The organism is Moritella sp. JT01, from assembly GCF_001574435.1.
In the GTDB taxonomy this organism is placed as follows: Bacteria; Pseudomonadota; Gammaproteobacteria; order Enterobacterales; family Moritellaceae; genus Moritella.
The window spans coordinates 1-40,742 of sequence record NZ_LOCN01000010.1; the positions used below are offsets into that span (position 1 = coordinate 1).

The window sequence follows — 40,742 nt, forward strand, 5'->3', positions numbered from 1 at the left end:
ATAGTGCAAAATCATCTTTGGTAAATATCTATTGTTAGACGCTAAAAACAGTGTTTTTTCAATCGTATTTTGAGCGAATAGCTTTTGGTGCTTTTGGTGCTTTTGGTGTGTGCGCATTGTCACCTTTATGTTCAATAGGCCGATTATTGACGATTTAACCTCAAGATTATTACGTAACATCTAGCGACAAAACTCGTAGTGATTTTTCGACTATTCCCTCGAACAGGGTAAAACACATTCACCTATCTCCACTGAGCATCAAATACATGCCTACTTAATGATTTTAGGAGGAGAGAAATATTCCATTTCAACTCAAGGGAAAGTGCCAGTGTGCTACCAAGGTGTTGAGAGTATGTATCTGTAATGCCACACACTGGTACTACCTAGTTGGTACCACTTAATTGGTACTAAGTGGTTGCTGTCATGTAATCAAAGTGTTACGTTAATGTTGCTCAAGTGGGCTTAATTAAAATTAAAAAAGGAATTTCATTATGGATTGGATTGTAAATCTAACGAAAGCAAAGAAAGAAGAAGCTAAAAACGAGTCCTCACCTAAAGTTCAATCGGATCGTTGTTTTGTTCAAACAATGGGTGTAAGCCCGTAGAAAACTTATATAAACACATAACATTAAAGGCTGAACAAGAGAATTTGGCCTTTCTTCAATCCCTTACAGTTCGGAGCTAAAGGATGAAATTAGCACTTATCCGCCCACCACAACAATCAAACTACAACGATCTAGATCTTAGAGAAGATAATTTAATCAGTTATTTTTGGGGATACTCTGAAGCAGTAGGTCTTGATCTTGATTTTAACATTTACGACTTTGTTTTAGATAAAACAAATACTCTAGAAAAAATTATGGAGCACGACTACGACCAATTTATCCTTTTTGTAAGAGAAACTGGCTCATGTCCACATTATGCTGTTCGCATTACACAACATCTCATTGAACACGGAAAACAGGTTATTCTTTATGGTCACGTAGCTAGATTTCTTCGCTTGAAAGTCTCAGATTTAGACAATGTTACACTGATTGAGCACGATGAAAAGAAGCTATGCTCTCACCTTTATCCGTCTCTAAAAGTAAATGAAAATATTTCCTTTGAATCAGGGTTCACAGTCAAACCATATTTTCACTTATGCAATATCTCTGAGAAAAGACTCCCTCTTTTTAAAGCTTCACTAGAATCTACCCGAGGGTGTGAGTTTAAGTGTAAGTTCTGCTATATAAACCACGGTGATAACCATGCAGAACGATGGGTAACGAGAGATATTTCAGTCCTTTTATCTGATATCGATGTCTACTACAAGAGTGGCATTCGAAACTTTGTCTTCATGGACTCCGAGTTCATTGGTCGCTCAAAACAAAGACAGGTAGACTTACTCTATTTTAGCCAAGAAGTTAAACTGCAATTCTCTGATATTAACTTCATGATATACGCAAGAGCAGACACGATCGCAAAGTTTAACTCATTAGAAGAGTTAAAAGAGGCTGGTTTGGTGAATGTATTTGTTGGTGTTGAGTCATTCTATGAACGCGACCTGATCGCGATGAATAAAGGTGTAAGAAGCGAAAGATTGATTCAATCAATCAAAAAGCTAATCGACATGAAAGTATTTATGACTTTAAGTTTCATCACTTTCAACCGTGAAACAACAATCAAGTCCCTAGGCGAAAACTTAAAAGTACTGAAAGAGTTATATTCTCTTCCTGATAGCAAGTTCCTTGGAATGCCAAATTTTATCTTCAACTTTGAGTCTTCATGGGATGGCAATGGGAAGAACAAGTTAAGCAATAAGACGTATATTAAATGGCTACTGTATTTTAAAGAACAGCCGGGATACTCAAATGCTGTCTTTGATACAAAACTAGAACCTATAATGGAAATCTGTCGAATTTTACACTACGAGATAACAAAAAAAATAGCAGAGCTAAATTATTTCATCGAGATAGAACCACAAGTATTATTCTGGTTCGACTCAATAGGTTTGTTTGCTATCGGAGTTATGGAGACATTCCTAGATCATTTTAAAAATGGCTCACTTTCTCTTGAAAGTATTTTGGACAATACAAAAGAGTTCTATGAGCTCATGAGGTTTTATAATGATCAGACCTTACCTAAAGATCTAAGAACGTTACTGACTCTTGATGAAACCCTTACATCACAGCAACAAGAAGACGTTCAGTATTTAGATCACGGTTGGGACCACGCAATCCCTAATACAAAAGCATCATTAAACCTTTTTGTGGAGGCTGCTATATGAATATAGCTATTTTTGGAGGTAGTAAAGGTCTAGGATCTGCTCTTGCAGAGCAAACAAGTCAAAAAGGATGGGCGGTGTCCGTGTTTGCTAGGTCTAATAATACGAAAGAAAAAATCGAAAACTATAATTGCGATGTACTTTCAATAGAAAGCATTAACGCTGCACTTGTAAACTCTAATAAAGTCTTCGATATCGTAGTTTACTGCCCTTCGTTATGGGGAGAGTCAGGTAGTTTGAATAGAAGTGAATTAGAAAGCTTTTTACAGACTGGACCTTTCGGCTACCAGAACGTTTGTGAAGCACTCTTTAACTTAAATAGCATTTCAGAGTATGGGGTTATTATCAATATTAGCTCTACAGCCGCAAATAATTCGGGGTCAATAGTAAACCCTTGCTACTCAATCAGTAAGAGAATACAAGATGAAATAACCTCTGTCTATCAAGCTCTAGCCAAGGAGACCACAGTTAAATTTACAACAATCCAGTTAGGGACTTTAGGTGAAGAGGTGTATATACCTACATTGGATGTGGTGTCGTACATCGAGTGGCTAAGCCAACTAAGTACCAATAGTTTCCCAACATCACTAACGTTAAACTCAAGGAATGAGTTGTGACAGATATAAACAACCTTTACATGAAAAATCCCGAGATATATGACGCATTCTCGAATGACCGAGATTTTTTGAAACAAAGTCAATCACTCCTTCTGTTTGCAAACCTTGAAAACAGTAACATCAGTATTATTGAACTATTCGCAGGTCCAGCTAGACATTCAGCAGCTTTTCGAAAATTGGGGTATAACACTTATTCATTAGATTCATCAGAGAGCATGAAGGAATACGCGGTGAAAAAAGGTTTCCAAGATAAGGAACGTTATATTGTAGGACACTTGCCATCCTCCGAAATTTTCAAAGAGAAGAATAGGCAACTATCTGTTTTTACTATTCTGAGATTCTCTATCGGCTATTTAAACAAAATGGATGTGCGAAAGGTGATATCTTGGTGCAAAGGGCATGCAAGCAAGGGCGCTATTCTAGTTATTGAACTCCATAAACCAAGCATTATCTCTGCCGCCATGAATGAATTGTCAATTTGTCAAAGAGAGTTTGAGACTGAAATTGGTAGTGTTAAGTGCAGGTGGCCAAGCCGCTCACCTACATGGAGTGATACCAACTGGGAGGTGTCAATGCCAGTAGAGATTGAAGTTGAAAGTAAGCAATACGAATACACTTCAACAGAAACTATTCATTCTTTCAAAGATATTAGCGACTTAGCTAATTCATGTAATTGTCACACAGAGTTAGTCACAAAATCGATAGCAGGGTTCAATTCTGACTCATTACTCGCCGTCGTGTATCTATAGGAGAATACAATGCTAAATTATAAAGATAGAGTTTCACCAGAATCTGTATTCATTATTTTCTATGATGAAGTAGAACCATCATCAACTATTGCTCAAGCCAAAGCTGTATGTAGTATGTACGGCCTAAAGTTTTGTGCCCCTAAGTCTCTAGATGAGATGCTAACGATTATTAAAACTAGTTCATTTAGTATCACACACTCTATTTTACGACTCAAAGATAGCTTCACACTAGATGTACTAGAAACACTGAGAAACACGAGAGGCTCGGGCTACACTTCTAGTTCAATTGCATTTTCTTATCGTAGCACTAATGAAGCTCTTAAGTTTGAAAATGAGATTAATATTCAAAAAGGAAAAGCGGGTAATTTAGAGTGTATAAACATTATGCGCCCAGATGAATTTAGAAAAGATCAATATGTAGTATCAGAGTTAAAGCTTCTGGATAATATTGTCTGCGATACAATCCGTTTAAAATATAATACGAAATGCCTTTCTAATGAGTCCCTTTCCAGAATTTTACCTGAAAGTGTGAAAGATTATTTTGTTTCATGCTCTCATATCTACGGAGATCTGCATATGTACCACCGTTCTGATACTGACGGTTACTTTGCGATGCGTCACAATGGGAGTCTGTACATCACAGCTACAAAATCACCAAAAGGCCGCGGGCTTGATCTTGATCGAATAACTTGCTTAGAAGGGTATGACCGCCAAACCAACACTATTAGTTATCGCGGAGCATATCTCCCATCATCAGACGCAGTAGAAGCATTTGTAGTATTCGATACCATCAAAAATATCCATCAGATAATACATACTCATGACAGCAAACGATTTACTCGTAATAAACAAGCAGAGAAATTCCCACGAATAGGTTCTCTACCATATGGTGAACCTGAACTAGGTGATAAGATCGCTCGTTTATACCAGAGTACTCAGTCACCATTGATTATAATGGAAGAGCATGGAGAGGTTTTCTTTGGAACTCATGACAATTCTGCAATAAATAATATTACTTCTGCAATATCTCAGTTCTGTAACCACAAAGAGAATGATACACTGGATGTTGCATAAACTAGACAATTCTCATGTTTACATTATTGTAAGCTGCGGCTACTGGTTTGTAGCCGCATTAACGTTCCCTATCTTAACTCTACACCTTTTAGAACAAGGAATATCGATAAAAGAAGTTGGACTAGTATCTTCTTTTTCGGCAATTGTATACTTATTACTTGACGTGCCAATAGGTGCAATATCTGATCGCATTTCAAAACGATTTATTTTCACTATTTCAACACTTTTTCATGCTTTAGGGTACGTTATCTGGTCAGTAGGATCGGGAGTGCAGATGGCCATTATTGCTTATTCTATTTGGGGAGCTGGTCGAGCATTTTATTCAGGTTCACTTGAAGCATGGTATGTCAATACAATTACTTCTGATAACCGTATATCAATTATGAATAAGACATTCAATCACTCATCTATAGGCATATCATTAGCGATTGCTTTAGGTGTGTTTTTAACAGGTTACTTATCCTATAGTGCACAAACTAAAATATTCAATAGCTCAATGATTCTCAATGCAGCCGCAGTTGGTATGATTATATTAGGTATATTTTCTTTTAGCGCAATGAAAGAAGATATTGGACCTGAAAATATTCAAGGTTGTAACGAGCAACAAAGTAGTAAAATTCCTTTCAGTAAGCAATTTTATAACGCTCTCGAAGTATTAGGTAATATGAATTTTTCTAGATACCTATGCTTATCATTTGCCTATGGCCTTTGCTTTGGATTTTTTGAAGTATTTTGGATGCCTTTGGGTATTGACCTAAGCATGACTGAATTTCAGAATACGATCGCTTACGCCAGCTCTTATCTAGCAAGTGCTATCGTATTAATACTACTTCTACGCGTTTCGACTAAGTCTAACTATGAACTCTGGATTCCTATAGTAAGGATAGCCTTTTCGGCATCATTTTTCCTACTGTCTTTTACAACTTCATACATCGGTTTTATTATTGCTATGGTGCTAATTTATGTTCTAAGCTTTATTGAGGCACCAATGATACAAACTGGGTTAAATAATGCAATTGAAGATGATTCAAGATCATTAATGCTTTCGTGTGATTCTATGGTTAAGCAGGGGGTTGGAATAATCAGCGGTCTCGCTGGGGCATGGGTATACCAAAATGAAGGAGCTCAAGCTATTTTGATTTTTATATCAGTGATCACAGCATTATCTGTGCTTCCATACTTATATGCACATAAGGTGATTAAGAAAAAGAGGATACACTCTTAACCTAATACATAAATACTGAAGTGTAGTGATATAGATAATTTGGCCATAAGCTAAAAAGAAAACCACTCTCTGTCACTGCGCATAACGCATGTTATGTCAGTTCGATAACAAGATGATGGTTCGCTACGTGAAATCTAGCGAACTAACACCCACCAATAATTATTCCAGGCGCGTACTTGACGGCCATCAAACATCCCAATGAGATATTCCGTTGTCATAAGATTAAGTATTACCTAGTAATACTTATTGCCATTACTTAACCCGATCATCGTTATGCGCGTTATCACTTCTATGTTCAATAGGCCGCTCAGGGACGATTTTAGTCTTAGATCTAAAAAGCCTCCACTTAAGAGGCTAAATGTATTACTCCACTACACTATAAATACGTACATACGAATAAGGATTAATTTAGTGCGCACTACCTTGCATGACTTTAACCTTCCTTAAGCACCCAGGCCAGAAAAAAGAATAAAAGCACAAAAAGAATTGGATAGAACCTATTGTTCGGTGATTCAATCCAAACTTGAAACATACCCAAAAAATCAATATTCATAAAAATCTCCATAAGTGAATTGTTTAGCCATTTTGACTTAAGCGATAAAATAAAGATCTCTAAATAATATTTTTATTTTATCGCTTAAGTCAGCAGTGCTGCCGCTGGATTTCGTTTATCTAATGGATGGGTTAAATGTTGGTTTCACAGCGTGAAACCAACGGAAATAACTAACCACTATTTTTCTGAACTTATTAAACAGGAAAGCATGTGACTATTGAACTTGCTTCATTCTTATATTGAAGTTCTAAGAATGAAGATTAAACATTTGACGATAGTAAGATAAGAGGTAATGTTAAATCTAGCGAACTAACGCCAATAATCACTCCTGATATGTATCGTACTGCTGGGTAGTATTTCCGTTATCGTACTAAACATAAAATGCACTATACGCAATTGCTCACTATCAGAAAAAGGCTCTGATAATTCCCAACTGTCCGCTTCGCCGTATAATGTATTTTATGTTTAATAGAATGGTTATCCGCGCATTCGCTGCCTAGCACAAGCTGTCACTGCAAACCCCGCAGCGAGCATCGGCATCACTTCAGCAACAACAATCCCAAACTTAGCTCTCGAAAGCCTCGGCAAAAACACACCTCACCTTTACGCTACTTATTGGCCTTTTATGTTGCGGCGCTCAGCCTCGCCAATGGTTTAATAAACCCATCATGAAATGTAGTACATTTGTACTACATTTCTCTTTTCTGTTGTTTGTAATTAATTCTGGATTATTACGAATTTGTTGTAATGACTGTTCTAGCTCTTTTCTGTAAAGTTTTTGGCAAGCAATAACTTAATGGAGTAATTAATCATGGTTGCAGTATCTAAAGAAGAATCAATGTTGTTGATCCAACATGCTATATCCGCTTATCTGAATGAAGGTAAAAACCAAAAAGAGTTAGGGGCATTATTAGGTATTGATGGCTCTAGAATTAGTGAGGCGAAAATAGGTAAATGGAAGTTATCACCAAGCCAACGTCAAGTGATTATTGATAATTATGGTTATCCAAGACGGGGCAAAGGGCAGTACATCAAAGCCGAGATATACGATACTGTCACAGAGTTTATAGATGATTATAAAGAGTCATCAAAGAAAAGGCTGAAGCGCCGTTACTATGAACTGTTAATGCGAAAAGATTATCAGAATTTAATTGTCAGCGAATTAACATCACCAAAAAATCCGTTATGTATTCAATTTGACACAGAGTCTGGATCTCTAGTATTTGATATAACAATTGTTGAAAAGCTGCTTTCACAGCCTGAAACTAAAATATGGTATGACAATTATTATTCTAATGCTGGATATGATCACGTAGCTAAAAAGCTATCTGAAAAATGTTACTTCTCATTAGTATCTAGGGTTCAAGAGGACTTAATTGATGAATTAAATCCAAGTTTCGAAAAAATGTTATATCGTATTGCTCAGTTTAAATTTGAGTTAATGCCTGAGTTCAGTTTTTTTAGTGATATCGATGTGCACTCCATTCCACGCAAAGAATTGATTATTACTGGTGATGAAGTTCTTAATTTTAAATCTGATTGCAGTAGTGTCGAATTTAATAATACTGCTGATCTTCTTGGTCCGCTTGAGCAGGAAAGAACTTTCGTGAGCAACGCGATCCCTAAAGGTTCAGAGATTAATGAAAAACCTGATAATTGGGAGTGCGCAACATTGAAACTTTATCTTTCAGAGAGTATGCGTTATCACTTATGGATTCGATTGGATGCATTTTTTCATTATGATGAACCTGATTTACAAGAAACCATAATGATTAAACAACTGGACGGAATTATTGAAGATGGATTGGTTCGCAATATTGTAATCAAAGATTTATGTCGAATGAATTTCCTTAAGGAAATAGAAATTATAAGGAAGTGGTGCGGTTTGCCTTATGATTTTAATGATGGTATTAAACGTGAAGTCGCTAAGGTCGGCGGCTATGTACCTGGTGCTGAAGTTCTGTAGCTATCAAAATAAATGTAGTACAAATGTACTACATTTTGTTTTTAGAAAAACTAATTAGCCACATTAATCGCGTTAATTAGATCGTCTTTATTTATATCATCACGCATGTGAATTATCCCGCGAACAAGTTTGGCTGCTGTTACCTTTTTACCCATTTCTAATTCTAAGTCTTGAAGCCATAGATTTAGATCTGCTTGGTTGTTTTCACTTAACCTAATCGATACCGGTTTAGCTCCGGTTGTCACATTACGCTTTGTTGCTACGGTTGTGATTTTATCTTTCGGCTGATCTATTTCTTGCTGTTCTTTTTTCTTTTGTCTTCTACGGCTAAGCGATGAAGCACCTTGTAATTTGCTCATATTAATAAATACACTTTTATAAGTTAAAGACGTTCTAGCACTTCTTTTGCAAGATTCTTGTAGTCTGTTACTACGGTTGAACCAGGCTGATAATTTAAAATTGTTTCACCGGTTACGCTTGCTTGGCCAATGACTTCAGTACGGCGAATTGTCGTTTTTAATACCCGATCTTCAAGATTATCGAGCTCTTCTTGCAAGTAGTTATTAATTAGTTTGTTTGCTTTCGCATACTCATTTCTGAAAACTGCGTAGTTTACATCTTCAGTTTCTTTAACTTCTTCTAATGCATCCAGTAGATCGGCAAGACCATTTAATGAAAAGCTTCCGCCATCAACAGGGATAAGAAATAGGTCTGCTGCCATCATGGCATTTACAGAAGTTAAGCTTAGATTTGGTGGGCAGTCGAGCAGCACAATATCGTAATCATCTTTGATAGAGTCCAGTTGCTTTAGCAAGATACGTTCTCTGTGTACTTTTGTTAAGCTTTGTTCTATCACTCGGCTGAGGCGAATATCAGTCGGGCAGACATAGAGATTTTCTATCACGCCTTTTTTAGAGACTGCAGGGGTAATTGCTTTTTTGATAGGGTTGTTTTTAGCTGATTCAAATACGTCTGTTATCGATGATTCAAACTCGAATTCACCACCAGTCATAACTGCTGTTAAGTTGGCCTGTGGATCTAAATCGATAACAAGAACACGTTTGTTTTCCTTGGCTAGCTGGGCTGACAGGTTGATTACTGTCGTTGTTTTACCTACGCCGCCTTTCTGATTGATCACTGCAATTGTTTTCACTTTATACCCCTGAATGAAAAATGTAGTACAAATGTACTACATTTTAGTTGGGTAAGGCAAGTTTATTGTTATACCTGGTTTATCCACTGTAATTGTGGATAAGGTTATATATTTAGCTGGAATCTATTTTCCCTATAATAGAGCAAAATCACCTTGCAAATATAAAGGCTGAAAATGATATTGAAGCTGCCTAAATAGGCTTTGGTGAAGGTTTCTTTTCTAAGAGGTAAAGTGGCGTTGCGCATTATTAACATTATGGTTCGCTACATCAAATATAGCGAATTAACTCCTACCAAGGATTATTCCAAGCGTGTAGCTAACTACTATCAAACATCCAAATGAGATATTCCTTTGTCACAACAGAATTAGCATTACCTAGTAACGCCTACACACGTTCAAATTACCTGCGTGATAAAAATGATTGAATTAACGTTTAAGTGGTCTTGTAGATCGCTGCTGCTTTGGTTCACTATAGGTATGCTCTAACGAAACCAGCTGTGCGCTTCCATAATTTAGTTTCATTTGATATTGACACCACCCTAATGAAACCGACACAATGAAACCACTTAAACGAAACTAGAGGCGATATTATGTTTATCCGATGTTATCTACGCGCTTCCACACAAGAACAATCCGCAGATAGAGCAAAAGAAGAAGTTTCCGCTTTTGTTGAACAATGCAAACACAAGATCGCAGGCTTCTATATTGAGAATGAAAGTGGAACTAAAGCAGAGCGACCAGAACTGGAACGATTGATCAATGATTCGCATAGTGGAGATGTATTGGTTATTGAAAAAGTGGACCGATTAACCCGCCTACCTTATCAGCAATGGCAAACGTTAAAATCACGTATTCAAGAAAAAGGTCTGACTATTGTTGTTGTCGATCAACCTATGACACACCAAGCACTCGCAACAAGCCAACCAGAGTTATCAGCAATACAACAAGCATTAACGAGCTTCATGTTAGATCTTGGTGCTGCTATGGCTCGTGATGATTACGAAACAAGACAGAAACGACAAAAACAAGGGATAGCGAAGGCCAAGGAAGAAGGTAAATACAAAGGTAAACAGATTAATATCGAGTTACACAAAAACATTAAAACAATGCTTTCTGGTGGACTGAGTTATACGGATATACAAAATGCACTTGGTTGCTCTCGGGCTACGATAGCGCGAGTAAAAAAAATGGTATTCTAAGGAAATAAGCGAAGGATTGAGTGCAAAAAAAAGACAACTACTAATCACGGGTGAATCAAAATCGCCAAATGATTAATCAAAACGCATATTTTATTTTGGTGGTTAAACTTGCTTGAAATGATATTTTCGGGGAGTTAGTTCGCTATATTTGACGTAACGAACCATTCTTCAGGCGCTGATCTTACATAACATGCGTTATGCGCAGTTGCTTGAATATGTAACATAACAGCGATTATTTGTTTTAAGTTAGGGGGGGGGGTAAATATTACTAGGTAATATTTAAATTGGATTGTGATAACGGGATATCTCATCGTGATGTTTAGAGTGAAATACGATTAATAGATCCATTATCTCCACCTAACTTTGCTTATGATTACGATAAAAGAGTGTTACACCTATGCTTTATTTTGTGAATTATTAGACATGTTGTTTAAGAGGTAGCCCTTTAATCTCTATTTATTGGCTTGCAGTGGTTAATGGAATTTAACGATTATCTAACAGACTTCAGCTTATCAATAGAAATATTTTTGTAACGGTTTTCATTACAAAAATATAGCGTGTGCATCTTTAAATCAATTAACTAATTGGAGGGGGGGATTAAGCAGTTACCTGACCTTCTTGTGCCGCTTGACACCACTCCTCGAGCGTGTTCTTTTTCACCATGTCGGACAAGTCGATATTGAACCCTTGCTTCTTCCAGCGATCATGTAATGTCATGACGCGAATGGAATCAAGGCCGAGAAAGATCAAATTTTCTTTAACATCCACTTCATCTAAATCGATATCAAGAATGCCTGCAACGTCCTTGCGCATGCTTTCTAGGCTAAGCTCTGCAGAGCGAGTGGTACGCGAGAGATCTTTGCTCAATTGTTCAATTGATTTTACACAGCCACTTCTGCCTGTCACGTATTTGAGCGTGAAGGCATGATCCTCGGCTGAAAAATCCGCTATCGCATCGCCTATGACGAATGGCTTGATGTCGAGCATAAAAGCGTCAAGCGCAGTCGATAAGATACCTATGTGCCCATACACACCAACAATGATCAATTGGTCACGTTGATTTTCTTTCATCCATTTGAGTAAATTCGTTTTTTTGAAAGCACTATAGCGCCATTTCGTGTACAGAATATCACCTTCTTCTGGTGCAATATCAGAAGCAATCTCTGTATCTTGTGTCAGTCCCGTTCCCCAAAAATCTGTGAGTAACGCCCGCTCTTGCGGATCTTGATTAGCCGGCTGAGCCGTGTAAATTACAGGAATTCCAGCTTCTCTAGACATACTTTGAACTCTTTTTACATTGGCTAGGAGCTCTGGTACAGGAGCCTGAGTTCGATCAAAAAAGTTAAGGAAATACTCTTGTAAATCATGTACCAGCAGTACGGCTTTTGTAGAATCAACATTCCAATTCACTTTGTTCATTGGGAATGATGCTGGTTGAGGTGTTTCATACGAGGCTATTTTGGGAATCGCCATCTAATAATCCTTTTTTACGATGTTTTATTGAGGGAACTTCAGTGTTTCACTTTAAAAAAGATAAGCTTTCATCTCGCGTAGTTGAAAACAAGTATCAGTTCCAGTGATTTTAAAACACATTACTGAATAAAATCAATTGATAATGATAACTATTCGCAATTAATCTTAAAAGGAAGAAAAAGTTTAGCGGATGCCATTTATTACTTTGATAAGAATATAATAACTGTGTTAGCGGACTGCAATAAAGAAGAGAAAACCTCTATTTTTCCGCCGATACTATCCTTTTGCTCTATGGAGAATAAGCAACAAAATTTACTTCCTGCTACGGCTAAATCACACGACTGGCCTGATGCAGTAACTCAGGAACTGGTTTCTGTTATTTAGACATTTTCAGTGCCAACAGACCTGTTTTGCTAGTGATAAGTACACATTCTTTTCCCTTCTACCTCTATGATGTTGAATGGTGTCTCGTAAATACCACTGAGAACATCTGCTTGAATCACCTTTTCTACGGGCCCACTTGCCACCACTTTTCCTTTTTTCAACGCCACAATAACATCGGAATAACAGGCTGCGAAGTTGATATCATGAATAACTAAGACCACCGCTTTATTCATATCTCTTGCCAATCGCTGAATATTTTTCATGATTTTAAGTGAATGTTTGATGTCCAAGTTGTTAAGTGGCTCATCCAAAAAAACGTAATCCGTATCTTGCGCGATAACCATCGCAATATAAGCTAGCTGACGTTGGCCGCCACTTAATTCGTCCAAATATTTATTTTGGATGTCGCTTAACGCCAAGTAGTCAATAGATTGATCTATCACGGCTTGGTCTTCTGTGGTTAATTTTCCTTTGGAATATGGAAAACGCCCAAAAGAGACTATTTCTCTGACCGTAAAACGCATGGTCACCGAGTTCGACTGACGCAAAACAGCGAGGTGCTTGGCCAGTTCTGCTGTATCCCACTCGCAAATTTCTTTGAAATCTAATAACACGCTCCCACTGTCTCTCTCTGCAAGTCGAGAAGCCATGGACAATAAAGTACTTTTCCCTGCACCGTTAGGGCCAATAATAGATGTCACTTTTCCCTTTTTGAATTGAACATTCACCTCATCAATGACCTTGATACTTCCATAGTTTTTTGAGAGATTTTCAATCACAATCATACTGTTACACCATTTTGTTAGCACTGAATATATAATAAATAGCGGTCGCCAATGAAATTGATGATCACACTAAACGTGGTTTCAAACTAGAACACTTTTCACTAGCCACTGCGCAGCCAAAAATAAAACGAGCCTCTGGATCAATATGACCAGTATAAACTCCGCATATAAATGAGGCTGTATACCTCTGAGGGATTGTTCCTTGACAAACCATGTTATTTAACACAAAATCCGAAACCCTAACGCAAACGATTTTCATTCGCGTTTATTGCGTGGTGCTTATTACAGCCGTTCATGTCTATTAGGCTAGTAACTACGACCACGAATCTAGATATAACCGTTGTCTTATATCTAGAAAATAACAGTGTCTCTGCTTTCGGTGACTGAAAGGTCTATCACCAAATGGTTTCGGGTGAGCTGCAACCCATTAAGGCTAATTATCCAAAGTAGCACCACCGTCAACACGCAAGTCGTGCATGGTGATATGGCCTGCGGCATCAGAAAGGAGAAAAAGAACGGCATGGGCAATGTCTTTGGGTTGAGCAAGTTTGTTTAAAGGTATACCCAGGCGGAACTGACTTGCATCACCTGCGATGACTTCTGGTTCACCATAGTCGTCGGTCCACAGCTGTCTCTGCATTGGTGTATCAGTAGATCCGGGGCTAACAATATTGCAGCGGATACCAAATGAAGCTAATTCGATACCAATACATTTTACCATTAGATGCAGTGCCGCTTTTGACGCCCCATAGGCACCAATTGATTGGCGTGGCGTGTTTGCAGCATTGGAACCAACGATCACCATACTGCCGGAACGCTGGTTTTTCATCGTTTTTGCGACAGCCTGCATCAGCGCAAGTACTCCAAAGGTATTGATATCGAAGGTGCGTTTAACTGTTTCTAGTGGAAGCTCGTGCAAAGCGCCTATATGCAGGACTCCTGCACAACAGACTAAGTGGTCGAAAGCGCCTTGTTCCTGCCAAATATCGACACTGCGGGTAATACTACTGTGATCGGCGAGGTCCAGATAGTGACATTGAAACTGCTCACTGTACTGAGGAAAAAGTGACTCGCTGTTTTGTTTAAGTAAGTCGATTTGTTTATCGGCGACGGTAACGTTTGCTCCAGCGGAAAGCAGGCTGTCTAGCACTGATAGACCGATACCAGACGCGGCTCCGACTAGTAAAATCTTTTTATTTTTTAATGACATATTTTGTTTAAGCCTTAGGTGTGATTTGTGAAAATCGTATGTCGACACGTGAATTATGAATAAGGATTTTGTATAAATCAAGGTGATAATAATAATCATTCGTATCGATTCAGTCGATTGCTAGGTAAGAAATAACATAATATTAACTTTATATTAGAGGAAATTTTAATGAAGCGTAAAGTTGTCGGGTTTTCACATATGTCAGAAAAATTGATCGAAAAAGAGCTTGTCTCATCACCATTTTTCTTTGCCTCAGCAGATTCGTCGATGCTCGCCTCTGGGATTGAACAATCTTTTCGGCAGTCGATTCCATTTTCAGCACTGGCGGATAAGGCGAAGGAGATGCTTAAATCTGCAAAAATAGATGAGTGTGATAACCCGATTCTGTTTGGAGTAGTGCCATTTAATCAAGATTACCCGACGCAACTGATTATCCCTGAAACGTTGTATGTTTCTAGCAGCCCACGAGCGAAAAAAAAACCATTAGCAGTTCTTTCTAAGGCAAATGTGGTGTCTCAACCAACCGGTCATCACTACAAGCAAGGGGTTGCCAACCTTTTAGAAATGTTTAACCAGAACATACTATCGAAAGTCGTATTATCGCGAGCCGTTGAAGTGGCCACGGAACAGGAGATCAACCAGTCAGATCTATTACACAACTTACTGGCCATTAATTCGCGAGGCTATACTTTTGCCGCGAATCTGGAATCTGGCAGTAAGCTGATGGGAGCAAGTCCGGAGTTATTGATTGCTAAACGCGGCAGTCATATGATTTCTAACCCCTTAGCTGGTTCAAGGCCGAAGTCCCTTTCGGAAGCAGAAAACCTGACCGCGAAAGAGTCGCTCCTCAACACGGGTAAGGATCTTCATGAGCATGGTTTAGTGGTGGAAGAAGTAGAAAAAGTGATGAGTAAATACTGTCGCAACTTATATACCCCAATGGTTCCAAGCGTCATTGAAACTGAAAGCATGCTTCACTTGTCTACTGTTCTGGAAGGGCAAGCAGACCTGGATGATCTTAATGTGCTGCAAGTGGCCGCAGAATTACATCCCACCCCAGCTGTATGCGGGCACCCTAGACACTCGGCATATGAGGCGATAAAGCACCTCGAAACGTTTGAACGAGGCTACTTTACGGGCATGATCGGCTGGTGTGACTCTCGAGGCAATGGGCAGTGGGTGGTCACGATACGGTGTGCGGAAGTCAAGTCTAATCAAATGAAAATATTTGCCGGCGCAGGAATAGTCAGTGAATCGCAACCTCAGAGCGAGCTAGACGAAACCGGAGCAAAAATGAAAACCATATTATCCGCAGCTGGCATTCAATTTGACGAACAACTTACCGCTTAATGAGTTAATTATGCTTTATAACAACGATTTAATATTATGGCCTACAGCTCTAGAACAGCAATACAGAGAGCTTAATTACTGGCAGGGCAAAACACTTTTCGATTACTTGACTCACACTGTCAGGTCTTCTCCGCAGGCCACTGCAGTTATTTGTGGCAACCAGACACTGTCTTACGAGCAGCTAAGTCAGCGTAGCGCCAAGCTTGCACAAGGCTTTTCCGCACTCGGTCTATCCAAAGGTGATAATGTTGTCTTACAGATGACCAATGTCGCTGAGTTTTACGAATGCTTTTTTGCCTTGACCCAAAAAGGCATACGGCCAGTGCTCGCATTGCCTGCACACAGAGCCGCAGAGATTCAGTATTTTTGTCAGCATACTAACGCTAAGGCCTATATTATCGATGGGGATACCCAAACGTATAATTTTCAAAGGCTTGCTCTGGATGTTCTCGATGCCTGTCCTACTATTGAGCATGTTGTTGTTAAAGGAGATGCTAATAATCACCCTAAGTTTGTATCACTTAGTACTTGTTATCATCAAATCGCGGCAACTCAGAACGCTGATGCTGATGATATCGCTTTCTTTCAACTTTCCGGAGGAACTACAGGGACACCAAAGTTGATCCCGAGAACACACAATGACTACGCCTACAGCATTACCGCAAGCGTTGACATTTGCCAATTCGACCAATCCACTTGTTATCTTTGTGCCTTACCTGCTGCTCACAACTTCCCACTTAGTTCACCGGGTGCGCTAGGCGTTTTTTGGGCTGGGGGGACCGTCGTCCTAACACAGGATCCTGCACCTCAGAACGCATTTGATTTGATAGCGCGCCACAACGTAACGGTATCCGCACTAGTGCCTCCGTTAGCTCTGCTTTGGATGGGTTATGCCGAACATTCAGAACAGGATATCTCGAGCCTGTCGCTGGTTCAGGTGGGGGGGGCAAAGTTCAGTGAGGCTGCGGCACGAAGGCTGCCGAAAGCGCTGAATTGTAAATTGCAGCAGGTATTTGGTATGGCAGAAGGTTTAGTCAATTATACACGACTTGATGACACCGATGACGTTATATTTACTACTCAGGGCAGACCCATATCACCACTGGACGAACTGGTCGTTGTTGATGAACTGGGGCAACCGGTAACAGCAGGAGAAGAAGGCGTATTACTAACGCAAGGGCCATATACCATTCGTGGTTACTATAAAGCCCCTGAACACAATAACCGATCTTTTAATGCTCAGGGCTTTTATCGCACGGGCGATATTGTGAAAATAACAGCCGCTGGCAATATTATCGTTACCGGTCGGGACAAGGACCAAATCAACAGAGGTGGTGAAAAAATTGCCGCTGAAGAGGTTGAGAATCAAATGCTGTTATTTAATGGGGTTCATGATGCGGCACTTATCGCTATCCCTGACGACTACCTTGGCGAGCGAAGCTGCGCTGTTGTTGTTAATAAACCAGATACCAGTATTAAGCCATTAGAACTGAAACGTTTTTTGCGAAACTGCGGAATGGCTGACTACAAAATCCCGGACAAAGTTGTGTTTGTGGATCGCCTGCCTAAGACTTCGGTTGGCAAAGTAGACAAGAAAGCACTTCGCGAACAATTCTCCTGAAATACTAAACCAGATTGCATTTGCAATCTGGTATTGAATACGTTTTTACGAGAAACACCATGGCCAGTCTAAGAAGTTAAAACTTGGCCATGTTTTTAGTTGTTGTAACTACACCGTTTCGACTGTTGTCGATTCAAAGACTGACTCTGTTGTAAGCGCTTCTCTCATCGCTTGACCAATTTTGAAAACCTGATCTTTGTTATAGCGAGCCGTCTGATAAGTGACAATTAAACGCAACGTGCGTTGCTCGTCCACCACATTTTCCATAATTTCAAAATGCAGCCCGAACAAAGACTCTGTCTTTTTGGGCAAAATCTGCTGATACGAGACTTTGTTTCCTTGTGGTTTTTGCAATGAACCGTAAAGCGCGTTGTCTGCATGAATTTGCACATAAACATCAAACAGAAGGCCATTTTCAGCAGGGATTTCCAATTTTCGCTGAACAAGGTTAATTGGTACCGTCGCATGGTTCATACTATCATTGATAGTACCTGTGACATGTTCAATCAGATTACCAAAGGCTTGTTTAGGTTTAAAAACAACTCGGTGAGCGACCATCGTTGTGAAATACCCAACCGTATCATAATACTTAGGCTCATCACGACCAGAAGCTGATGTACCAATCACCAGTTCATCTAGGTTACCTAAGCGCTGCAACGCTTGCGCGATAGCCGAATAAACCACGCTAAAGGTTGACGAACTGTGCTTTCTTGCCAAGGCTGCTACCACGTTGTGAGCATTTGTGCCTAAATCTAACTCTATCCATTTTGCCTCAATTGAATTAGGCGTCGGGTTTGTGTCCTCCAATGATTTATCCTCTAGCAGTGTCAAACCTGGCGTTGCCTGTTGAAGATGATTAACCCAATAGTTCAAGTCTTCTTGGTGAGGTCCACGGCTCTGCTGAGCAACCGCATATTCATGAATTGTATTTGCTGGTTTGTCCCAAACTGGAGATTCTCCTTGAAGTCTAGCCATGTAAGCTTGAGACAATTCTGGCATTAATGTGTTGAGTGACCATTCATCAATGACCATATGGTGGATAAGGAATGACAATGTTTGTTGCTTCGTGTCTTTGTCTTTGAAGAAGCGTATTCGCAGTGGTAACTCTCTCGACAAATCAAAAACATAAGCAGCTTCAGATTCTAGACTGGCTTCACCCGTGTCTTCACTACTCCAAAACCAGAGATAGTCACCAAGCTGTGTTTCATCAATTACTTGTTGCTGCACCTGACTATTGTGGTACACAAAAAGTGTTCTTAACCCAATATGTCTTAATAACAGATCGGTAAAAGCTTGCTTGAAAACGTTCTCATCGACTTCACCGTCAAAACGAATTGCAAAAGGCAAGTTAAATATTGCTCCCATCCCTGTTGCAACGTGTGAATCCCATAGAAATGATTGTGCCATCGACAGTGGAAATTTATCGTCAATCATGGGGTTATTTGAGTTAATATTTCCCCCCAGTTCTGCTGATTTTACCACTGCATTGGTATTTTTTACCGAGGCACATTTAGCTAAATCTTGTGCGGTTGGACTCTTAAAGAAGTCATTGAAGCTAATTTCGATATTATGCGCGTTCACCAAATTGCCAATGATCCGTGTAGCCAAAAGTGAATGTCCACCAATTTCAAAAAAGTCATCATCTAACTCAACATCTGGATCATCGAGGCTTTCTTTGAATGCATTTAATATTGTGTCGGCAATTTTATCGATAGAATCGCTGACTTCAGCTGTGTTAACCCCCACTATTTCAGCAGCGTTCAAAATCAGGTTTTCTCCTTCCTGATTGAATAATTGATAGTTGCTTGAAAGCTGAGCACTTAATGTTTCCTTGTTTATTATCTCGTTTAATATTGGGTGCTGACCTAAACAAAGATATAAATCTTCCTCTGTTTGTAGCAAAGTGGCAAAAAATGGGGCCTGAGATTCAGACTCCCAATTTCGCTTCTGTAAGGCTTCGACAAGACCACTAAGCGCAGCGCGCTCTGTTTTTTTTATCTCTAACGCTGGGAAGTAATTAGATATGATCTGTTTTTCTAATTCATAGCTCTCAGTGAAACAATAGCGTAAATTTAACTGTGCATCTTCCATAACAAACTTATGGATTGCCTTTTCAAGATATTCAATTTCACACCTATTATCCAGAGTATAAAATGCTAAAACCCACTCCATACTGTGCGGTTTTTGTAATTGTTGCATCCATATTTTTTCTTCATATTCACTGATTGGCAATAGGTTTTTTTTTTCAGTTTGTTGGTTAGACATAATAATCCTGACTCTTCGTTGAACATTTTAATTTTTTCTGTAGCGCTAACTTATTAAAATGCGTATGAATTTATTTACAATTTGTTGATAATGGTGTTACGATTGATTATCATTTAGATTGGCTGTCGGGGTCAAGTAAATCATTTAGTTAATAGTAAAGTAGAGATTCAGTAGTAATGAGGTTACGCGTATTTGGTTTTTTTTCGTCCCTGTGTTTTATTTCGATATTTGTTGGTGCGAGACAAATAGATTGGACGCTTCTTATCACATTGAATGAACAAGCTTGGCTGCCAATCACGGCCAGTCGCTTACCTCGGCTGGCAGCTTTAATACTGACTGGCGCTGGATTAGCAATGAGTGGCGTTATACTCCAACACATTGTGAGAAACCGCTTCGTAGAACCTGGAACCACGGGAGGACTGGATGCGGCCAAACTCGGGATTTTAGTTTCTATGGTGCTCCTCCCTTCTTCAGACAAGCTCGATCGAATGTTTTTTGCCGTGATCTTTTGTTTCGCTGCAAGCTTAATTTATATCGCTATCATTCGAAAAATAAAATTCAGTAACACAGCATTAGTACCCGTTATTGGGCTCATGTTTGGCGGTATGCTAAGTGCATTGGCTGAATTTTATGCCTATCAAAATAACATGTTACAAAGTATGCAAGGATGGTTAATAGGTGACTTTTCTAAGGTGGTGGAAGGACACTATGAGATCATATTTTTAATTTTACCCATCACCTTGCTGACTTATTTTTTTGCTCACCGATTCACCTTGATGGGGATGGGTGAAGACATGGCTGCAAATTTGGGTATCAATTATACGGTAACCGCGGCACTTGGCCTTGTTCTCGTTGCCATTACCGTTGCTGTTACCGTAGTGACTGTCGGCGCTATTCATTTTGTCGGTTTAGTTGTCCCGAACATCGTGGCACTTAGGTATGGCGATAATTTGCAAAAAACGCTGCCAATCGTGGCACTGGGTGGCGCTTCGTTACTGATATTTTGTGACATCATCAGTCGACTGGTGATCTTTCCTTTCGAAGTGCCTATTGGCCTGACTGCTAGCGGTATCGGTGGGGTTATGTTCCTCGCCTTGATTATCAAAAGGAGTCGTGCATGAGAGCCACCAACACGACTTTTATGTTCACGATGGCTACTACCGTGGTTTTACTGCTGTCCGTCGCCTTTATATTTGTCGGTTCCGGGTTTGATTTTGATTACATCATCCCTAAAAGATTGGCAAAGCTAGCGGCCATATTTATTGGCGGAAGCTGTGTTGCGACCGCCGCCATCACCTTTCAAACCTTGGCTGGAAATCGGGTCCTGACCCCTTCCATTATGGGGTACGAATCTATTTATCTCGTTTTTCAGGCTCTATTGTTACTTTTTCTCGGCACCGGAGGCATCGCAATGCTAGGCGTCGTGGGTAATTTTTTTGCCTCTATGATTTTGATTTTATTATATTCGTTGGCAATTCAATATTGGGTGCTACAAAAGTTCCAGCGAGACATGTACCAAGTCTTGCTGATCGGCTTTGTCCTTACAATGGTGTTGACCACGTTGGCACAATTTATTCAGTTAAGGATTAGTCCGGGCGAGTTTTCAGTCTTCCAAGGGTTGAGTTATGCCTCTTTTGACAGAGCAACTCTGGCCACCTTACTTTGCGCTGCGGGTACATTGGCCGCCATCGCGATCATGGCTAAAAAATGCATTCGCGAACTTGATGTTGTCGGATTGGGCCGCGATCAAGCCATGTCACTTGGACTTAATGATGCCAATTACATCCCCAAATATTTTGCTCTAATTGCCATTTTAGTGGCCGTTTCCATAAGCTTAATTGGGCCAACTGCATTTATGGGTATCTTTGTCGCTAACATCGCATATTCACTCGCAGGAACGAGTCAGCATCGAGTGACACTGCCGATTGGTTGCGCTGTTGCCATCATCGTATTCATAGGTGCTCAACTCATCGTTGAACACCTATTCAATTACAAAACAACCGTTACCATACTCGTTAATATCCTATGCGGAGGATATTTCCTAGCCACGACGATGCGTGCACGAAGCCAATTGTAAATTAACACTCCACCCACAATAAGAGGACATTATTAATGTTAACGAGAACCCTTAGTCTGGCTATCGCGCTGGCTTGCAGTACGCTTGTGACCCTAACAGGTTGTGAACAACAAACGACTCAGCCTTCAATTACTCAGGTGTTAGAAACTCCCATTGTCATTGAGCACAATCTAGGGCAAACCGTGATTTCACATCGCCCACAACGAGTTGCGGCGCTGGATATGAATGAAGTGGACTTCTTAGATCAACTCGGCGTGCCCATCGCTGGCATGGTTAAAGACTTTGTGCCTCACTTTTTGGCTAAATATAAAAACGATGACAATGTGCTAGATCTCGGATCCATCGTGCAGCCAAATATGGAAAAAATATACGCCCTCAAACCTGACCTGATATTAATGACTCCGCTTCATGCTAACCAGTATCAAGCGCTTTCTGAACTTGCTCCCACGCTACACTTTGATGTGGATTTTAGAAACAGCCAAAGTAATCACCTTGAGGTTATCAAGCAGCATTTATTGGATCTTGGCGAAATTTTTGACAAGCAAGCATTAGCGCAGCAAAAAGTGGCTGAAATTGATGCCAAGGTCGAGCAAGTGCTTGCGGTTACGTCTGATCGTCCTGAAACCGCTTTAGTGGTAATGCACAACAATGGCTCATTCAGTTCATTTGGTCTTGAGTCTCGCTACGGTTTTGTATTCGATGTTTTGGGGGTCAAACCCGCCAGCACAGAAATTGCAACCAGCCTCCATGGTCAGCCAGTTTCGAGCGAGTTCATCAACCAAGCGGATCCCGATATTCTTTATATCATCGATCGCACCGCGGTAATGGAAGGCATACCTAACATCGATGTTGAACGTTTGGCTAATCCACTCTTGCGCCAAACTAAAGCGTGGAAAAATGGCAAGGTGATCTTGGTTGACGCGGATGCTTGGTATATCACAGCAGCAAGTGTGACTTCATTGAAAATCGTGATCGATGACATTATCAAAGGTTACCAAAGCTAGCTCATCTTATTTTCTAACCGGTTAGGCTTATACCGCCCAATTCAAAAGTAATTATTACTCATTTTTAATAAAATTAAGGAAAGGTACGACAATGACCCATTACTGCCCACGGACGGAGGCTTCCGTCCTATCGGTTTCATGCGCTCTGTCTAAAATGCCTAGAGCAACAAAAATTGCGCTACTCGTTGGTCTCCAATTCGGCTTGGCTGCACTGCCTATTGGTATCACACATGCGGAAGAACAAGTCACGTCAGGAACCACGACTGTGCATGGCGAAGCCGATGAAACCTTTGCATCGGGTCAAATTTCAATTAATGGCAGAATGGGGATGTTGGGTGACAAAGATTTGATGGAGACGCCCTTTAACACCATCAGCTATACCGAGAAACAGATTGCGGATCAACATGCTCAGGATATATCTGATGTTATTTCTGCATCCGACCCATCTGTATTTACCAGTGGTGTCACCGGGGAAAACATTGAAAGTATCACCATCCGAGGGTTTAATACTGATATTGGCGATACCATGTTTAATGGCTTGTATGGTATTGCTCCATACTATCGCAGTACCCCGGAGATGTATCAGAGCATCGACGTACTAAAAGGCCCTTCCTCGCTACTTAATGGCATGTCGCCCAATGGTTCGGTAGGCGGTTCAATTAACCTGAAGCCAAAACGAGCGGGAAATACCCCCAACACCTCACTCTCCGGCACTTATATGTCAGAATCCCAGTACGGTGTCCACGGGGATATCGGTCGCAGGTTTGGTGATAACGAACAATTTGGTATCCGCGTAAACGGCATGTTAAGAGATGGCGACAGCGCTATCGATGGGCAAGACAAACAAGCTCAAATGGTCTCGTTAGGCTTTGATTGGCGCGGTGACAATGCATTGCTAGAAACTGACTTTTACATGAGTGAAGAACACGTGAACGGGCCAACTCGAGGTGTGACGATCGCTTCCGGGGTTGATGTTCCGCCGCCACCAGATGCTGACACTTTACTTAACCCTGACTGGTCATTTAACGATGAAAAAGATAAGGGGATGATGATCCGCGGTGAGTTGAACATCAACGAACACATAACCACGTATGCAGCTGCCGGGGCGAGTCGTACTGAATTCGAATCTAACGCTGTTAGGACAGGAAAAATTATCAACAATGCTGGCGATCTAGAAACGACGCTTGGGTACGTAGACTTGAATCTTAAGCGCTATTCCGGCGAGGTAGGAATAAGAACTAATTTTGAAACTGGGTCAATCGGGCATGAACTGGTGATTAACTCCACCTATTATCGAGAAGATAAAGAGGATGCTGTCGCTGGTAATCGCACACCAGAGCCTTGGGTTACCAATATTTATAATCCGGTATGGGGTCCAAGCAACAGTAATTATGAAGCATCATTTCTGATGACTACGGATGCAACATTAGTCAGTTACGGTATTGCTGACACGCTTTCGTTCGCCGATGATGCCCTTCAGATCACGTTGGGGATTCGCCAGCAAAATGTTGATTATGAATTCACCGTATTTTCGACAGAAAAACTGAATGAAAGTGCGTATACGCCCGCGGCCGCCATACTATACAAGTTGTCGCCGTCCGCTTCTCTGTATGCTAACTATGCTGAAGGTCTGACTAATGGTAAGTCAGCCCCTCGTGGGACAGCTAATATGGGTGAGTCATTTTCGCCACAAAAAACCAAGCAATCAGAGGCTGGTATCAAGCTTAAATTTGACGACTTTTCTCATACTGTGAGTATGTATGAAACCAAGCAACCGAATAGCTATACCGATCCAGACACAACCGTATATTCCTTTGGCGGTGAGCAACGAAACCGAGGTATTGAATGGGGCTTCTATGGCACCATACTCGAAAATTACTCACTGACAGGTGGTCTTGCTTATGTCGATGCGGAAATTACCAAGTCGACAAAATCAGAAGAAGAAGGGAAAAAAGCGACCAGCGTACCAGAGTTTCAAGCTAAATTGGCATTGGAGTGGAACGTCCCAGTCCTTCGTGAGCTGACTTTGATCGGCCAAACTAACTACATGTCCAAGCAATACATTGATAAAAACAATGCGAGGTCCTTACCGGGGCAAACCATTTTTGATGTTGGTGCGCGATACGAATCTGCAATCGCGGATCAAAAAGTCACGTGGAGACTCGCGGTTAAAAACGTCGCTAATAAAGCATATTGGACAAGTACACACTATACCCAAATGGGACTGGGCGCACCACGCACAGTCATGCTTTCCGCCACGGTAGATTTTTAACGTTAGCCCCTTTCACAAGCCATTAACCACAAGTTAATGGCTTAACTACTGCACAATTTATATTCTAGCACCGAGTTTTAAACATTAACGCTAGAATAATTAAATTAAAAAATGAGAACGACATCATGACCCCATCCGATGCTCAATCCGTTGAGAACACCACAACCTTAGAGCTAACACCAAGACAAGCTTGGCACTTATCCAACCAAGGGAAATGGCCTGATAACCACTCCCCTTCTAATCTTTTTTATCAAGAATTCAATGGCGAAAATATTAATGTCACGAAGCTAGAATGTTATATTACTATTTTAGTACAGCGTCATCCTATGCTAAATTCGTTATTCACGGACGACTTGTACCTACAGATAAAAAGTGATAGCCAACCCTACAGACTGCCTATATACGATTTACACTCTTACTCAGAAATGGCCTCTGCTGAGCATTTAGCTCGTACCCGAGCGACACTTACTCAATCAAAATCAAAGCACCCTTTTGAAGTGCACCTTTCCTTGTTACCAGAAAATAAATACCGGTTGCATATTCGGTTTACTAGCATCGCCATTGACCACACAAGCGCCAACCTATTTTTCAAAGAACTATGTCAGCTTCAACGCGGATTGCCTATCCCCCAGTTGGAAGCACATTCCCAAGTATTAGATGCGCTCATAAAGCACACTCAAATTCAGCAAGAAAAAATAGCACTAAACACACTCTTTTGGGAAAAACAGTTACTCCACTTACCCTGTTCGCCCAATCTGCCACTCAAATGTGAACCAGATAAAGCTAGAGGCTCCAATTTCAAACGACGATCAGCAACCATTACTGGCACTGAATGGAAACAGTTCCAATCCATTGCCAAGCTGTATCAAGTGCGCTCTGATATCGCACTAGCCAGCATATTCAGTGTAGTATTGTCGCGTTGGAGCAATCAAAAAGACATGCTCATACGTTTTGATCTCAACGAGCGTGATAGCCAAAATCCAAATGTAGAGCATCTTATTGGTGACTTCACTCAACCGCTACTTGTTGGCCTGAATGGTTTTGGCTCAAACTTCCAATCCATAGCCAAAGACAATCAGGAAAAATTTGACATCTCTTACCCATTCAGACAAGTCTCTATCTTTGACCTTGTTCGACACTTACGTAGCATATCGGAAGAACACCGTTATACAGCTACTGTATCCTTCTCTAGCCAACTAGACCAAGATCACCACGGCAAACGGGTTAGAACTACATTGGGCACATCAGGCTGGGGATGCACTCAATCACCGACAACTTGGCTTTCGCTCCATGCTTTCGTCTCAGGGGGTAATATCGTCTTGCAATGGGATAGCCAGGATGACCTCTTCCCTGACAACATGATCGATGACATGTTCACAACATATACCAAGTTAGTCACTGATTTCTGCCAATCGACCAGCTTGTGGAACCAAGCCCTGCCCGATTTATTGCCTGGTGAACAGCAAAGTGTGCGGAAAAAACTCAATGATTCTGGTGACACTCTTCTCCAAAATGGCTTACTCCACGACAGATTTTGGCTACGTGCTGAGCAGTCACCATTTGCTCCAGCAGTCATCTATGGTAGTCGCACACTGGACTACCAAACGCTCGCCAATCAAGCTCGTCGTTGCGCTGGCACGTTAGCCTCCATGGGGGTTATGCCCGGCGACCGTGTGGCAGTGAGTATGAACAAAGGCATTGGCCAAATAGTATCTGTTTTTGGAATACTGTTCGCGGGTGCTGTCTACGTGCCTGTTTCGCTTGATCAGCCGAAAGAAAGGCGTGAACTAATCTACCGAGAGGCAGGTATTTACATCGTTCTCACAGAGGAAAACTGCTCTCAAAACACCGACGTCGAAAATGCTCAACGGACTTCTTCAAGTTTCACTTACTTAGACTGGCTGTATGCAAGTCAAGGTCAACCTATGCCGAAGGCTCAGCTTGTCGAGCCAACTCAACCTGCTTACATCATTTATACCTCGGGATCCACTGGCACGCCTAAAGGTGTCGTGATTTCACACCAAGGCGCCCTAAACACTTGCGTAGCATTGAATAAGCGTTACACCGTAAATTCCGATGATCGAGTGCTCGCTCTTTCTGCTCTGCATTTTGACTTATCGGTCTACGATATTTTCGGACTATTATCGGCTGGGGGCGCTATCGTGTTAGTTGATGAATCGCAGCGCCGTGATCCGAGAGCTTGGAGTGAGGCCATTGAGACTCATCAAGTCACTATGTGGAACAGTGTACCAGCTCTGTTTGATATGCTTTTGACCTATTCAAGCAGTTTCAAATCCAACGCCCCATCCAAACTGCGTTTAACGATGCTCTCTGGCGACTGGATTGGTTTAGATTTACCTCCGCGATATCGCGAATTTCGTGAAAATGGCCAATTCATTGCAATGGGTGGTGCCACTGAAGCGTCGATTTGGTCCAATATTTTTGATGTTCAAGACGTCAAGCCTCATTGGCGATCTATCCCATATGGTTACCCTCTACCAAGACAACAATATCGCGTGGTTGATGACTTCGGTCGCGATTGCCCCGACTGGGTAGCTGGTGAGCTGTGGATTGGCGGTGATGGTGTCGCACTCGGATATTTTAACGATCCTGAGAAAACAGCTGCACAATTTATTCGTATTGATGGTCAACCTTGGTATCGCACTGGTGATATGGGATGTTACTGGCCAGATGGTAACCTTGAGTTTTTGGGGCGCAGAGATAAACAAGTGAAAATAGGCGGCTACCGCATCGAATTGGGAGAGATTGAGGCCGCCCTAAATAATATCCCTAATGTACAACGGGCTATCACCATGGCCGTCGGCAATAAAGACAAAACGCTGGCAGCATTTATCGTCGGGGAGGCAGCATCACTCGACGCCGAACAAGTTAACCGCTCTTTGATTCAGCAGTTACCGGCTTACATGGTTCCCAAACGTTTATTTTTCTTGGAAACATTACCGCTTACAGCCAATGGTAAAGTGGATCTTAAAGCGCTAGCGCAATTGGCGACGAGCAAGAGGAGGAGAAAAACAAAAAAAGCAGACAAATCACTTGATACGAATAGTGAACTCGTACTCAAAAGTATATGGGCCGATATTTTGGATACTGCTGACTTGAATAAAGCCAGTCATTTCTTTCAGCTTGGTGGGGATGAATACTCCGCTATCAAGGTTATCAGGCAATGTCATCAATTGGATTACCCGATCAATATATCGACGCTATACAGCCATCCATCTCTAGAGGCGCTGGCCTTGGTTTTAGACCAAAGCCGACTTCTGACCTCAACACCCTAAAGAGACTCAACTATGAGCAACCTCATCACACTCAGTGCCCCCTCAGGGGGGCAGCCTTACTATACGCACTTTGTTTTGTGCCCTTTTGCTGGAGGCGGAATAAGCGCATTCAGAACGTGGCGAAAGCTTGATTTAGCGGATAGTAAAGTGTCCTTAATGGTCTATCCTGGAAGAGGCTTTAGAATCGATGAACCTAAGGCTAACGACATTCATACACTTGCCAAAGATGTTATTCAGACGCTGATTGACAGTGGTGAACCGATGAAAGATGTTGTTCTCATCGGCCATAGTATGGGTGCTCAAATCACTTATGAGGCATGCAAATATCTTGTTAGCCAAGGCACCCCCCCTAAAGGACTGGTTATTTCAGGCTGCCAAGCACCACACATAAAAAGTCGACGAGCTATCAGTCATTGCGATGACAGAAGCTTTGTTGAACAGCTTGTTACCATCGGAGGTTGCGATCCAGATTTCGGACAACAACCAGAGTGGTGGCCCGCTTTTTTGCCCACATTGAGAGCCGATTTTGAAGCAACTGAGCGTTATGTCTTCAAGTCAAAACCAAAGACCAACGAGTTAATTAAAGTACCCACACTTTTAGTGTCAGGACACAACGATGAAGAAGCGTACTTCGAAGAGGTCAACCAATGGGAGTACTGGTTGAGTTGCGTTGTCGACCATAAAACGCTTTCAGGCGACCACTTCTACATCACCTCAAACCCACAACAGTTTATGGCATGCTTGGCCCTGTTTCATACGAGTGAAATGAGGCGGATTGTATAAACAAAAAAGGCCATCATTGCTTGATGGCCGCAGTTTGTCCTTTTAGATAAAACCATTACGCACGAGGCGCACCATAGCTTTGGAAAGCTGATTTCTCCGGTAAACGGTAGGCCACTTTATCCAATATCTGATTAATGATGGAAGCATTACGATACGCACCTAAACCGAGATCTGGGGTCCCAACGCCGTGTTGGAAAATCTCTGCATTTTGAATAAACACGCGCCCTACACCTTGATCGCAACGCTGCGCAATAAAGTTCTCTTCAACAATACAATCACCATGCTCATCCGTTTCTAACACTGAATTCTTTAGATTTTCAAACCAACTTGGCCACTGGTGAGTGTAGCCGGTAGCAACGACGATCGCTTCTGTACGTAGAGTAAAAGATTGTTCTTGTTGTGTATGGAAGCACTCTATCTCGATGACATTGGTCTCATTTTCAAAAGCAAGTTTATTCACCTGGCTATTGGAATACAAGTTGAGTCCCGGTTCACGGCCACCAATCGAGCGTTCATATAGCAAATCAAAAACCTCGGTAATAGTGTAATCACTGATGCCTTTGTAAAGTAACCCTTGTCCTTTAACGACCGTTCTACGCTTTTCGCGAGGAAGGGTATGGAAATACTGCATGTACGCGGGCGTGAAGCATTCTTGTCCTAGCTTAGACGCTTCCATCGGGTGGAAACCTCCAGAACGCGTTACCCAGTTTATTGTTGCCCCTGCGTCGATTTGTTCAGGGGTCAGATCGCGGTAAAGATTCAACACACACTCTGCAGCGCTTTGGCCAGAACCGATCACTGTTACGCTGTTACAACGCGCCAATTTTTCTCGCATATGGGTGAATTCGGCGGAGTGCTTGACCAGTGGATGGTTCATGTGTTCCGCCCAATCCGGTAGCCAAGGCACCGTGCCTACCCCGATAGCGATATCGTGACTATAACGAGTACGATTTTCTCCAGACTTCAGCTCACTGTTAATCACAAAACGTTCTTGATCTGTTTGATACTGAATGTCTATAACGGTTTCTCCGTAAGCACAGTTCTTAAGTTGTTTTGAAGCCCATTGACAATAGTGGTTATATTCACTTCTTGGGACGAGAAAGTTTTCGTAGTAATAAAACTGGTAAAGCCGATCGTGATGCTTAAGGTAATTTAAGTAGCTCAGGGGATGACAAGGATCCGCCATCGTAACGAGATCCGCTAAAAAAGGGACTTGTAGTGTCGCGCCGGGTAACAGCATCCCGTTGTGCCAACTAAATTCTGGCTTACGCTCTACAAACTCAGCATCCAATTCAGGGTGATGAGAAACCAAGGCCGCCAAGCCTAAGTTAAACGGTCCAATACCGATGCCGACGATGTTCTTTGTCTTGGTGTGCATTCTTCGTCCTCCTAGGGTAATAAAAGTACTTCTAAAGTGATGGGTAGAAGTATAATGTCTTGTTTTGATTGAATATTTTTAAACCGTTAAGAAAGCTGTCGTTACTCACTGAATACTAGCGAATCGTCAAGTAAGGCCGCTACTTCACTCGCGTCACTGCAACTAATAAGCCGCATCATAGGCAGTTCAACTGAAAATTCAGATAACAGCTCAGCGCTTATCTGTTTAAGGTGGGTAGGCCGCAAACCAAGTTGCGTAAATGCTGTTTTTTCATCAACGTGGTCTTTCGGTTCAACACCCAACACCTTACAATAAATGGCAAAAATTGTGCGTTTAGTCGAGTCAATGGGCGTTGACTCGACTACTGGTGCAATGTCTTTAAACAACATCACTCGAGACTCAGCCTTGGCAAGGGCATCTTCGGGTGGTGACGTAAACGTTTTTGTCTCCGCCATATGAGTCATTACAATATCGATTCGTTCAAGTAACTTTTCAACCAAGTGCTCAGATACCGCATCAATGGCATAATCAATACTGAACATCACCGAACCATTGGCTTGCGCTACAAAACGCACATCCATCGCCACTTGAGGTGTTTGAGTCAGGCCGCGACACAAGGTCATCGGGGCACTCTTGCTCAGAGTCGGCCAAGACAAACCACTGGTCACTACAATAGGTAAAGTGGGGGCTGGTCCATATTTATCGAACAGTATTCTTGCTAAGTCTACGCCTGAGAACGCGAGGTGCTCAAGCCCTTCGAAAGTATCTGATTGAAGCTGCTTTGCACGGTCAATAAACGGCTGTTGGTTGGCGTTCCATTGCAGCGCGATAAAGGTTGACTGACTCGCGTAAGTACTACTGTGAAGTGGTAGCACAGGCACCGCGACACACAATTTTCGGTCTTCAACATGGTGGGAAAGTACTTCCATCACCGTTGCCATTATGACCGTGTTTTTAAACAAATTCTGCTCTCCACCGACTCGACATAGCTGTCGCATTGTATCTTTGTTTATTTCGAGACTCTGGCGCTGATAGCGCGAACTTGATATAGATTCTAATGGTTGATGCCAAGGAAATTGCATCAACCCAGTGACGTGAGTGAGTTTTTCGAGCCAGTAACGCTTAGCCTTCGCTCTTAGTTCTTTCAAATTACTGCCATCTGAAGTTATTTCGATGTTCGGAAGATAAGGCGCTTGGCCTTCAAAGAGTTCAACCATGAGGGAGGCAATTGACCTTGCATCCAAAATTAAGGCATCAAAACGAGCAAAAACATGCAAAAGACCATTGCCAAGAGAGAATAGGGTGATATCCCACAATGGCTGCTCAAGCTCGAAAATATGGTGGCTATATGCGTAGCGGCGTCGGCTGAGTTCAGATTCAATGTTATCTGGTGGTATTTGGCTTAAATCAACATGACTTACATTTACTTGCGGGCAATGACTGGTGCGCAGTTTTAATGTTTTACTATCAACAAAAGTTCGTAAACAAGGATACTTCACCACCATTTTAGACAAGCGTAGGCGTACTATCTCTGGCGACAAAGAGCCTCGGTATTCAAGCTGTTCCTGCATTGCTACGCCGCCAAGCGGCATCTGCGTTGTTCTTCCCAATAAGTAAGCACGCTGCATCGCGGTCAAATCGGTCGTTAGACTCTCTTCGCAGATAAGGCGTGACTGCAGTTTATCCAAGGGTGATGACAACAATTTAGGCGCTTCAATTACCGCCTTAGTTAGTGCTACAAAGTGTTCAAATACCGCCGATACCCATTCTTTTGGCAGTGCTTCGTGACGCACATCCCAATTGATCATTATACCGCCATCAATACTCACCACTTGTGAGTCTAATGCCACTTGTGAGCCTTGAGATATAGTCCAATTCATCCGGCCAAACTGTTTGTGTACTCGAGGCGAAAATAAGTCACCACTTGGCAAATCGATGGCCGATGTAAATACAATGGGCGCTAATTGTGCAGTGCCATGGTGGAGAGACAGATCGCGCATCACGTTAACGCCTGCATAACTGCTGTGAGACAACAGTGACGTCATTTTCGTCGCTATCTGGCGGCAGAAATCAATCAATGTAGGAGCCCCGTGCATTTCAATATTTAGCACGACAAAATTGACGAAGTCTCCCACTATACGTTCTGTCCCTTCGCAAATAGGTGGGCGCCAGAAGGTGGGTACACTTAATCTAAACTCGCGGTCTCCCGTTGCTTTCCCCAGCGCTCTGGCAAATAAACCCAGCATTAAATTTGATGGTGTGATGGCATGTTGTCGAGCAAGCGCGATCAAACCACTGCGTTGTTCTGCGTCTAACCAAGCTGAGTAATGATGACTTTCTACTTTGGATTGCATTGTGTCTAGAAACGGCAACGAAGGCGCTGGGGCGATCTGAGTGAGGCGTGATTTCCACCAAGTTCGGTCCGCCTTGCGTTGTAATTTTAGTTGTGGATCCGATTTTTCCATATCGTGCCAAGAGAAAAATGTGGGTTTGGACGGAAGTGCTGAAACTGTGCCCTCGTAAAACGTAGCTAAATCTTCAATCAAAAGTCGGCAGCTATCTGGGTCGATGGCGATCATATCGGTATCAATATGGAAACGAAAAGCATTATCGGGCAACAAGCTGATAGAGAACCTGGCCGCTTTCCCCTGCTTTAAATCGAGTGCCTGATGTGCCCACTCTTGTCGCTTAAGTGTCAGTTGCTGTTTTACAGCCTCACGAGGTAGTGATGTAAAATCATCAATTTCTAACACAGATAGGCTGGGTTTCTCGGCAATTGAAGGATTACCTGCGCGATCAATTTTTAGCCGCAACATTTCGTGAGTAAGAAAAAGCTTATCTAACGCTGCGCGCAGTTTTTCAAGGTTGATGCTTTCCCCATCAAACTCACTATAAAGATGTGATGCCACGCCTCCAAGCTTGGCATTCACTTCGCGCCCAAACCAACATGCAGCTTGCATTGGCGTTAATCCACTCATTATATTCTCACTTTGTTGACAATGTTAACGTTAGGCGTCATTATTTTGCAAATGCGAATGATTTTCAATAACTTTTTGAAAAGATTTTTGTTATTATTTTTTATCTATCAAATAGATATAAAAAAACAGCGTAAAAACTAGCTCAGAATAGCCGATTTTCATCTAGCCTTTGGCATGAATAAAAGGCGATGTAATGCTATTTATGCGTAGCGGTAAAATAGGATCTTAAGGAATAAAGCGATGCCACTACCGAAGAATATAAGCGACCCGATGCCAAGAGAAGCCTTGTTTATAAACACAACGGATAGGCAATTTGAGTCTGAACCTGGACTAAGTTATCAATGGCTTTACGATAAAGTCCAAGCTTTGATTGAAGATTATGAACTCGATCCAGAAGAAAATTTACTTATTTATGGGCTCGATTCCTTAAGAATGATGCGACTGGCCTCTGAATTTAACAAACTGGGTATAAGAGTCACCTTTGAAGAGCTAGGCCATGAACCCACGGTAGTAAACTGGTGGGCACTATTGCAGAAAAAACAAAAAGCCATATTCATCGGCTAATTCAAAAGCATAAATTAAAAAATCAAACCTGCTCAATGAAAGTTACCGCGAATCACGCGTGCGCTTTCATCGGAATAGATCATATATGTATAGGAAATATAATGAAATTATCTAATGTGGATCGAAATCGCATTGAAGAATTTTGGCTTTATTGCAAGGAGAACCAATATTTTAATGTCGGTTATCCTGAATCTGCTGATTTTGATTATTCCTTCCTAGAGAAGTTCCTCGAATTCTCCCTCAACAACTGTGGAGATTGGAGCCAGGAAAGTAACTATAAGCTCAATACTTTTGAATTCGAAAGAGAAGTCATGACTTTCTTTTTTGAATTATTCAAAATACATAGTGAAGACAGCTGGGGGTATATTTCTAATGGTGGAACCGAAGGGAACATGTTCTCATGCTACCTAGCACGAGAGTTATTCCCTACCGGAAAAATATATTATTCAGAAGAGGCTCACTATTCCGTGGATAAGATTGTGAGGATGCTGAATATGCATGGCCAGAAAATTCCATCGTTAGAAAACGGTGAAATAGACTACCGTCAGCTCTCTTCACAGATTGAACAAGACCAAGAAGCTCACCCCATCATTTTTGCTAACATCGGTACCACTATGCGGGGGGCTGTTGATAATATTAAACGTATTCAAGATGATATTAAACAGTTGGGGATCAAGCGTGAGGACTATTATATTCACGCTGATGCCGCGCTTAGCGGTATGATTATGCCCTTTGTGGACAATCCAGATCCCTACTCATTTGAGGATGGTATCGACTCTATCAGCGTTTCTGGACATAAAATGATTGGCTCCCCTATCCCATGCGGGATCGTGATCGCTAAACGTGAAAACGTGGAAAAGATTTCTGTAGAGGTGGATTATATATCTTCCAAAGATCAAACCATAAGTGGTTCAAGAAATGGCCACAACGCCTTGTTTATGTGGGCTGCGATAAAGAGCCTCTCGATCGACGATTGGAAAAAGAAAGTAAACAACTGCTTAGAAATTGCTCAGTATACTGTTGAGAGACTTCAAGCTGTCGGTATTGATGCTCGTCGAAATGAAAATGCCAATACCGTATTTTTCCCATGCCCTTCAGAATCCGTTTGGAGAAAATACTCATTAGCTAATTCTGGCAATACTGCGCATATCATTGTCATGCCCCATTACGATAAAAATACAAAAATAGATTCGCTCATCGAAGATATTATTTTCGACTTGAAACCTGATTATTACATCCAAAGAGCCAGTGGTGAGAACTAGTAAGTCAGTAATTTTCGGTTGGTCAGTAATATAAATAACCAATTAAACGTGTCACCACCAAATGGAATAAGCTTAATATGAAATCTAGTGAGAGCCTTATATGCTTAAAATATCAATCCCACTCCTCTCCCTCCACTTCAATAAGTGGAGGGAGATAGCATGATAAATAAAATCAGCCAACACTATCTCACTGCTGCGCTCATGCCTGCTTTACAACCAGCCATCGCCAAACTCACGCTGGGCACTATTGCTGAAGTGCTTGCTGCACTCGCAAAAATAGGCGCACTACTGTGTTTAATTCAACTGGTTGACGATCCCTCTAGTAAATGGGTTTACAGTGCTATCGGCCTTTGGATCGTTAGTGCTGCAGTCTCTTCATTAGCGTCTTGGTGGGTGCATGAAGCTGAAGCCAAATTTTCCTCTCAGGTGCGCCGTCAAGTGGCTCAGCATCTCGCTAGGTTGCCAAGTAAAACAGTTTCTCGATATGGTGAAAATCAGCTTCGCCGGTTGGCTTCGGAGGACATTAATACGCTGCACCATATGGTTGCTCACTTACCGTCTGAATTTGTCACGTTCATATTGGTGCCATTAGCATCCATCCTCATCATGTTGAGCTTGGCTGGGCCAATTGCGCTTTTGGCCCTCATTCCTGGTCTTCTAGCTTCACTTTATTATCTGGTGTTTCTACCCAAGTATGCGGCCAAACATGGCGCTGAACGCATGAACATTATGGGTGACATTGTCACTGCAGTGAACGATTACACAAGGGGCATCCGAGTCAACCGTATTTATGGTACTCAATCGGGCGCCATTGCGGATTATCGACATGCCACGCAACGTTTTACCGACGGTATCGTAAAGTGGGTGAATAATGTCGCTCTCGCTGCTGCGGTTGCTATCGCTCTGCTACAAGCGGTTGCCACTTTAGCTATCGCTTACACGATTTCCTATCAGTTAAGCCCCGCTGCCATGGCTTCGGTTTTCTTTTTTGGCCTTGCCATTGTGACACCGGTGCTAAAGTTGGGTCATGGCTTAGATTATGTGACGGCAGGTAAAAATGCTGCCAAACACATCGGCGACTTTTTACAAGAAAGCACCATCGCTTCAGGCCAAGTCAAACGAGAGAGCAAATCAGACTCGTTACACGCCGAAAATATCAATGTCGTTACCGATCAAAACACGATCATCAACGGCCTTTCTCATTCTTTTATTCCCGGTTCTTGTTCGGCTATTATGGGCCCGAGTGGCGTCGGGAAAAGTACATTGTTACGTATCTTATCCGGTTACGAACAGCCTTCATCAGGGACCGTTACCCTAGGTTATGATGATATATCAGACCTTGATGAAGTATCGCGACATAATGCCATACGCTACGTCCCCCAAAACACTGGCGTGTTGAAAGCAACGGTGCGAGAGAATCTGCAATTGGCAACACCTGATGCCACCGACGAGACGCTCTGCGATGCACTGAATCAAGCTCAGTTGATGGTCGATCTTACCGCGAACGCAGCCTCTCTCTCTGGCGGAGAACAACAACGCATTGCGCTTGCTAATGTGTTCTTAAGTAACGCCAACATCATCTTACTTGACGAGCCTACTAGCGCTCTTGATAAGGAGACCGCGTTAGTTGTGATGAAAAACCTGTGTGCACTGGCTCATCAACAAGGTAAAACTATTATTGTGGTGACTCATGATACAGACCTCGCTCAGCAAACAGATTTTACGCTGACATTAACTCGAAACGCTGAAAAAAAGGACGAAGAAGTATGACGACGAACAACACTAATTCCGCCAGAAAACCACTGCCAGAACAGGTAAAACGTCGGTTGTACCTTGTTGGCACTGGCTGGGTATTGGTTGCCGTACTGGAAGCTGCTGCCTATATTGTTTTGGCCCTAGCCATCGTTGAACAGCAAACACCTATGTATGTTTTGGCAGCTGCGGGTGCCGCCATCTTGGCGACCGTAATCGTTACACGCTCTGGTTTTTTGTCCGGCGCGAAACTTACTGGTGATCTCTATTCAGCGCTCGGTAATGCACTTAGCCAAGCAAAGCTATCTTGGTTTACCGAGCATCACAGAACGCAAACAACTCACTTGGCTGAGCGTGGCATTCCTGGTTTCATGAGCATACCTGCTCACCAACTGCAAACCTTCTTACACGCACCACTCCTACCTTTATTCCTCGTGGGTGGAATTGGTCTAGTCGGGGGCGTAACCATAGCTACGCTGAGTGCAGTATTACTCGCAGGCGCGTTATTCATTCAATATAAAGCGCAATTAGCACTGATCCATACCGATAGTGAGCGACACAGCGCAGATGTGAATACCACCAAGTACACACTTGAACTGATCGACCACCTCGATCTACTGCGCGCGACCGCCGGTCCAAAGCGGGCGATTGAGCGAATTGAAACAAGTTGGACTAAGCAGGAAAAAATTCATAAAAGCATCAACCGTTCGGCATCTAAAACCACATTTTTATCGACGCTCGCGACAATTCTACCGTTGGCTGGTATGGCGAGTTACTTGGTTGTCTCCGGCACAACAGAGCCACTATTGATCTTATCGCTTTTGATACTCATCACTAGAGCAGCAGCACCTTTGGGCGAGTTAGCATTCGCTGGATTTGCGATTAATGATGTGCGCGCGGCGATTAAGGACTATATGCAGTTAACCACGGTTCCTAGCTTGCCAGAGCCTAAACCAGAAAATGCTCAGCAGCCCAATCATCACCAATTGCAGCTGCATAATGTTGGCTTATCAGACATTTTCATTGGTGCAAACGCAGACATTATAGAAGGCGCGAAAGTCGTGATTAATGGACCAAGTGGCGGTGGGAAAAGTACCCTGTTAGGTTTGCTGATGCGATTTGATGACCCTACGCAAGGTCGAATTACCCTAGGTGGTGTCGATATAAAACAAATCCGTTACGACGTGCTCACTCAATATTTTTCTTACGTTGCACAAGATCCTATCGTTTTCACTGGGACTTTGGCTGACAACATCCGCTTAGGTAAACCCGATGCGAGCGATGAAGAAATCGAGCGATGTGCAAGGGATGCTCAGTTAAGTGAGGTGATAGATCGCTCTGAATTCGGGATCCATCAACTTGTCGGGCAAAAAGGTGAAGCGTTATCCGGTGGTGAGGGACAAAGGTTGGCCATAGCGCGCGCTCTCATCAAGCAAGCACCTATACTCATTTTTGACGAAGCCACTTCGGCACTTGATGATGCCACCGAGAGACTTATTGCAGAACATATTCATTCGCTAAAAACGACGGTCATTGTGGTAACACATAGGGAACCAAGTATCTGGCAACCGACAATGGAATTTAATATACAAAATCAAACCGTCACCCATCGGATTCACAGTGCTAAGCCCAACGCAAGAAAGGCGATTGCAGAAACATCAGCATAGTTGCGATGTTTTGCCACAAGCACTTGTGGCCATACTGAATAGCCTCGACCATTCGAGGCTATTTTTATTTTTTCGCGATTCACAGCCATTTTCTTAATATCATTACTATGCTCTATCAGTGCCTAAAATACTTGGCAATTTATACACGCTGTACATCACACGTAATTGAATAAAGCAGACCACTTTTTACCATGTAAGGTATTGACAAATAATGCGCATTATTACATCATAGCGCCCTTAATTGGTAATGATAACTATTTCGATTTAGATGTTTATTGTTTATTGTTTAGTGTGACTTTACGGATAGTGTCCATGAAAATGTTAGAAAATATCATAAACGCATCATCAGTGATGTTGTTGCCTAGTCTTGAATCCATTCAGAGCGAAACTAGCTTGAATGAGAAGCTTCAGCAATTTATCGAACAACAAAGAACAGAAATTAAAAGTATACTTTTAGGCGAAGACTCTCGGCTATTAGTGATCATCGGCCCATGCTCAATACATGACCCTTACGCTGCAATCGAGTACGCAACTCGATTAGCCAAGGTGCAAAAACAGTACTTCGGAACCTTAAAGCTGGTGATGCGTACTTACTTTGAAAAGCCGCGTACGAGAGGTGGTTGGAAAGGTTTTATCGCCACGCCAGAGCTAAACGGTGAGTTTAACTTTCTCCAGGGGGTGACTCGCAGCAGGCAACTGATGAAATCAATTCTAGAGCTCGGGGTTCCAATCGCCACTGAGTTTTTAGACACTAACATAGCTCCCTACATTGCTGATATGGTTTGCTGGGGTGCTATAGGAGCGCGTACAACAGAGTCTCAACCTCATCGTCAATTGGCTTCAGGACTTCATTGCCCCATCGGCTTTAAAAATGGAACAGATGGAAATATCGCCATCGCCATTGATGCTATACACGCTGCAAAAGATCGCCACCTTGTGCTTGCACAAAGCGAGAACAACCAAACGTTTGCTGTAGAAACGCAAGGCAACGATCACTGCCATATCATTTTACGAGGCGGCGCAACACCAAACTATTCAAGTCGTGACGTGAATAGCGCAGCCTACCATCTTAAATATAGTCACCTGACTTCTCGATTAGTGGTAGATTGCAGTCATGGAAACAGCGGGAAAATAGCTAAAAACCAACTTTCTGTTGCCAACAATATAGCCGAACAAATTACGTCGGGTGAGACGAGCATTGCTGGTGTAATGTGTGAAAGTTTTTTACTCGGTGGCAACCAGAAGATAAATTTGGGTGCGCTTAATTACGGGCAATCGATTACCGATGAATGTTTGTGCTGGGATGACACATTAGTCTTTCTTGAATGCTTGAGTCAAGCTATAGAATATCGACATTCAAAGGCGAAAAAGCAAGTTGAGATTGCATAAAATGTTGCACCGCTATCGACTGTGTTTACAACGAATGAGCGGGTCATAATACTTATTTAATTAAACGATCAACTCGATCCTTCATGTGGCAGGATCATAAAATGATTAACAAATATTTCAGTTTTGTTGTAAGATAGTTTGATTGGTTACTGACTGAAGAAGTTGGTGCTAGACAAAATTTAGATAGAAAAAAACCCTGTAAAAAAAGGTCTACTTTGGCGAGCCGACTTTTGATACAGGGCATTTCATAAATCTTAGGATAATTATATGTGTTTAATTACAATTTATCAACCTCTCCGACGCCGAATAAGCACAGCTATGATTGCTTAATCGTCTAAGCCTTAGTTATAACGACATCAGTGTTAAAGTAAGAACTGATATTTATAACGCACTGCCAAACAAACCATACTGTTCAAATTCAAAACGTTATACG

At 41.9% G+C, this 40,742-nt stretch carries 28 protein-coding genes; 20 read left to right on the forward strand and 8 right to left on the reverse strand.

The features are described 5' to 3' along the window. Positions 1-688 precede the first annotated feature (688 nt). The 6 genes from AKG98_RS10840 (at position 689) to AKG98_RS10865 (ending at position 8,447) form a co-directional block, all read left to right on the forward strand. On the forward strand, positions 689-2,266 hold the full coding sequence (locus AKG98_RS10840; protein ID WP_067045598.1) for a radical SAM protein: 1,578 nt from the start codon (positions 689-691) through the stop codon (positions 2,264-2,266). Further along, a complete protein-coding gene (locus AKG98_RS10845; RefSeq protein WP_067045600.1) occupies positions 2,263-2,880 on the forward strand; it encodes an SDR family oxidoreductase in 618 nt (205 codons plus the stop codon). Before AKG98_RS10840 ends, AKG98_RS10845 begins: the two co-directional genes overlap by 4 nt. After that, complete coding sequence (locus AKG98_RS10850; RefSeq protein WP_067045602.1) at positions 2,877-3,629, forward strand: hypothetical protein; 753 nt, start codon at positions 2,877-2,879, stop codon at positions 3,627-3,629. The genes AKG98_RS10845 and AKG98_RS10850 overlap by 4 nt, the downstream gene beginning before the upstream one ends. 9 nt (positions 3,630-3,638) lie before the next feature. Continuing rightward, positions 3,639-4,703 carry a hypothetical protein gene (locus AKG98_RS10855; protein ID WP_067045604.1) on the forward strand — a complete coding sequence of 355 codons (1,065 nt, stop codon included), beginning with the start codon at positions 3,639-3,641 and terminating at the stop codon, positions 4,701-4,703. Then, positions 4,693-5,928 (forward strand): MFS transporter, encoded by a 1,236-nt coding sequence (locus AKG98_RS10860; RefSeq protein ID WP_067045606.1) that lies wholly within the window; start codon positions 4,693-4,695, stop codon positions 5,926-5,928. Before AKG98_RS10855 ends, AKG98_RS10860 begins: the two co-directional genes overlap by 11 nt. 1,364 nt (positions 5,929-7,292) lie before the next feature. Next, entirely contained in the window at positions 7,293-8,447 is a 1,155-nt protein-coding gene (locus AKG98_RS10865; protein ID WP_067045608.1) for a hypothetical protein, read from the forward strand. A gap of 50 nt (positions 8,448-8,497) precedes the next feature. Here AKG98_RS10865 and AKG98_RS10870 read toward each other — a convergent pair whose 3' ends face one another. Beyond that, positions 8,498-8,806, reverse strand: a complete 309-nt coding sequence (locus AKG98_RS10870) for a hypothetical protein (RefSeq protein WP_067045610.1) — start codon at positions 8,804-8,806, stop codon at positions 8,498-8,500. 23 nt (positions 8,807-8,829) lie between these two features. Further along, positions 8,830-9,600, reverse strand: a complete 771-nt coding sequence (locus tag AKG98_RS10875; protein WP_067045611.1) for a ParA family protein — start codon at positions 9,598-9,600, stop codon at positions 8,830-8,832. A gap of 590 nt (positions 9,601-10,190) precedes the next feature. Between AKG98_RS10875 and AKG98_RS10880 the strand changes: the two genes are divergently transcribed. Then, positions 10,191-10,799 (forward strand): recombinase family protein, encoded by a 609-nt coding sequence (locus AKG98_RS10880; RefSeq protein WP_067045613.1) that lies wholly within the window; start codon positions 10,191-10,193, stop codon positions 10,797-10,799. Positions 10,800-11,396: 597 nt separating this feature from the next. Here the strand turns inward: AKG98_RS10880 and AKG98_RS10885 are convergent. The 3 genes from AKG98_RS10885 to AKG98_RS10895 all read right to left on the reverse strand — a co-directional run bounded on the left by AKG98_RS10885 (position 11,397) and on the right by AKG98_RS10895 (position 14,651). Further along, a complete protein-coding gene (locus AKG98_RS10885; protein ID WP_067045615.1) occupies positions 11,397-12,272 on the reverse strand; it encodes an isochorismatase family protein in 876 nt (291 codons plus the stop codon). 413 nt (positions 12,273-12,685) lie between these two features. Beyond that, positions 12,686-13,441, reverse strand: coding sequence for an ABC transporter ATP-binding protein (locus tag AKG98_RS10890; RefSeq protein ID WP_067045618.1), 756 nt, complete (start codon positions 13,439-13,441; stop codon positions 12,686-12,688). Positions 13,442-13,874: 433 nt separating this feature from the next. Further along, positions 13,875-14,651: a 2,3-dihydro-2,3-dihydroxybenzoate dehydrogenase gene (locus AKG98_RS10895; RefSeq protein ID WP_067045620.1), complete on the reverse strand. Its 777-nt coding sequence runs from the start codon at positions 14,649-14,651 to the stop codon at positions 13,875-13,877. A gap of 168 nt (positions 14,652-14,819) precedes the next feature. Here AKG98_RS10895 and AKG98_RS10900 point away from each other — a divergent pair, with 168 nt between their 5' ends. Further along, a complete protein-coding gene (locus tag AKG98_RS10900) occupies positions 14,820-16,001 on the forward strand; it encodes an isochorismate synthase (RefSeq protein ID WP_067045622.1) in 1,182 nt (393 codons plus the stop codon). Then, on the forward strand, positions 15,979-17,622 hold the full coding sequence (locus AKG98_RS10905; RefSeq protein WP_304438680.1) for a (2,3-dihydroxybenzoyl)adenylate synthase: 1,644 nt from the start codon (positions 15,979-15,981) through the stop codon (positions 17,620-17,622). The genes AKG98_RS10900 and AKG98_RS10905 overlap by 23 nt, the downstream gene beginning before the upstream one ends. 108 nt (positions 17,623-17,730) lie before the next feature. Here AKG98_RS10905 and AKG98_RS10910 read toward each other — a convergent pair whose 3' ends face one another. Continuing rightward, positions 17,731-19,887: a condensation domain-containing protein gene (locus AKG98_RS10910; protein WP_067045626.1), complete on the reverse strand. Its 2,157-nt coding sequence runs from the start codon at positions 19,885-19,887 to the stop codon at positions 17,731-17,733. Between the two features lie 176 nt (positions 19,888-20,063). Here AKG98_RS10910 and AKG98_RS10915 point away from each other — a divergent pair, with 176 nt between their 5' ends. From AKG98_RS10915 to AKG98_RS10940, 6 genes are all read left to right on the forward strand, one after another. Then, entirely contained in the window at positions 20,064-21,008 is a 945-nt protein-coding gene (locus tag AKG98_RS10915) for an ABC transporter permease (protein WP_067045628.1), read from the forward strand. Further along, the gene (locus tag AKG98_RS10920; protein WP_067045630.1) at positions 21,005-21,964 is read left to right on the forward strand and encodes an iron chelate uptake ABC transporter family permease subunit; all 960 of its coding nucleotides are present in this window, start codon (positions 21,005-21,007) and stop codon (positions 21,962-21,964) included. The genes AKG98_RS10915 and AKG98_RS10920 overlap by 4 nt, the downstream gene beginning before the upstream one ends. A gap of 35 nt (positions 21,965-21,999) precedes the next feature. Beyond that, positions 22,000-22,968, forward strand: a complete 969-nt coding sequence (locus AKG98_RS10925) for a siderophore ABC transporter substrate-binding protein (protein ID WP_067045632.1) — start codon at positions 22,000-22,002, stop codon at positions 22,966-22,968. A 349-nt stretch (positions 22,969-23,317) separates the two neighbouring features. Further along, positions 23,318-25,240 carry a TonB-dependent siderophore receptor gene (locus AKG98_RS10930; protein WP_228140278.1) on the forward strand — a complete coding sequence of 641 codons (1,923 nt, stop codon included), beginning with the start codon at positions 23,318-23,320 and terminating at the stop codon, positions 25,238-25,240. 125 nt (positions 25,241-25,365) lie between these two features. Next, on the forward strand, positions 25,366-28,536 hold the full coding sequence (locus AKG98_RS10935; RefSeq protein WP_067045635.1) for a non-ribosomal peptide synthetase: 3,171 nt from the start codon (positions 25,366-25,368) through the stop codon (positions 28,534-28,536). Between the two features lie 12 nt (positions 28,537-28,548). Then, positions 28,549-29,319, forward strand: a complete 771-nt coding sequence (locus AKG98_RS10940; RefSeq protein ID WP_067045637.1) for a thioesterase II family protein — start codon at positions 28,549-28,551, stop codon at positions 29,317-29,319. 55 nt (positions 29,320-29,374) lie between these two features. Here AKG98_RS10940 and angU read toward each other — a convergent pair whose 3' ends face one another. Together angU and AKG98_RS10950 are read right to left on the reverse strand one after the other, a co-directional pair. Next, entirely contained in the window at positions 29,375-30,697 is a 1,323-nt protein-coding gene (gene angU / locus AKG98_RS10945) for an anguibactin biosynthesis histamine N-monooxygenase AngU (RefSeq protein ID WP_067045639.1), read from the reverse strand. A gap of 101 nt (positions 30,698-30,798) precedes the next feature. Then, on the reverse strand, positions 30,799-33,675 hold the full coding sequence (locus AKG98_RS10950) for a condensation domain-containing protein (protein WP_067045641.1): 2,877 nt from the start codon (positions 33,673-33,675) through the stop codon (positions 30,799-30,801). Positions 33,676-33,915: 240 nt separating this feature from the next. Here AKG98_RS10950 and AKG98_RS10955 point away from each other — a divergent pair, with 240 nt between their 5' ends. From AKG98_RS10955 to AKG98_RS10975, 5 genes are all read left to right on the forward strand, one after another. Then, positions 33,916-34,239, forward strand: a complete 324-nt coding sequence (locus AKG98_RS10955) for a phosphopantetheine-binding protein (RefSeq protein WP_157534117.1) — start codon at positions 33,916-33,918, stop codon at positions 34,237-34,239. A gap of 101 nt (positions 34,240-34,340) precedes the next feature. Beyond that, positions 34,341-35,501: a histidine decarboxylase gene (locus AKG98_RS10960; RefSeq protein WP_067045643.1), complete on the forward strand. Its 1,161-nt coding sequence runs from the start codon at positions 34,341-34,343 to the stop codon at positions 35,499-35,501. 159 nt (positions 35,502-35,660) lie between these two features. Further along, the gene (locus AKG98_RS10965) at positions 35,661-37,271 is read left to right on the forward strand and encodes an ABC transporter ATP-binding protein (protein WP_067045645.1); all 1,611 of its coding nucleotides are present in this window, start codon (positions 35,661-35,663) and stop codon (positions 37,269-37,271) included. Then, positions 37,268-38,920, forward strand: coding sequence for an ABC transporter ATP-binding protein (locus tag AKG98_RS10970; RefSeq protein ID WP_067045647.1), 1,653 nt, complete (start codon positions 37,268-37,270; stop codon positions 38,918-38,920). The genes AKG98_RS10965 and AKG98_RS10970 overlap by 4 nt, the downstream gene beginning before the upstream one ends. A 312-nt stretch (positions 38,921-39,232) precedes the next feature. Next, positions 39,233-40,309 carry a 3-deoxy-7-phosphoheptulonate synthase gene (locus tag AKG98_RS10975; RefSeq protein WP_067045649.1) on the forward strand — a complete coding sequence of 359 codons (1,077 nt, stop codon included), beginning with the start codon at positions 39,233-39,235 and terminating at the stop codon, positions 40,307-40,309. Positions 40,310-40,742 lie beyond the last annotated feature (433 nt).

Bases quoted from the DNA above. Each gene is read 5' to 3' on its own strand.
- AKG98_RS10840 (WP_067045598.1), top strand. From the start codon at position 689: ATGAAATTAGCACTTATCCGCCCACCACAACAATCAAACTACAACGAT.
- AKG98_RS10845 (WP_067045600.1), top strand. From the start codon at position 2,263: ATGAATATAGCTATTTTTGGAGGTAGTAAAGGTCTAGGATCTGCTCTT.
- AKG98_RS10855 (WP_067045604.1), top strand. From the start codon at position 3,639: ATGCTAAATTATAAAGATAGAGTTTCACCAGAATCTGTATTCATTATT.
- AKG98_RS10860 (WP_067045606.1), top strand. From the start codon at position 4,693: ATGTTGCATAAACTAGACAATTCTCATGTTTACATTATTGTAAGCTGC.
- AKG98_RS10865 (WP_067045608.1), top strand. From the start codon at position 7,293: ATGGTTGCAGTATCTAAAGAAGAATCAATGTTGTTGATCCAACATGCT.
- AKG98_RS10870 (WP_067045610.1), bottom strand. From the start codon at position 8,806: ATGAGCAAATTACAAGGTGCTTCATCGCTTAGCCGTAGAAGACAAAAG.
- AKG98_RS10880 (WP_067045613.1), top strand. From the start codon at position 10,191: ATGTTTATCCGATGTTATCTACGCGCTTCCACACAAGAACAATCCGCA.
- AKG98_RS10885 (WP_067045615.1), bottom strand. From the start codon at position 12,272: ATGGCGATTCCCAAAATAGCCTCGTATGAAACACCTCAACCAGCATCA.
- AKG98_RS10890 (WP_067045618.1), bottom strand. From the start codon at position 13,441: ATGATTGTGATTGAAAATCTCTCAAAAAACTATGGAAGTATCAAGGTC.
- AKG98_RS10895 (WP_067045620.1), bottom strand. From the start codon at position 14,651: ATGTCATTAAAAAATAAAAAGATTTTACTAGTCGGAGCCGCGTCTGGT.
- AKG98_RS10900 (WP_067045622.1), top strand. From the start codon at position 14,820: ATGAAGCGTAAAGTTGTCGGGTTTTCACATATGTCAGAAAAATTGATC.
- AKG98_RS10910 (WP_067045626.1), bottom strand. From the start codon at position 19,887: ATGTCTAACCAACAAACTGAAAAAAAAAACCTATTGCCAATCAGTGAA.
- AKG98_RS10915 (WP_067045628.1), top strand. From the start codon at position 20,064: ATGAGGTTACGCGTATTTGGTTTTTTTTCGTCCCTGTGTTTTATTTCG.
- AKG98_RS10920 (WP_067045630.1), top strand. From the start codon at position 21,005: ATGAGAGCCACCAACACGACTTTTATGTTCACGATGGCTACTACCGTG.
- AKG98_RS10925 (WP_067045632.1), top strand. From the start codon at position 22,000: ATGTTAACGAGAACCCTTAGTCTGGCTATCGCGCTGGCTTGCAGTACG.
- AKG98_RS10930 (WP_228140278.1), top strand. From the start codon at position 23,318: ATGGAGACGCCCTTTAACACCATCAGCTATACCGAGAAACAGATTGCG.
- AKG98_RS10935 (WP_067045635.1), top strand. From the start codon at position 25,366: ATGACCCCATCCGATGCTCAATCCGTTGAGAACACCACAACCTTAGAG.
- AKG98_RS10940 (WP_067045637.1), top strand. From the start codon at position 28,549: ATGAGCAACCTCATCACACTCAGTGCCCCCTCAGGGGGGCAGCCTTAC.
- angU (WP_067045639.1), bottom strand. From the start codon at position 30,697: ATGCACACCAAGACAAAGAACATCGTCGGCATCGGTATTGGACCGTTT.
- AKG98_RS10950 (WP_067045641.1), bottom strand. From the start codon at position 33,675: ATGAGTGGATTAACGCCAATGCAAGCTGCATGTTGGTTTGGGCGCGAA.
- AKG98_RS10955 (WP_157534117.1), top strand. From the start codon at position 33,916: ATGCCACTACCGAAGAATATAAGCGACCCGATGCCAAGAGAAGCCTTG.
- AKG98_RS10960 (WP_067045643.1), top strand. From the start codon at position 34,341: ATGAAATTATCTAATGTGGATCGAAATCGCATTGAAGAATTTTGGCTT.
- AKG98_RS10965 (WP_067045645.1), top strand. From the start codon at position 35,661: ATGATAAATAAAATCAGCCAACACTATCTCACTGCTGCGCTCATGCCT.
- AKG98_RS10970 (WP_067045647.1), top strand. From the start codon at position 37,268: ATGACGACGAACAACACTAATTCCGCCAGAAAACCACTGCCAGAACAG.
- AKG98_RS10975 (WP_067045649.1), top strand. From the start codon at position 39,233: ATGAAAATGTTAGAAAATATCATAAACGCATCATCAGTGATGTTGTTG.